36 protein-coding genes, 3 tRNA genes and 1 pseudogene are annotated in these 52,082 nt (G+C 60.1%); 24 read left to right on the top strand and 16 right to left on the bottom strand.

Going from position 1 to position 52,082, the window contains the following annotated elements; all coding sequences use genetic code 11:
• Positions 1–333: 333 nt before the first annotated feature.
• Positions 334–474, top strand: a pseudogene (locus tag M2103_RS12325) (IS3 family transposase); the annotation flags it as partial.
• Positions 475–582: 108 nt separating this feature from the next.
• Here M2103_RS12325 and M2103_RS12320 read toward each other — a convergent pair.
• Positions 583–659, bottom strand: a tRNA-Pro gene (locus M2103_RS12320).
• Between the two features lie 251 nt (positions 660–910).
• On the opposite strand from M2103_RS12320, the gene nusA reads away from it, so the two are divergent.
• The 11 genes from nusA to M2103_RS12265 all read left to right on the top strand — a co-directional run bounded on the left by nusA (position 911) and on the right by M2103_RS12265 (position 15,900).
• On the top strand, positions 911–2,134 hold the full coding sequence (gene nusA / locus M2103_RS12315) for a transcription termination factor NusA (protein WP_277510937.1): 1,224 nt from the start codon (positions 911–913) through the stop codon (positions 2,132–2,134).
• Between the two features lie 106 nt (positions 2,135–2,240).
• Complete coding sequence (gene infB / locus M2103_RS12310; RefSeq protein ID WP_277510934.1) at positions 2,241–4,808, top strand: translation initiation factor IF-2; 2,568 nt, start codon at positions 2,241–2,243, stop codon at positions 4,806–4,808.
• Between the two features lie 107 nt (positions 4,809–4,915).
• Positions 4,916–5,272: a 30S ribosome-binding factor RbfA gene (rbfA, locus tag M2103_RS12305; protein ID WP_277510932.1), complete on the top strand. Its 357-nt coding sequence runs from the start codon at positions 4,916–4,918 to the stop codon at positions 5,270–5,272.
• A gap of 73 nt (positions 5,273–5,345) precedes the next feature.
• On the top strand, positions 5,346–6,353 hold the full coding sequence (locus M2103_RS12300; protein WP_277510931.1) for a bifunctional oligoribonuclease/PAP phosphatase NrnA: 1,008 nt from the start codon (positions 5,346–5,348) through the stop codon (positions 6,351–6,353).
• A gap of 119 nt (positions 6,354–6,472) precedes the next feature.
• Positions 6,473–7,198 carry a tRNA pseudouridine(55) synthase TruB gene (truB, locus tag M2103_RS12295; protein ID WP_108825291.1) on the top strand — a complete coding sequence of 242 codons (726 nt, stop codon included), beginning with the start codon at positions 6,473–6,475 and terminating at the stop codon, positions 7,196–7,198.
• A gap of 483 nt (positions 7,199–7,681) precedes the next feature.
• Positions 7,682–9,619 (top strand): molecular chaperone DnaK, encoded by a 1,938-nt coding sequence (dnaK, locus tag M2103_RS12290; RefSeq protein WP_277510929.1) that lies wholly within the window; start codon positions 7,682–7,684, stop codon positions 9,617–9,619.
• Between the two features lie 129 nt (positions 9,620–9,748).
• Positions 9,749–10,273, top strand: a complete 525-nt coding sequence (locus M2103_RS12285; RefSeq protein WP_277510928.1) for a hypothetical protein — start codon at positions 9,749–9,751, stop codon at positions 10,271–10,273.
• A gap of 353 nt (positions 10,274–10,626) precedes the next feature.
• A complete protein-coding gene (locus M2103_RS12280) occupies positions 10,627–12,144 on the top strand; it encodes an RNA-binding domain-containing protein (RefSeq protein ID WP_277510926.1) in 1,518 nt (505 codons plus the stop codon).
• Between the two features lie 72 nt (positions 12,145–12,216).
• The gene (locus tag M2103_RS12275; protein WP_108825293.1) at positions 12,217–12,513 is read left to right on the top strand and encodes a co-chaperone GroES; all 297 of its coding nucleotides are present in this window, start codon (positions 12,217–12,219) and stop codon (positions 12,511–12,513) included.
• Positions 12,514–12,592: 79 nt separating this feature from the next.
• Positions 12,593–14,218 carry a chaperonin GroEL gene (gene groL / locus M2103_RS12270; RefSeq protein ID WP_277510925.1) on the top strand — a complete coding sequence of 542 codons (1,626 nt, stop codon included), beginning with the start codon at positions 12,593–12,595 and terminating at the stop codon, positions 14,216–14,218.
• A 167-nt stretch (positions 14,219–14,385) separates the two neighbouring features.
• Positions 14,386–15,900, top strand: coding sequence for a TonB family protein (locus M2103_RS12265; protein WP_277510924.1), 1,515 nt, complete (start codon positions 14,386–14,388; stop codon positions 15,898–15,900).
• 23 nt (positions 15,901–15,923) lie between these two features.
• Here M2103_RS12265 and M2103_RS12260 read toward each other — a convergent pair whose 3' ends face one another.
• The 3 genes from M2103_RS12260 to M2103_RS12250 form a co-directional block, all read right to left on the bottom strand.
• Positions 15,924–16,649, bottom strand: coding sequence for an SOS response-associated peptidase (locus M2103_RS12260; RefSeq protein ID WP_277510922.1), 726 nt, complete (start codon positions 16,647–16,649; stop codon positions 15,924–15,926).
• Positions 16,650–16,661: 12 nt separating this feature from the next.
• Complete coding sequence (locus M2103_RS12255; RefSeq protein WP_277510920.1) at positions 16,662–17,468, bottom strand: tRNA threonylcarbamoyladenosine dehydratase; 807 nt, start codon at positions 17,466–17,468, stop codon at positions 16,662–16,664.
• Positions 17,469–17,560: 92 nt separating this feature from the next.
• A complete protein-coding gene (locus M2103_RS12250; protein ID WP_277510919.1) occupies positions 17,561–17,938 on the bottom strand; it encodes a nucleotide pyrophosphohydrolase in 378 nt (125 codons plus the stop codon).
• Between the two features lie 329 nt (positions 17,939–18,267).
• On the opposite strand from M2103_RS12250, the gene M2103_RS12245 reads away from it, so the two are divergent.
• Complete coding sequence (locus M2103_RS12245; protein WP_277510918.1) at positions 18,268–18,660, top strand: Hsp20/alpha crystallin family protein; 393 nt, start codon at positions 18,268–18,270, stop codon at positions 18,658–18,660.
• A 110-nt stretch (positions 18,661–18,770) separates the two neighbouring features.
• Here M2103_RS12245 and M2103_RS12240 read toward each other — a convergent pair whose 3' ends face one another.
• Together M2103_RS12240 and M2103_RS12235 are read right to left on the bottom strand one after the other, a co-directional pair.
• A complete protein-coding gene (locus M2103_RS12240; protein WP_277510917.1) occupies positions 18,771–18,938 on the bottom strand; it encodes a hypothetical protein in 168 nt (55 codons plus the stop codon).
• A gap of 104 nt (positions 18,939–19,042) precedes the next feature.
• The gene (locus tag M2103_RS12235) at positions 19,043–19,465 is read right to left on the bottom strand and encodes a hypothetical protein (RefSeq protein WP_277510915.1); all 423 of its coding nucleotides are present in this window, start codon (positions 19,463–19,465) and stop codon (positions 19,043–19,045) included.
• Between the two features lie 12 nt (positions 19,466–19,477).
• On the opposite strand from M2103_RS12235, the gene M2103_RS12230 reads away from it, so the two are divergent.
• A complete protein-coding gene (locus tag M2103_RS12230) occupies positions 19,478–19,882 on the top strand; it encodes a hypothetical protein (RefSeq protein WP_277510913.1) in 405 nt (134 codons plus the stop codon).
• 108 nt (positions 19,883–19,990) lie between these two features.
• On the opposite strand, the gene M2103_RS12225 is transcribed toward M2103_RS12230, so the two are convergent.
• Positions 19,991–20,791: an MBL fold metallo-hydrolase gene (locus M2103_RS12225; RefSeq protein WP_277510910.1), complete on the bottom strand. Its 801-nt coding sequence runs from the start codon at positions 20,789–20,791 to the stop codon at positions 19,991–19,993.
• Positions 20,792–20,828: 37 nt separating this feature from the next.
• Positions 20,829–21,905, bottom strand: coding sequence for a lactonase family protein (locus M2103_RS12220; RefSeq protein ID WP_277510909.1), 1,077 nt, complete (start codon positions 21,903–21,905; stop codon positions 20,829–20,831).
• 196 nt (positions 21,906–22,101) lie between these two features.
• Here M2103_RS12220 and hflX point away from each other — a divergent pair, with 196 nt between their 5' ends.
• The 3 genes from hflX to M2103_RS12205 all read left to right on the top strand — a co-directional run bounded on the left by hflX (position 22,102) and on the right by M2103_RS12205 (position 24,000).
• Positions 22,102–23,421 (top strand): GTPase HflX, encoded by a 1,320-nt coding sequence (gene hflX / locus M2103_RS12215; RefSeq protein ID WP_277510908.1) that lies wholly within the window; start codon positions 22,102–22,104, stop codon positions 23,419–23,421.
• 28 nt (positions 23,422–23,449) lie between these two features.
• Positions 23,450–23,857, top strand: a complete 408-nt coding sequence (locus M2103_RS12210) for an ACT domain-containing protein (protein ID WP_277510907.1) — start codon at positions 23,450–23,452, stop codon at positions 23,855–23,857.
• 69 nt (positions 23,858–23,926) lie between these two features.
• Positions 23,927–24,000 (top strand) — tRNA-Gln (locus tag M2103_RS12205).
• 71 nt (positions 24,001–24,071) lie between these two features.
• Here the strand turns inward: M2103_RS12205 and M2103_RS12200 are convergent.
• A tRNA-Arg gene (locus M2103_RS12200) sits at positions 24,072–24,146 on the bottom strand.
• Between M2103_RS12200 and M2103_RS12195 the strand changes: the two genes are divergently transcribed.
• Positions 24,132–25,190 carry a type II CAAX endopeptidase family protein gene (locus tag M2103_RS12195; protein ID WP_277510906.1) on the top strand — a complete coding sequence of 353 codons (1,059 nt, stop codon included), beginning with the start codon at positions 24,132–24,134 and terminating at the stop codon, positions 25,188–25,190. The two genes, M2103_RS12200 and M2103_RS12195, sit on opposite strands and share 15 nt — an antisense overlap.
• 82 nt (positions 25,191–25,272) lie before the next feature.
• Here M2103_RS12195 and rseP read toward each other — a convergent pair whose 3' ends face one another.
• Positions 25,273–26,727 carry an RIP metalloprotease RseP gene (gene rseP, locus M2103_RS12190; RefSeq protein ID WP_277510904.1) on the bottom strand — a complete coding sequence of 485 codons (1,455 nt, stop codon included), beginning with the start codon at positions 26,725–26,727 and terminating at the stop codon, positions 25,273–25,275.
• A gap of 347 nt (positions 26,728–27,074) precedes the next feature.
• On the opposite strand from rseP, the gene M2103_RS12185 reads away from it, so the two are divergent.
• From M2103_RS12185 to M2103_RS12175, 3 genes are all read left to right on the top strand, one after another.
• Positions 27,075–30,287 carry a PQQ-binding-like beta-propeller repeat protein gene (locus tag M2103_RS12185; RefSeq protein ID WP_277510902.1) on the top strand — a complete coding sequence of 1,071 codons (3,213 nt, stop codon included), beginning with the start codon at positions 27,075–27,077 and terminating at the stop codon, positions 30,285–30,287.
• Between the two features lie 419 nt (positions 30,288–30,706).
• Complete coding sequence (locus tag M2103_RS12180; protein WP_277510900.1) at positions 30,707–32,044, top strand: hypothetical protein; 1,338 nt, start codon at positions 30,707–30,709, stop codon at positions 32,042–32,044.
• Positions 32,045–32,087: 43 nt separating this feature from the next.
• Positions 32,088–33,335 (top strand): hypothetical protein, encoded by a 1,248-nt coding sequence (locus tag M2103_RS12175; protein WP_277510897.1) that lies wholly within the window; start codon positions 32,088–32,090, stop codon positions 33,333–33,335.
• A 158-nt stretch (positions 33,336–33,493) separates the two neighbouring features.
• On the opposite strand, the gene M2103_RS12170 is transcribed toward M2103_RS12175, so the two are convergent.
• The 5 genes from M2103_RS12170 to uppS form a co-directional block, all read right to left on the bottom strand.
• Positions 33,494–34,063, bottom strand: coding sequence for a GNAT family N-acetyltransferase (locus M2103_RS12170; protein ID WP_277510894.1), 570 nt, complete (start codon positions 34,061–34,063; stop codon positions 33,494–33,496).
• Positions 34,064–34,190: 127 nt separating this feature from the next.
• Positions 34,191–35,414 (bottom strand): 1-deoxy-D-xylulose-5-phosphate reductoisomerase, encoded by a 1,224-nt coding sequence (dxr, locus tag M2103_RS12165; protein ID WP_277510891.1) that lies wholly within the window; start codon positions 35,412–35,414, stop codon positions 34,191–34,193.
• 64 nt (positions 35,415–35,478) lie between these two features.
• Positions 35,479–36,312, bottom strand: a complete 834-nt coding sequence (locus M2103_RS12160) for a CDP-archaeol synthase (protein ID WP_236918992.1) — start codon at positions 36,310–36,312, stop codon at positions 35,479–35,481.
• Positions 36,313–36,378: 66 nt separating this feature from the next.
• On the bottom strand, positions 36,379–36,744 hold the full coding sequence (locus M2103_RS12155) for a four helix bundle protein (RefSeq protein WP_108825307.1): 366 nt from the start codon (positions 36,742–36,744) through the stop codon (positions 36,379–36,381).
• A gap of 26 nt (positions 36,745–36,770) precedes the next feature.
• A complete protein-coding gene (uppS, locus tag M2103_RS12150; RefSeq protein WP_277510886.1) occupies positions 36,771–37,538 on the bottom strand; it encodes a polyprenyl diphosphate synthase in 768 nt (255 codons plus the stop codon).
• Between the two features lie 197 nt (positions 37,539–37,735).
• On the opposite strand from uppS, the gene M2103_RS12145 reads away from it, so the two are divergent.
• A complete protein-coding gene (locus tag M2103_RS12145; protein ID WP_277510885.1) occupies positions 37,736–38,284 on the top strand; it encodes an adenylyltransferase/cytidyltransferase family protein in 549 nt (182 codons plus the stop codon).
• Positions 38,285–38,342: 58 nt separating this feature from the next.
• Here the strand turns inward: M2103_RS12145 and M2103_RS12140 are convergent, their stop codons facing one another.
• Positions 38,343–38,882 carry a methylated-DNA--[protein]-cysteine S-methyltransferase gene (locus M2103_RS12140; RefSeq protein ID WP_277510884.1) on the bottom strand — a complete coding sequence of 180 codons (540 nt, stop codon included), beginning with the start codon at positions 38,880–38,882 and terminating at the stop codon, positions 38,343–38,345.
• A 163-nt stretch (positions 38,883–39,045) separates the two neighbouring features.
• Between M2103_RS12140 and M2103_RS12135 the strand changes: the two genes are divergently transcribed.
• The gene (locus M2103_RS12135; RefSeq protein WP_277510883.1) at positions 39,046–39,351 is read left to right on the top strand and encodes a hypothetical protein; all 306 of its coding nucleotides are present in this window, start codon (positions 39,046–39,048) and stop codon (positions 39,349–39,351) included.
• Positions 39,352–39,534: 183 nt separating this feature from the next.
• A partial coding sequence (locus M2103_RS12130) for an autotransporter-associated beta strand repeat-containing protein (RefSeq protein ID WP_277510882.1) occupies positions 39,535–52,082 on the top strand: 12,548 nt, incomplete at its 3' end.

Below are 52,082 nucleotides of genomic sequence, written 5' to 3'. Positions count from 1 at the left end.
ATCCGTCCCCTCAAATCCTGGCTGTATGATTTCATGCACCATCACTTCTCTTATTTTCACTCCATTTGCGACTAATTAATTAGGAATTGCTCTAGCAAGGAGTTAAGGCAGATCAACGCCATCACGGAGCGATGGAGCGCGCAACAACGCTGGACGCTGCTGCTGACGCGGTTATTGAGGCGTTTGCTGGGCGGTAAGTGGCTGCCGGGCCTGCCGCCGGACGCGCACTTGTTGCTCAGTGGGTAGCAAAACGCCTTCCGGTCACTCTCCGCGTCCCCAGCCAGAACCCGCGCACTCGCGGCTCTCCTTCTACTCGCCCATTTTCCTTTTTAGGTTTATCGCACTCGCTTCAAGAGCCGGGCGTAGGGCCGTGCGACGGTCTTTGAGTGGATTGAGGCGTTTTACAATCCCCGGCGCCTGCACTCCTCACTCGGATACCTTTCCCCGGTTGACTTCGAAAAACTTAACAACTGATCTCCCTTTCCCGTCTTCGCCACTGTCCGCAATTCGTGGGTAAGCCCAAGTAAACCAATCCACTCAACAAAAAGCCCTCTCCTTGCGGAGAGGGCTTTTCTGGTAAAATGGTCGGGCCGGAGAGATTCGAACTCTCGACCTCTTGCACCCCATGCAAGCGCGCTACCAGGCTACGCTACGGCCCGAAATTCAAGAGAACCCGCAGCAAGACTTGCACCGCGCAAACTTGCAAGCGGTTTTTTCTTAAAAATATCCGCCACGGTTATTCGCACCTTCATTGCCCCATTGCCACGCACTTTCCGCGCAGGGCTTGACAAGACTTTCGCGCAATAGTTAATTTCGCACGCATATATAAACGTTCACTTTGCGAAAACCAAAGGTGGGCCTCTTGGCCTGCTTTTTTTTTCCTCACACACCAACACCTTACAACATCACTATGAGCAACGAAATCCTCGCCGTCCTCGAATACATGGAAAAAGAAAAGGCCATTCCGCGCGCCGACATGATTGCCGCCATAGTGAACGCAATCAAAACCGCCGCCCTGAAAGGCGTCAACGCGGGCCAGGAACTCAAGATCGAAATCGATCCCAAATCCGGCAAGCTCAAGGCGTGGGCGCTGCTCAAGGTCGTTGATTCCGTAAGCAATCCGAAGACCGAGATTCACATCGAGAAAGCCCAGGCACTCCAATCCGGCGTGCAACTCGGCGATATTATCGAGCGCGAAGTCGACCCCGCCATGCTCGGACGCATCGCCGCGCAAACCGCGCGCCAGACCGTCATGCAAAAACTCCGCCAGTTTGAGAAGGATCGCATTTACGACGACTTCAAGGACATGGTCGGAAACATCGTCACCGGCACCGTTCGCCGCAGGGAGCGCGGGGACATCGTTGTCGATCTTGGCAAGGCCGAGGCGCTCCTCACCAGCAAGGAACAGGTTCCCGGCGAGGAATACCAGGCGGGCGACCGCGTGCGCTGCATCTTGCTCGAAATCGAATCCACGCCGCGCGGCCCCGAGATCATTCTCAGCCGCGCCAGCCAGAAATTTGTCCGCAGGCTCTTCGAGCTTGAGGTCACCGAAATCGCCGACGGCACCGTGAAAATCGAGTCCTTCGCGCGCGAGCCCGGCTACCGCACAAAAATCTCAGTCTCCACCAACGACCCGAAAGTCGATCCCGTCGGCGCGTGCGTCGGCGCCCGCGGCGCCCGCGTGAAGACCATCGTTCGCGAGCTCAACGGCGAGAAAATCGACATCATTCCTCACCACGACGATCCTCAACAATTCATCATCGAGGCCCTCAAACCCGCGGTTCCCCGAGACATGGTCTTCGACGAGAAAAACCACCGTGTCTCCCTTAAGGTTGACTCGGAAAACCTCGCCATCGCCATCGGCCGCAAGGGGCAGAACGCGCGCCTCACCTCGCGCCTTGTGGGCTGGAAACTCGACATCGAGGAATATAAGGCCGCCTCGTCCGACCCGCGCGAGGACGCCATCCAGTCGCTCATCAAGAGCCTCGGCCTTGACCGCGCGATCTCGGAGCGCCTCGTCAACATCGGCATGAACTCGCCCGCCGTCCTCGAGGACGTCGAGCTCGACGACCTCACCGAAGCCGGCTTCTCCGCCGACGAGGCCAACGGCATTCTCTCGAAGCTGCGGAAATAACCCCCCCCGCGCTTCCCGCTCACACCATCCATCGCACGGCGTCCCGCGCCACTCGCCACCCAACACTACACGATTAAGATTCACAGCGCAGCAAACACTTACCTGAATGAGTATCCGCATCCACGAACTCGCTAAAAAAATCGGCATGAACAACAAGGAATTGTTGGCCATGCTGAAAGAGCGCAAATTTGACGTTAAAAGCGTCTCCAGCACCATCGACAATATCAGCGCCGAGGCAATTGTGGAGGAGTTTGCGGAAAAGAACAAGGCGTCCGCGCCCGTCGAGCAACCACCGCCCCCCGCGCCGGAGCCGGAGGCCGCGCCCGCGCCCGTTCATATTCCCACGGTAAAATCCGCCGCCGATGTCGCGCGCGAAAAAGAGGAGGCGGCTCGTGCCAAAAAAGCCGCCGAGGATGCCGCCAGGGGCGTGGCGTCACCGAGTCCCGCCGTTCCCGTCGAAAAACCCGCGGCACCCTGCAAGGCCGCCCCGGCTGTTCCGCCGCCGCCGCCCGTCGTTTCCGCGCCGAAGCCGCCGCCCGCAATTCCCGCGCCCAAGCCGGCCGCTCCGCGTCCCTCGAGCATTCCTTCCGTCCGCTCCGCGCCCGCGGTTCCACCTTCGCCTCCTCAAACCCCCGGAGTGCGCCCCGCGCCCTCGACCGCGCAATCCGCTCCGCGTCCGACTCCGCCGCCGCCCTCGGCACCGGTTTCCCGTCCGGTTTCCGCGCCGCCGCCACCAGCTCCGCGTCCTGTTTCCGCGCCGCCCCCGCCGCCGATCGCAAGCGCGCCGAAGCCGCCGCCCGCAATTCCCGGCACCACGCCTCCAATTGCCCCGGCGCCCACAGCTCCCGCGCAGCCAACCGAAGCCGGTGACGGTGAGCTGAAAGTAATCAGCCTCAAGCCGCCCGTGATCGTGCGCGATTTTGCGCCCGCGCTCGGCCTCAAACCTTTCAAGCTCATCTCCGAGCTCATGGGCATGGGCGTGTTCGCCTCCATGAATCAGGCGATCGACGAGGGTGTTGCCATCAAGGTCGCCGAAAAACACGGCTACCTCCTCGAGGTCAAACACCGCGGCGACGCCGCCTCGCAGCAAGCCGCCAAGGCCGAGGAAAAAAAAGCCCGCGCCAAAAAAGCCGCCGCCGAGGACGACCCGAAAAACCTCGCCTCGCGCCCGCCCGTCGTCTGCATCCTCGGTCACGTTGACCACGGCAAGACCTCGTTGCTCGACAGCATTCGCAAGGCCCATGTCGCCTCTGGCGAAGCCGGCGGTATCACGCAGCACATCGGCGCCTACCAGATCGAATACAACGGCCGCAAAATCACCTTCCTCGACACGCCCGGCCACGCCGCGTTCAACAAGATGCGCGCGCGCGGAGCCGACGCCACCGACATCGCCATTCTCGTCATTGCCGCCGACGACGGCTTCAAGCCGCAAACCGAGGAGGCTCTCGCCCACGCGCAAAATGCCAAGGTGCCGATCATCGTTGCCGTCAACAAAATGGACGTCAAAGGCGCCAACCTCGACCAAGTCAAGGGCCAGATGCAGCAGCACGGCATCGCCCCGGAAGACTGGGGCGGCGAGACAATCACCGTTCCCGTTTCCGCAATCAAGGGCACCGGCATATCCGACCTCATGGAGATGATTCTCCTTCAGTCCGACGTCCTCGAACTCAAGGCCAACCCGAAGGCCGATCCCAGCGGCGTCATCATCGAATCCCAAATCGATGTCGGCCGCGGGCCGCTCGCCACCGTCATCGTGCAACGCGGCACGCTCAAGGTCGGCGACTCCATCGTGTGCGGCCAGCAATGGGCCAAAATCCGCGCCATGTATGACGACCGCGGCAACGCAATCAAGGAGGCGCCTCCCTCGACGCCCGCGCGCGTCATCGGCTGGTCCGGCGCGCCCGACAGCGGCGCCACATTCAAGGCAGTCAAGAACGCCCGCGAGGCCGAGCGCCTTGCCGAGGATGCGCAGCACGCCGCCAAGCTCGCGGCCACCTCCCAAGCCGCCGCGCCCAAGGAAACTTCCATCGACGCGCTCTTCGCCAACATCGCCGCCTCGCAACAAAAGACGCTCAAGATCATCATCAAGGCGGATGTTTACGGCTCCACCGAGGCGGTTCGCAGCGTTCTCGAAAACATCAAGTCCAGCAAAGTCGCGCTCGAAATCGTCTCGACCGACGTCGGCCTTATTTCCAAGAACGACGTGCTCATGGCCAGCACCGGCTCCGCCACGATCATCGGCTTCAACACCAAGCTCGAAAACGGCGTCACTCCGCTAGCCAAGCACCACAAGGTTCGCATCGAAACATTCGGCATCATCTACGAACTCGCAGACCGCGTGCGCGAAATGATGGCCGACCTCCTCGAACCCGATCTCAAGGAAGTCAAACTCGGCGCCGCCGAAGTGCGCGCTACCTTCCCGCTTGCGAAGGGCTTCGTCGCCGGCTGCCTTGTCACCGAGGGCAAGATCACCCGCAACGCGCAAGCCCGCCTCCGCCGCGGCAACAAAATCGCCCACGAGGGCAAAATCGAAATGCTCAAACGCTTCAAGGACGACGCCAACGAAGTGCGCGCCGGCCTCGAATGCGGCATCAAGCTCGGCGACTACAACGCCTACGAAATCGGCGACGTCATCGAGTGCTTCGAAATTCAAAAAGTCAGGGCGACGCTCTGAGAAAAAGACTGAAAGGCTGAAAAGCTGAAGGACTGAAAGAAAAACAGCCTTCAGCATCTGCCATTTCTTCAGCCTTTCAGCCCTTCAGTCCTTCAGCTTTTCCCGCCATGTCCAACCGAACACTCCGCGTCAACGAACTCATCCAGCGCGAACTCAGCGACATTCTTCGCAAGCGATATCAGAGCGAGGCGGTGACGATCACCATCAGCGCCGTTTCAACCGCGCCCGACTTGCGCGACTGCCGCGTGCACGTCTCCGTGGTGGGCGATCCCGATTTCGCCGGGCAAAAACTCCGCTGGCTGCGCAAAAAGGAAAAAGACCTTCGCCAGGAACTCGGCCGCCGCATCATCCTCAAATACATGCCCAAGTTCACCTTCGCGCTCGACACCTCCACCGCGCGCGGCAACCGCATCCTCGGCATTCTCGACGAGCTGGAGGAAAAGGCTGAAAAACCGAAAGACTGAAGAGCTGAAAAAGCAGCCTGCGGTCGTCGCCAAGTATTTTAGCCCTTCAGTCTTTCAGCCCTTTTCTTCCGCCATGTATTTCCCAAAGCTCTCTCCACTCTTCAAAACCCTCCTCGACTCCGTTGCCGGCCAGCCTGTGGCCGTGATCGGTCACGCCCGGCCCGACGGCGATTGCATTGGCTCCCAAATCGCGCTCGCCCGCGTTCTCCAATCACTCGGGATTAAAACAATCTGCGTCAACGGCGACCCTGTTCCCCGTCGCATTCAGTATCTCGTTGCCCCTGAAACTCCTTTTTTCCTTCCCGACGAAATGCCGTCCGGTTCGAACGCCGCAGGCTGGACCGCCATCTTCGTCGATTGCGCCGACCACGATCGCGGCGGCGCCAAGGTCCGAAACCGCTTCCCCTCGCCTGCGGGCTGCATCGACCATCACCTCTCCAACGCCGATTATGCCGCGCACAACATCGTTGATCCCGCCGCCGCCGCCACGTGCGAAATGCTCGCGGGCATGTTTCTCGACCTCGGCCTTCCCATCGACGAAATCACCGCCAGGGCGCTCTACGCCGGCATCAACACCGACACCGGCCAATTTCGTTTCGGCAGCACCACACCCCGCACCTTCAAGCTCGCCGCCGAGCTCGTCGCGCGCGGAGCCAGCCCCGCCGAGGCCGGTTACGAAATCTACGAGCGCGAAAGCTGGGGCAAACTCAAGCTCCTCGACGCCTTTCTCCGCTCGCTCACCCGCGAGTGCGACAAACGCGCCTGCATCGGCATTCTCCCCGACGGCATCTTCGACCTCACCGGCACCACGCCCGAGGACACCGAGGGGCTGGTCGATTACGCGCGCTGCATCGACGGCGTTGAAATCGGAGTGCTCATCGAGGAGCGCCCCGGCGCGATCAAGGCCAGCCTTCGCGCCAAAAATCCCGCCATGCGCGTTGACCGCATCGCCGCTATTTTCGGCGGGGGAGGGCACGCCTGCGCCGCCGGCCTCAACATGAAAAACGCCCCGTCGCTTGCCGAGTTTCGCGCCCAACTCGTCACCGCCATCGCCGCGCAGCTCGACGCGGTAAAAAATTAAGAACTAAGATTTTAAAAATTAAAAAAAACAAACCCTCAGGCATCGCACATGCACTCGAACTCGTTTCACACGCGGCGCGGCAGCATCCGCTTCTTAATTCTTAATTCTTAATTTTCATCATGTTGGTTCCACCCAAAGAACTCGAGGGCGTCCTCCTCATCGACAAACCCACCGACCACACATCGCACGACGTGATCGCGCGCCTTCGCGGCATCCTGAAAATGAAACGCATTGGCCACGCCGGCACGCTCGACCCGATGGCCACGGGCATTCTTATCGTGCTCGTTGGCAAGGCCACGCGCGCCTCGCAATACCTCATGAGCGTGGACAAGGAATACACTGGCACGATCTCCCTCGGCAAGGTCACCAACACGCAGGACGCCGAGGGTGAGATGCTTGAGACGCGTCCGGTGCCGCCCTTCACGCAGGAGCAAATCCTTGCCGCCATGAAAACCTTCATCGGCGACCAATACCAGACGCCGCCCATGTTTTCCGCCATCAAGATCGACGGCGTTCCGCTCTACAAAGCCGCGCGCAAAGGCGAGGAAATCGAGCGCGAGCCGCGCTTTATTCGCGTATCCAAATTTGAACTACATCGTTGGGAAACGCCCGAGATCGACTTCACTCTTCGTTGCAGCAAGGGCACGTATGTGCGCACCATCGCGCACGACCTCGGCCAGAAACTTGAATGCGGCGCGCACCTCTCGCGCCTCCGCCGCACAGGCACTGGCAAGTTCACCGATGCCCAATGCGTGACCTTGGAGCACCTGCAAAAACTCCCGCGTCCCGAAATCGAAAAACTCCTCATTCCCGTTCACGAAGCCGTCCCCAGCGTAGCATTGTGAGGGGCATAACATTGAATTGACCGGATCGCGTCGAGTGGCGCGGGCAGTCAGCGTGTGGGTTTCATCGAATGTTCGGTTTCCCTTGCCGCATTGTGGCAGGGCGTTCCGGGCAAAGCGACTGTTTGACTATCGTCTCGGTGAGTCTCGGCCATCCTCACTTCGAAAAAACTTCCCGGTTCTAGCTTTTGGGCGATGTGGAAACGTCGGTTATAACCAAATGGCGAAATGCCAAAGCCCAGAATTTCAATATCTGAAAATCCCGCAGTTTGGATTTTGCCTCGCCTGTGTCACTGCTTGGCGCGCGTCAAAATCAACTGCGTCAATTTTGTGTCAACCTGTCTCACTTTATTAACATTTTCGGTATTTATCTCCGCTAATTTTAGCCTCATTGTCCCATTTATAAATTTTCTACTCATTGATTTTCAGCGATTAAAGTAAATCGTTATTTTTGACGGCACGCGCATTGCTTAATGATTCCACATTATGAGCCGCATTTTAGGAATAGACCTTGGAACAACCAACTCCTGCATGTCCGTCATGGAAGGCGGAGAGCCCGTTGTCATCCCGAACGCCGAGGGCGCGCGCACCACGCCGTCCGTCGTCGCGTTCACCAAATCCGGCGAGCGTCTGGTCGGCCAAGCCGCCAAGCGCCAAGCCGTTACCAATCCGCATAACACCATTTTTTCAGCCAAACGCCTCATCGGGCGCAAATTCTCCGAGATTCAGCAAGAGGCTGCCAATTTTCCTTTCAAGGTAGTCGAGGGCAAAAACGGCGACGCCTACATCGAGGCCAGGGTCGGCGACAAAACCGAGACCTTCGCGCCGCAACAAATCTCCTCGTTCGTCCTCGCCAAGATGAAGGCCGACGCCGAGGCATACCTCGGTGACAAAATCACGCAAGCCGTCATCACCGTCCCCGCCTACTTCAACGACGCCCAGCGCCAGGCCACCAAGGACGCCGGCAAAATCGCCGGCCTCGAAGTCCTCCGCATCATCAACGAGCCCACCGCCGCCTCGCTCGCCTACGGCCTCGACAAAAAGAAGGACGAAAAAATCGCCGTCTTCGATCTCGGCGGCGGCACCTTCGACGTCTCCGTCCTCGAAATCGGCGACGGCGTTTTCGAAGTCAAGGCCACCAACGGCGACACACACCTCGGCGGCGACAACTGGGACGAAGCCCTCATCACCTGGCTCGTTGACGATTTCAAAAAGGACAACGGCATCGACCTCCGCAAGGACCCGATGGCACTCCAACGCCTCAAGGAAGAGGCCGAGAAAGCCAAGATCGCCCTCTCCTCCACGCAGTCCGTTGACATCAACCTGCCCTTCATCACCGCCGACGCCACGGGTCCGAAACACCTCAACGTCACGCTCACCCGCGCCAAGATGGAGCAAATCTGCGACACCCTCTTCCAGCGCTGCACGCCGCCCTTCCAAAACTGCATGAAGGATTCCGGCCTCGCCGCCAGCAACATCGACGAACTCGTGCTCGTCGGCGGCATGACCCGCATGCCCAAGGTCGTTGAAATCGCCAAGCAACTCGCCGGCAAACAACCGCACCAAGGCGTCAACCCCGACGAAGTCGTCGCCATCGGCGCCGCGATCCAGGGCGGCGTCCTCAAGGGCGACGTGAAGGATGTGCTCCTCCTCGACGTCACGCCGCTCACGCTCGGCATCGAAACCGCCGGCGGCGTCTCCACGCCCATGATCACGCGCAACACCACCATCCCGTCAAAGAAGACCCAAATCTTCTCGACCTACTCCGACAACCAGCCCGGAGTCGAAATCGTGGTCCTCCAGGGCGAGCGCCCGATGGCGCGCGACAACAAACAAATCGGCACCTTCAAGCTCGACGGCATCCCGCCCGCGCCCCGCGGCACGCCGCAAATCGAAGTCACCTTCGACATCGACGCCAACGGCATCCTCCACGTTTCCGCCAAGGATCTCGGCACCGGCAAGGAGCAAAAAATCACCATTCAAAACTCCTCCGGCCTCTCCAAGGAGGAAGTCGAAAAGATGACCAAGGAGGCCGAGCTCCACGCCGAGGAGGACAAAAAGCGCAAGGAAGCCGTCGAAACCAAGAACCAGCTCGACAGCACCATCTACCAACTCGAAAAAGCCATGAAGGACGCCGGCGACAAACTTCCCGCCGACGTGAAAGGCAAAGTCGAGCCCGCCCTCGCCGATGCGAAAAAAGCCTTGGAGAGCGACAACGCCGACCAAATGAAGTCCGCCTTGGAAAACCTTCAAAAGATCGGCGCCGAGTTTTACCAGCAAGCGCAAGCCGCGGGCGCAGCAGGCGCCGCCGACGCCGGCGCGCAACCGCCGCCCGCCGGTGAGCCGAAAAAAGACGAGCCCAAAAAAGCCGACGTAGTCGACGCCGACTTCGAAGTCGTCGATGACGACAAGAAGAAGGAATAAGAGGTAAAAAACAACGGATGTTATCCGACCCTTTTTAGGCTTTTCTAGAGTTTTAATACTTTCACCGTGAACATAAAAATATATATAGTCTGTATATTGGCTGTGCTCTCGATGTTGGTTAGTTCATGCATGATTCCGATTGGCACTTCAGCCGATGGCGAGGATGTCGTTTGGTCTGCGGGCGACACAAAAATTGAACGCCGAAAATTTACAAAAAATATAATAGCGCCCGTGGCACATAATGGCTTTTTTGTAAAAGACGACTACTATGCGCGCCCTGAATATTGGCTAATTGAAAATGGAAAGGCGTTATTACTATCGCATGTTACCGAAAGGGGACGTGATTACGACCCCAACCAGGCACCTCAAATTTTTGGCGATTTATCGCTTGGCCGATGGCTTCAGGTCGCAAGATACAACATAATATCAATGGAATATGCCGATGTTTCCTTGGTTTTATTTAATAGAAATATTGTGCTGAAAACAGTAAAGATTTCCAATTGCAAGAGAGAGCTGAGGAATATTCCTCGCGGGAATTGGCAGGGGTTTTCTATATGGTATGATATTGAACAAAAAGGGGTTACATTCCACAGCAAAGACTTTGACGGATTCCTTAGCTTGGAAACAGGAAAAATTACAAAAAAGGAAAAATGAAAATCTGAGCATGGAAAATAACAATGAAGGGAATGTCGAAAGGGTCGATCCGAGTATTGCAGCAAGGTTGATACTTTAATAATTATGAATTGAGACACAGAGGTCACAGAGCGCGCTCCAAGCAGCGCGGCACAGAGGTTAGGGAGGGTCGCAAGACATCGCACACTCACACGCAATCCAGCATCACTTTTATAAAAATTAAAAAATGAAGTCACGAACACACAGGAAACAACCGCACAGCCGGACGGCCCTCCCAATCTCTGTGCCGCGACGGCTTGGCGGCGCGCTCTGTGCCCTCTGTGTCTAAAAAATAAACCAAAAAAACTTTTTTGGTATTAGCGAAACGCATAAACATGAACACCGAATCCAACCGCGTTGAATTCAAACTCAAACTGACCGACAAGTTTGAGCGTTCTGTCGTTGCTTTTCTCAATTATCCGGGCGGTGGCGAGATTCTTCTCGGCATCAATGACGACGGCTCCACCGCCGGGCTCGTCGACGCCGACGGCGACCAGCTAAAGATCGTTGATCGTATCAAAAACAACATTCGCCCCGCCACGCTCGGCCTGTTCGATGTCATTCGCGAGCAACGCGACGGCAGGGACATCATACGCGTCGTGGTTTCCGGAGGACCACAGCGGCCCTACTATATTCGCGAAAAGGGAATGAGCGAAACAGGTTGCTTTATTCGCGCCGGCAACTCCGTCCAGCCGATGACGGAGCAAATGATAGAGGGGCTTTTGTCAAAACGGCACCCCGTCTCGCTTCAAACCACTCCCTCCCCCAGGCAAAATCTGACTTTCGAGCAACTGAAAATTTATTATCAGGAGCACGGCTATGAAATCACGTCGGAATTCATCGCCAACCTCGATTTGCTTCTGCCATCAGGGGAATACAATTACGCGGCCTATCTGCTGGCCGACAACAACGGCGTGTCCATGAAGGTCGCCAAATACGCCGGAACCGACAAATACGACCTGGTTGAAAATTACGAATACGGCAATTGCTGCCTGCTGACGGCGACAAACCGGATTTTGGAAAAGCTGCTGGTTGAAAACAAAACCTTCGCTAAAATCTCCTATCCGACCCGCCTTGAAAAAAACATGGTGAACAGGACGGCGCTGCGCGAGGCGGTCATCAACGCCATCGTGCACAACGATTACAGTTTGACCGTTCCACTCGTCGAAATCTACTCCGACCGCATGGTGGTGACCTCCGCCGGCGGCCTGGTCGAAGGACTCTCGCAAGACGATTTTTTCAATTGCCGCTCCATGCCGCGCAACCGGGTTTTGATGCGAGTGTTTCGTGACGCGGAGCTGGTTGAAAGCCTGGGCTCCGGCATGACACGCATACTCCGGGCTTATGACCGCTCGATTTTCAATTTCACGCCAAGTTTTCTGGAAATAACTTTCCAGTTCGACGAAGACTACAAAGTCGGCAACAGCGCCGACGGCTCCGACCAAGCCACCCCGCAAGATAAACCACTGGACGAAAGCTTATTGCAAGAGTTGGCCGCAGCTTTGACATTGCCCACCGCGCAAGTCACCGCGCAGGCTACCCCGCAAGTCACCCCGCAAGTCACCCCGCAAGTTACCCCGCAAGTCACCGTGCAAGTTAAAAAGATACTTCAAGCCGCTATTCATCCAATGAATCGCGAACTGTTGCAGCAGGCGTCCAATCTCAGTGACCGCGAGCATTTTCGCAAAGCTTACCTTGAACCGCTCATCTCCGCAGGCTGGCTCGAACGCACTATCCCCGACAAACCCACCAGCCGCCTTCAGCAATATCGCATCACCGAAAAAGGCCGCGCGTGGCTGCAAAAAGCAACCGGAACGGCCGCCGCTGAAAAAAGCGCTTCCCAACCGGCATGACTCTCGCGCACAATTTTCCCTTTTCCCTCATTTTTCCTCTAACCCACAACCACAACCAACAAAAAACACACTATGGCCAAAATCAAAATCAAGCCTGTCGGTGATCGCGTCCTCGTGAAGCACATCGAAGAAAAAGAACAAGTCCGCGGCGGCATCATCATTCCCGATTCCGCCAAGGAAAAACCGCAGGAGGCCGAAGTCATCGCGCTCGGCTCCGGCAAGAAAGACGACAGCGGCAAAGTCGTTCCCTTCGAAGTGAAGGTCGGCGACAAGGTCCTCATCAGCAAATACGGCGGAACCGAGGTCAAAATCGACGACGAGAAATACACCCTCGTCCGCGAAGACGACATCCTCGGCATCTTCGCCTAATCCGTCAAAAAACGCATCCAAAACACAAACGCGTTTTCTCAATCCAAAATCCAAAATCTAAAATCCAAAATCTACCAACATGGCAGCCAAACAACTCCTCTTCGACGAAGCCGCACGCCAGAAAATGCTCAAGGGCGTCGAGCTTCTCTCCAAAGCCGTCAAGGCCACGCTCGGTCCCAAGGGCCGCAACGTCGTCATCGACAAAAAATTCGGCTCTCCCACCGTCACCAAGGACGGCGTGAGCGTCGCCAAGGAAATCGAGCTCCCCGATCCCTATGAAAACATGGGCGCGCAAATGGTGAAGGAAGTCGCCTCCAAGACCTCCGACGCCGCGGGCGACGGCACCACCACCGCCACCGTCCTCGCCGAGGCCATCTACAAGGAAGGCCTCAAGCACGTCACCGCCGGCGCCAACCCGATCTTCCTCAAGCGCGGCATCGACAAGGCCGTCACCGCCGCCGTCGCCGAGCTCAAGAAACAATCCAAGAAAGTCAGCGACACCGAGGAAGTGCGCCAAGTCGCCACCGTCTCCGCCAACTGGGACACCGAGATCGGCCAGATCATCGCCGACGCCATGAACAAGGTCGGCAAGGACGGCACCATCACCGTCGAGGAAGCCAAGTCCATCGAAACCACCCTCGACGTCGTCGAAGGCATGCAGTTCGACAAAGGCTACATCTCGCCCTACTTCGCCACCAACAACGACACGCTCGAAGCCGTCCTCGAGGACGCCTACGTGCTCATCCACGAGAAGAAGATTTCCAACCTCCAGGAATTCCTTCCCCTCCTCCAGACCGTCGCCAAGACCGGCAAGCAATTCCTCATCATCGCCGAGGAAGTCGAAGGCGAAGCCCTCGCCGCGCTCGTCGTGAACAAAATCCGCGGCACCATCAACGTGTGCGCCGTCAAGGCCCCCGGCTTCGGCGACCGCCGCAAAGCCATGCTCGAGGACATCGCCATCCTCACCGGCGGCAAATGCATCACCGAGGACCTCGGCCTCAAGCTCGAGAACCTCACCATCGCCGACCTCGGCAAAGCCAAGCGCATCGTCGTTGACAAGGAAAACACCACCATCGTCCAGGGCGCCGGCAAGTCGTCCGACATCCAGGGCCGCGTGAAACAAATCCGCCGCCAGATCGACGAAACCACCAGCGACTACGACCGCGAGAAGCTCCAGGAACGCCTCGCCAAGCTCGCCGGCGGCGTCGCCGTCATCAATGTCGGCGCGGCCACCGAAGTCGAGATGAAGGAAAAGAAGGCCCGCGTCGAGGACGCCCTCCACGCCACGCGCGCCGCGGTTGAGGAAGGCATCGTCGCCGGCGGCGGTGTCGCCCTCCTTCGCACCGCCAAGGCAATCGACGCCCTCGAACTCGACGGCGACGAAAAGATCGGCTCGCAAATCGTGCGTCGCGCCATCGCGCACCCCCTCAAGCAACTCTGCGCCAACGCCGGCATCGACGGCGGCGTGGTTGTGAAGGAAGTGCTCGGCTCGAAAGGCGCGATCGGCTACAACGTGGCGACCGACAAGTTCGAGGACCTCGTGAAAGCCGGTGTTGTTGACCCGACAATGGTCACCCGCACCGCGCTGCAAAACGCGTCCTCGATCGCCGGCCTGCTCCTCACCACCGAGTGCATGATCACGGACATTCCTGAAAAGGAAAAAGCCGCTCCCGCCATGCCCCCCGGCGGCGGAATGGACTACTAATTGATTCCCGCAGGGGCGCCGCCTGGCGTGCGCCCTCGCGAAACAAAAACTCTCAAGGCGCGCCGCACTCCGGCGCGCTTTTTTTTACCCTTGGGCATACGCGTCCCGCCCCATTTTCCATTGCGCGCCGGTTTAATTCACACCATGAAAAGCGGAAAAACCTCCCCATGAAAATCCCCTCGCACAGCATCTTGCCGCTTTTGCTTGTCGCACTCCTAGCCCTTGGCGCATGCAAGGATTCCAAAACCTCCGCTCCCAAACAAACATCCGCCGCTTCTTCCGAGCCACGCCAAGCACAGTCTGCTACGACACCGCAAACCAGCGCGAATGACGCCGATTTCGCGGATATCCCTGCCGACCTCGCCGAGCGTTACAAGACCGCGCTTCAATCCAATAACGCCGCAGCCCTCCTCGAAATCGGCAAGGAAGCCCGGGACAAGGCCGCCGCCATCGAAAATTCTTCGCGCGCATCCACTGCGCTCGCCGTTTTTTCCGCGCGCGCAGTTGCTGCATCCGCGCGCCTCGGCAACACCGAGGCCATGTTGCTCGCCGCCCGCAATGCGCTGGATGGCTATGGCGTTCCGGTTGACCGCGCTGCCGCGCTCGAACTCTACACTGCCGCGGGCGACGCTGGCGAAGCCGCCGGCTACAACGCCGCCGCGCGCATGCTTGTCGAGGGCAAAGACGCGCCTCTCGATGTGTCCGGCGCTCTCGCCCTTATCGAAAAAGCCATCGCTCTCGGTAGCACCGAGGCGAAGTTTCTCAAGGGCTCGATCATCCTCGCCCAAGGCGGCGACTCCGTCCCCGAGGCCATGCGACTCCTCATGGAAGCCGCGCGCGCCGATAATGCCGAGGCGCAATACCTTCTCGCAAAACTTCACCGCGAGGGCAAATACGCGCCCCGCGACGAACAGGCCGCCGCTGAATGGACAAAATATGCCGCCGATCTCGGGCTTGCTTCCGCAAGCACCGATTACGCCCGCCTCACGCTTCGCGGAAAATCCGGCGCCGACGGGGATGTTCGCGCCGCCATCGATCGACTCATTTACGCTGCCGACCAAGGCAACTCCAATGCCGCCCTGCAACTCGCTTTCTTTTTTCAATCCGCCAAAAATCCCACACCCGAGGACTTTGCCGCCGCGCAGCGTTATGCCCAAATGGCTCATGACAATGGCGAATCCGACGCCGCCTTGGTGCTGGCCACTATCGCACTGCGGAACAAGGACTACACCGTCGCGCTCGAGTGGTTGGAAAAAGATGCCAACAATTTGAACTGGCGCACGAAATACGCCTACGAACTCGCCACCAAAAGCAGGCAACCTCTGGCAACCGCGATCCGCACCGCCACTTACGCCAAGCGCGAGGAGGCCATGAGGCATGCAACTGAAAAACCGGCCACGCCAGGCGGTGACAAACGCCCCGCTGTGATCAAGGCATTCGAGCCTCCAATCCCGCCATCCCTCACATCGCTCGACGCCCAAATCTCGGTTAACGTGCGGTTTATTGTGGATGAAAACGGCGTGCCCACGGACGTCAAATTACTCAACCCAAGCCCCTACGAGGAACTCAACCAATCCGTGCTCGACACCGTTGGCCAATGGCGTTTCTCACCCGGCGTTAAAAACGGAGTCCCCGTCAAAACGCGCATGCAATTGCCCCTGGTCGTCAATACCAAGCGCTGAACGCGCGCCGCGGCCTGCCTCCCTCAAAACAACATTCCCTGCCGCCCGTCGGGCTCGTCATCAGCCGCGGGCGGGGCGACGCACTCCGGGCCTGCGTTGCGCGTGTTGTTCACATGGCTTGAAACGCGCCTCGCGCGCATCAACGCATCCTCGAAAGGCAGCAACAATAGCGTGCTCATGCCGTCTCGCGCATCGCCGTCGAGCCACCTGGTTGCGTCTTCGGGCGGCACGATCATCGGCATGCGGTGATGGATCGGGCGCATCACGTTGTTTGGCTCGGTCGTGATGATTGCGCACGCCCCGTTCGCGTCGCGGTCGGGCAAGCGGTCCCAGATGCCCGCCAGAAAAAACGGCCGTTTATCCCTCAACTGAAAAAGCCACGGAAAACGCGCCCGCCCGGCCTTTTCCCATTCATAAAAACCACTCGCGGGAATCAGGCAACGGCGCGACATCAGCGCCTCGCGAAACCCCGCTTTCGAGAGCAGCGACTCCGCGCGCACATTCACAATCGGCGGCGCGCTCGTCCGCTGCACCCCGGCGCCATGCCATCGCAATCCCCAGTGCAGCGACACGCATTCGCGCTCGCGTTTCACGCGCCCCGGTTTTGCCCGGACCACTTTTATTTTCGACGACGGCGCGATGTTGTAGTTGTCGCCTGGATACGCGGTGTCGCCCTCCTCGTCGGGAATGCCCGCCGCCGCGAGAAGATCCCGCGCATCTTTCCCCAAAAGCATGTAACGGCAGCACATTGCGCCCTGAAGTTAGGCGCCTGAAGTTTCCCGTGGCAATTCCGCAATGAGCCTCACCGCTTCACCCGCCGCCGCGAGGCCGAACGCCCCTGTCACAAACACCGCCGTGCCAAAACCGCTCTCGCAATCGAGCTTCAGATTGCTCCCCGGTTCCTGCTCGGTCGAGCATGTGCCGTCCGCCCACGGATAAACCGGCTTCTCCGCCGAATACACGCAGCGCACGCCGTAGCGGTTTCCCTCGCCGCGCGCGAACCCGTGGTCACGGCGCAATTTTTTTCGCACCAGCCGCAACAAATCATCGCTGACGGATTCGCCGAGGTCGCCCGTGCGGATCGCGCTCGCGTCACGCTTGCCGCCCGCGCCGCCCACCGTCACGCAGGCGAGTCCGCGTTGCGCGCAACCCGCGATGAGCAGCGCCTTGTTTGTCACCGAGTCAATCGCGTCGATCACGCAATCAAAGCGTTTCGAAAGCATTCGCTCCGCTGTCGCCGAGGTAAAAAACTCCGGCAGTGTTTCGACGCGGATTTCCGGATTGATCAGCCGCATGCGCCGCGCAAGCACGTCGACCTTGGGCCGTCCGATCTCGCCCTCGATTGCGGGCAGCTGCCGGTTCACATTGGTCACGCACACATCGTCGAGATCGATGAGCGTGAGCGCGCCGACACCCGAGCGCGCCAGCCCCTCGACCGCCCACGAGCCCACGCCGCCCACGCCCACCACGCACGCATGCGCGTCGTGCAAACGGGCCAGCCCTTCGCGTCCGAATAATCGTCCCGCACCGCCGAAGCGGGCCTGATAGTTTTGGGAAAGTTTTGTCATTCTGTTTTTCGAGGTAGGGCGAAGCCTCCGGCTGAGCCGAAATCGTGTTTCACGCAACGGCTCACCGGGACGGTTCGCCCTACCATCGCATTTTATAATTCCGTGTATTTTTCCGAGCGCCCGCGCGCCTTCTCGACCGGATATTTTTTCCCGTTGGCCTCCATCTTTGATTCGATCGCCGACGCCACGTCGATGTCGGTCGCGTTTGCAAACTCAAGCGCGTAGATGATCACGTCGGCGAGCTCCTCCTCGATCTTTTTGCGCCGGGCCGGATCATTTTTTGCAATGTCGCGGGACGCGCCGGCCTCGGCCCAGAGAAAATGCTCCATCAATTCGCCCGCCTCCGCGGCGAGCGCCATGCTCAGGTTTTTGGGCGCGTGAAACTGCTCCCATTCGCGCTCGTGCACGAACGCGAGGATGCGCGCCTTAAGCTCGGCCACCGTTGTCCTATCATCATTCAGTGATTTCATAATCGGGTAAAATCTATGCGAAATATTCGCGGGACAAAATAAAAACTTGTCGGGAACCTGTGGACGAATATCCATGTCACTCGTCAAGTCCATCACATGAATCTGTCATCACAGCATTATCGCAGCCACGCCGGCGCTTCGTTTACGAAGGCCCGCGCGTGTGTTTTCTGCGTTCAATTGCGACAGATTTCCGTCATGTCCTGGACAAAGAAAACGAACGGCACGGGCAATACGGCATAAACATCCGTTTTTTCTTTCGGAACACGTTTTAGCCAATCAAGCCCGGCCTTCTCAAACCCGAGAGAGGAGTAACTGCACACATGCACACAATGATCCACACCGACACCACAACCGAAACCGACAGTAGCAACCGCATTGCCAAATCCGAGTTCCGCAATCCGCACTACGATTGTCAGCACGAAGGTGACTCCATGAAACTCATCGTCTACGTTCCCGGCGTCGACGCAACCGGGGTGGACATTACGATGCACGGCCCCGATCTCACGATCACGGCGCGCAAAAAACGATTTATCCGGCGAAACTGGAACGGCCTCCAGCTCGAGCGCGTGCAGCGCGACTACATGCTCCGCCTGCGCGTCGGTTACGGTTACGATCCGTCCACGATGACGGCGGACCTTCGCAACGGCATCCTCACGCTCAAGCTGCCCGTTCGCGCGGCGAGCGTCGCGCCGCCTGTTCCCGTGCTCGCCGGGGCCGCGTGATAAGCGCGACCAGCGGGAGCCGATTGCCTTTCGCAGCTCATCGGCAACGGTTCCCCTGTGTGAGCGCGCATTATCCAATGTCGTTTTACCCGGGGCAGGTGAATCGAACTTTATGAAAAAAGCGCGTGGCGAATTCGCCGCCACGCCGGGGTCTCCACGCCTTCGGGTAACTCGCTCATCGCGCCCAAAAACCAATTGCGGCCCGTCACACCATTGTTATCCGTTGGATTATAAAATTGGTTCTGGTTTATAATCACATCATTATTGAACGCGATCATGACAGATCCATGGTTTCGAACGCGAACCGCACAATACATTACTGTCTTGGTGCGATAATTATCCACATAAAGCCAACCAAAAAATATATACAAACATGAGCAAGCTACCTTCGAAACTCGGCAATACGCACGACTCCGCGGCATGGAAAAAAGTCAAACCGCTCAAGGATTATGACCTTACCAAGCATCTCGACACACTTGATGTGCTTTTGAAATTCGCCCACAAGAATCCAACCGCGGAGCAATGCGAAAACATCCAGATTGTCTGCGACAAAATTTGCACGGCGGCCACGTCTGCAAAGAAAAACAACAAGTCGAGCGAGAAGATCGTTGAATTTTGTGATCGTGTTTTCAAAATTGCCGTTGGCACGCACAAAATAGCAGGCGACATCGAAAACGAGTTGGCCTCGAATGCAAAAAAAGAGGATAAAAAAACCAAGTCCTCCGCCGGCGGAGATGCCGCAAAACTTCCGGTTAAAACGCATTTTGACTCGGTCTGCGCCGCGCTTGCGAAATGCTCGGCTCACAAAAACAAAGCCGTGACCGCATTTTGTGAAAAGGACGCCTTTGTCATCGGTGAGGGGAAAACCAAGGATGGGGAGCTGGTTGGTATTCAAGCGCAGGCCAAAAAGAACCTGAAGTCATATAAGGCATTCATGGCGGCGCTCGAAAAACTCAAGGGGAAAAAACTGCCCCGGACGGAAGCTCTCAAGGCAATCAAGAAAGTTCTCTACGACGGCTCCGCGTTTATTTATCCGATGGACGGCGGATTGCAGGCGCAAGTAGGCGAATGGAAGCATCGCGCCTTTGCATTGCACAAGGGCAATGCCGCCGAATTTCAAAAGAGCCTAGCTTTTCAAATCTATACCGCCGCGGCAATGACCATTCAGGCGGATGCTACGATCATTCAAAAATGCGAGGGTGCATTGGCCCGTGAGGATTGAGCGATCGTGAGGATCAAGGGCGTGGGGCAGGATTTCACGCCCTTGCTTTTCGCGTTTCCTGAAAACCACTCACCGCGGGCTTGTTCCGCCACCGCGTATTTCGTCCCCTCACGCAAACTCATAAAACATCGTGCTCTCGCCCGGGGGCACGATGGCAAACGGACACCGCAGTTTCGCGTCGATTCCGGCAAGCGCGCGCTGGATCGCCTCGGCGCTGTTGCATTCGCGGCTGAGGTGCGTGAGGTAAATTTGCCGCCACGCCGGGCTCTCCACGGATTCAAGCAGTTCGCGCACCGCGTGATTCGAGAGGTGCCCGTGGCGGCCGCTGATGCGCTGCTTGGTCGACCACGGGCGCCGCTTGTCCGCCTGCAACATTTCCGGGCAATGGTTCGCCTCGACCACCAGCACCTCGGCGTTGCGAATGCGCTCGTGGATGTGTCGCGGCGTGTGCCCCAGGTCGGTCAGCCACGCGACGCTGTGCGCGGCGCCGTTGTTCTCCGGCGCGGCATCGCCTTGATGCGTGAACAAAAAACCCACCGGTTCCTGCGCGTCGTGCGGCACGGAAAAACTTTCCACCTGCAGATCGAGGAAATCAAAGCGCGCGCCCGTCTCGAACAACTGCCACGCCGGGGTGTGCTTTAGTTTTGCCTGCACAACGCGCGCCGTCGCCCGGTTCGCGAACACTTTTATTTGCGCGTGTTTCGCCAGCCCGCAGATCGCCGACGCATGGTCGCCGTGCTCGTGCGTGATAAAAACCGCGTCGATGTTCGCAAGCGACTCGCCCACGCCCGCAAGCAGTTCGTTCGTGCGTCGCGCGGAAAATCCCGCGTCGATCAGCACGCGCGCGCGCGGAGTCTGGAGCAGCGCGCAATTGCCATCGCTGCCGCTCCCCAAAATACAAAAACGCATGCGCGGAACACTCATTTTTCGAGAAACACGGACGGGATCACTTCGCGAGCCAAAACACAACACACACGCACGCCGGCACGCCAAATCGTTTTGCGGGCTGCGCGAGTTTCCCCGTCGTCGCGTCGATGCGGAAACTTGCGACGTCATTCGCATCCTGGTTCGCGCAGAGCAGCCAGCCGCCGTCGGGGCTGATCGCAAAATGCCTCGGGTGCGCCAGGCCGCCCATGCGCTGCAAGAACGCCAGCCGCCCGCTCGCCGGATCGACGGCGAACGCCGCGATGCTCTCGTCGTTCGCGCGATTTGACGCATACAGGAATTTTCCCGAGCGATGCATCGCCACTTCCGCCGACCAGCGGCGTCCCGAAAAATCCGGGGGAACCGTCGGGGCGGTTTCGATTTCGCGCAACCCGCCCGACGCGGCATCGTAGGCGAAAACCGTCACCGTTGCGGCCAGCTCGTTGATCGCATACATGAACCGCGCGTCCGGGGAAAATGCCAGGTGCCGCACGCCGCAACCTTCCGCAAGCGCCGCGGCCACTTTGCTGTCGGCCAGTTTGCTTTCAGATGTGATGCGATATGAGAAAATTCTGTCCGCCGCCAGGTCCGCCGCAAATGCGAAGCATCCGTCAGGGGACACTTTGATGCAATGCGGATGAGGCGCTGATTGCTGCGGATGTTTTCCCGTCAGCGTGTGCTCGACACGCGACGCGCACTCGCCGAGCGAGCCGTCCGCGCGAATCGGAAACGATTGCAAATACCCGCCCGAATAATGCGCAGTGAGCACTGTGCGCCCGTCCGGTGTGACCGAGATGTAAGTGCCGTTTGTCGCACCATCGGCGACTTGGTTGATAAGCGTGAGCCCTCCCGATTTCGGATCAATCGCGTATGCCAGCACAACACCGCCCGTCTTGTCGTCGCCGCCCACCGCGTAAAGCACCGGCAGTGTCGGATGCGTTGCCAGAAAGGTCGGGTTCGCCACTTCCGCCGCCAGCGTCGGCTCGGATGTCGCGCCAACTTTTTCATCAAACCCCGCCGCGTAAATCCCCCTGCTCGGAGGTTTGCGTGTGTAAGTGCCAAAATAAACGAACTGCCCGGATGTCGCGAGAGAAGTCATGATGAAAAGAAAAGTTGAGAGAAATAAACGCATGCGAAGCCAAACCCTGTTCCAAGTCTATGGGAACGGATAAAAGGCGCGCCGCATCCGTTCGCAAGGGCGCAATTAAAAGAAAGATCGCCTCCTCTCTCCGTTCCGACGCTTTCGGCTTCCATTTTGCCCGATTCCCGCTTCCTCTACGCGCTTTCAAACACACATGGCAGATTTTCTCACAGCCACGCCATCGACCGATGATTCCAAGAAATGCGAGCGCGCCTTTCTCGTCGGCGTGCAAACCCCGGGCATGAAACCCGGCGAGGCCCGCGAGTTGCTCGATGAGCTTCGCGAACTTGTTGAAAACCTCGGCATCGGCGTCGTCTCCGAGGAGCTTGTCAATTTGCGCGCGCCCAATGCCGCCACGCTGCTCGGCTCGGGCAAGACGCACGCGGTCATCGCGTCGGCCCGTGCCGCGCACGCCGACTTGATCGTCATCGACGAGCCGCTCTCGCCCGCGCAACAGCGCAACTGGGAAAAGGAATCCGGCGTCGCGGTTATCGACCGCGAGGAGGTGATTCTCGATATTTTTGCCGAGCGCGCCAGCACGCGCGAAGCCGTCCTTCAAGTCGCGCTCGCCCGCATGGAATACTCGTTGCCGCGCCTCACTCGCGCGTGGACGCATCTTTCGCGCCAGCGCGGACGCGGAAAGCTCGGCGGCGAGGGCGAGACGCAGCTCGAGCAGGATCGCCGCATTGTGCGCGACCGCATCACGCACCTGCGCCTTGAGCTTTCCAAGGTCGTCAGCCAGCGCGACGTGCAGCGCCACCGCCGCATGCGCGTGCCGGTGCCGACCGCGTCGATTGTGGGCTACACCAACGCGGGCAAGTCCACGCTCATCAACAGGCTCACCGGCGCGCAGGTGCTCGCTGAAAACAAACTCTTCGCCACGCTCGACCCGACCACGCGCCAGCTCGTGTTGCCAAACAACCAGAAGCTCCTGGTCACGGACACGGTCGGCTTCATCCGGCGCCTGCCGCACCGCCTCGTCGAGGCGTTCAAGGCCACGCTTGAGGAGGTGATCGTATCCGATTTTCTGATACACGTTATCGACGTCTCGAACCCCGATTTTGAAAAGCACCACGCCACGACGCTCGCCGTGCTCGACGAGCTCGGCGCCGCGGACAAGACCATTGTCACCGTCTTTAACAAAACCGACCTCGCCGATGACACTGCGCGCGCGCATGCGCTGGCGCTTGCGCCCGACGCGTGTTTTGTGAGCGCGGCTACTGGTGAAAACGTGGACGTCCTGCTGGCCCGTTGCGCCGGGCTGATCGCAGACCAATACGCGTCCGCGCGGCTGTATATTCCCCACGCCCGTTACGACCTTGTCGCGAAACTGCACAAGCTCGGCCATGTGCAACACGAGGAGCAATTTGACACCGGCGTGTATGTCGAGGGCCGCATTCCGCCCGCGCTTGCCGCCGCATACGAATCGTTTGCCGTTGCGAAAAAGCCGGCGGGAAAGAGACGAAAACGCTAACCCTTGGTCCCGGCCCGATACCCCGACAATGCAGTTTCGATTCCAGTTGCTCCCGGGCGCTTACGTCGTCGCAAAACTTACCGGTTCCGTCCCTGCGTTTCCAATGGAGGCGAAACCCAGTGCGTTGTTTTCGCTCACACTCACCGGTGATGAAATCTCGCTTGTGTGCGAGGAAGGCGAGGTGCCTGCATCGGCAGTGTGCGCAAGCATCCAGCGCGACTGGCGCGTCTTGAAAATTGAAGGCATTCTGGACTTTTCGCTTGTGGGAATCCTCGCGCGGATCACGGGAGTGCTTTCGTCGAAGGGCATCAGCATTTTTGCGCTCTCGACCCACAATACGGATTACATCCTGGTGCAATCGAAGTCGCTTCCAGCCGCGATGAGCGCCCTGAAGGCGGATGGACATGCGATATTTGGGCAAAACTCGGATATGTGAAAAATCACGCCATGTGAAATCCCGCACTTGACGTGCAAGGGAATCGCGCCAACGTCATCCCTCCTAATTTGCCCGATGGTGTAATGGCAGCACAGGCGACTTTGACTCGCCTAGTCATGGTTCGAATCCATGTCGGGCAGCCAATGCCGAGGCGGGGTGTTTTTGGGGATTCCCCAAAAGCAAAGTTTCCCTCCGGCTTTCTCTGAAAAGAAAATGGTGCAAGCGCCGGGAGTCGAACCCGGATCAACGGCTTCGGAGACCGCTACACTATCCATTGTGCTACGCCTGCGCTGGTGGTTGCACGCGGGTAATTCACGGGGAATGTCGGGCGAGTTCAAGCATTCGTTTTTGTAAACGCCGGGAATGCTTGCCGAATGCGTTTGGAGGTTTTCGCGTGACTATAATGTGTGGGCTGCTAATTTTGGCGAACATGTTATCTTACTCCAAGGGCCGCGCTGTCATCGTGTTTCTCAAATGGATGCTGTGTTTTATCGCGCTGAACCAAGTGGTTGCCTTGATCTTTGCCGCGTTTGCGGCGGCGCGGCTTTTGTGCGCGGGCGAGGCGTTGACGCTGCAGGCCTTGATGGGCGCAATGACTTCGCCTTGGGTGGCCGCGGTTGGCAACACATCGGCCTGGCTTGTGTTCATGTTTTGGGAGATGAAGAGCGTGCGGGTGCCCTGGCGCGCGGCGCTTGTGTGGCGCGCCAAGCCGGTGTTGCTGTTCGTGCCGGTCCTGCTGATCGGGCTGGGGATGATAATCTTGATCAACGAGCTGGACGTGCGTTTTCAGGAATTGCTGCCCATGTCGGACTCGTTCAAGCGGTTGATGGGCGACATGGGCGATGTCTCAAAGTGGCCGGTTGGCTCGACGGTGACGCTGGTGATGGTGGCGCCTTTCACAGAGGAGTTTTTGTGCCGGGGGGTGTTTTTGCGCGGAATGCTTAACAGGTTGCGTCCGTGGACGGCGATTGTGCTGTCGGCGGTGTTTTTCGCGGTGATGCACTTGAATCCGTGGCAGGCGGTGTCGGCGTTTACGATCGGGCTGGTGCTGGGGTGGATTTACATGCGCACGCGCTCGGTGGCGCTTTGCGTTTTTGTGCACGCGCTCAACAATGCGGTTGCGCTCTACTTCATGAGCAAAATGAACACCGTGCCTGAGGCCGAATTATTTTGGGAAAACACTTGGTGGATGAATCTCGGCGGGGTGGCGTTGCTCGCGGCGGGTGTGGCATGGTTGTGTCTCGCCACGCGCAAAGGCGCGCCACCGGATGAATACGCGGCGTCCAAACCCCCGCCGCTGCCGCAGATGTCGACGGAGCCGGCGAGCAACTGAAGCCGGAAAACGGAATGATTCGAATCGTCCCTGTGTATTTGCGGACGGCTTGCCGTTAGGCGCCAGCGGCGGCGACGCGGTGTTATTTCGACGGTGCCTCGGTTGCCGGTTCAGCTGGCGCTTGTTGCTGCGCGGCGGGCGGGGACTTGGATTGCGGGAGATTGCGACGCACGTCGAAGAATGTCACATAAACCATCATCGAAAGCAGGAGCAGCATGAAAACGCTTTGCGTGGTCATGATGATGTTTGCGGGCAGTGGGCGTCCACGGATTTTTGCGATCATTGCAAACAGAATATGCCCTCCATCAAGCACGGGAATCGGAAGCAGGTTGAAAACAGCGAGTCCGATATTGATCAGTATCATCAATAGCACGACTGTGGTCATGCTTCTTTTGGCAGTGGCACTGAGCATCGTGACAATGCCGACGGGGCCGCTCATTTTGTCCAAGCCGATATCGGAACGCGGATCCACCAGCGTTTTGATGTTTTCCCACGTGTCGCCAAGCACGTTGGATACTTGTGTCCATGGAGCGATGTGTATCTTTGTCATCACATACCAAGGCGCGATGCCTATCCGGTATGCCGACTCTGAAGAGTTTGGGCTTTTTTCTTTCTTTGGCAAAATAACTGCTTCCGACTGCTTGTTGTCTCGAATGTATGAAATTGTAACAGGCTTTTCCTTAGTAATGGCTATATGTTCGCTAATGATGCCCGGGGCTAAAATGGGGTTGCCGTCAATATGAGTGACAATGTCTCCGACCCTTAGGCCCGCTGTTTCCGAGGGAGAACCGGTCATCACTTTCGCAATTTCGATTTGAGCGGCGAATGATATGCCGATTTCACGTATGCGTTCCCTCGTTATATAAACTGGAAACACATCCACATCACGCACGGTGTCGCCGCGTTTGATTGTCAGTGTGACCTTGGGCATGGATTTTTCATCGCGACCAGAACCGCGAATGATTCGTGCATTTATCTCATCAAAGGTAGAAACCTCCTTGCCATCGACGGCAAGGATGGTGTCCCCGGCTTTGATGCCCGCAAGGAGGGCGGGGCTTTGCACCACATTACCGTCGCTTGTCTCAATCGTGGTTTGAATGTTTCCAACCACCGGACCTTGGGCACCGGATGGTATTTTTTGTCCAATGGCGCATAGAATCGTGGCGAGGACAAATGCAAAGATACAATTGAACAACGGCCCCGCCGCGGAAACAATTACCTTGGTTGAAAAAGAAATGGGAGGCAGTTTTTCGGCATCAATTTTTGATTCTCCTTCGATGGCTTCCATCTCGGCGAGTTGTGGCAAGGCCACATATCCGCCAAGCAAAATCCACGACAATCTGTATTCGACGCCGTCCTTTCCCTTCCATGCCAGAATTTTGGGGCCAAATCCGATGGAAAATCGATCGATTTTCATACCTCGTTTTTTTGCGGCCAAAAAATGCCCCAACTCATGAATGAATATGGTAAACCCCAGCAGAAAGATAGCAAAGGCAAGTGACCAGACATTGGAAAAAATTGATTGAATGAGATTCATTGAAAAATTGAGGGACGAAAAAAGGGGGATGGGCCGTAATGACTGTGTGCGCTTTGGCTATGTGTGGTGAACACGACGGAACGCGGTGACTAGTGCGTGATTATCGACAGGGATCTTCAATGCGCTCAATGGTTTTTTTCATTGGCGGGGTTACAATTTTGTAAGGCAGCCGGGGAATCGGCTGCTTGGCGGGCGGCGGGCGGCAAAAATATTTTTTCGCTTTTCGGACTGTTGGGATTTCTTGGAAATTTACAGTTATTTTCCATTTTGCCCATAAAGCATTGTAAACATTTCACGTCCGGTTTCGCTGCATCCCACTTTTTTAAAAAAACGCATCCCTTGTCCACATGTCCCTTCGCGCTTTCACTTTTTCCGACGGAATCTCGAACAAATACTGGTATCTGCAGATCAGCGGGAGCAGCTTTTCGACGTTGACGGGGAAGATCGGCGGCGCGGCGGCGGGGAAACTTGAAACGAAAACTTTTCCCTCGTCCGAGGTTTGCGAAAAGGAGGCCACCGCGCTTGTCGCGCAGCGCGTGCGCAAGGGGTTTGAGGAAGTCACGGACGCCGGGGCGCTGGCCGCCGCCGCGAGCGCTTTTCAGTCGGTCGCGTCCGCGCCTCCCGCGCCGGCTGCCGCGCCGCAATCCGTTCTTTCGCGTCCTTCGCTTGGCATACAGGACCAGGATGTTCGCAAATTTCTGCGCCTTTGCGGCAAGGGCGACATTGAGGCCGTCCGCTGTTTTCTCAAGGAGGGTCTCGATCCCGACGCGGCGACCGAGTGGGGGCACGCTTACGACGAGGCCATCAAAAACGGGCACGAGGAAATCGTCCGGCTTTTCACTCCGCTGATAAAGACATTCGCGTTTCAAGGCTCCGGGCACATCGAAACCGCGGCGGGGCGGGGCGACGCCATGGTGCGCGTCATGCTTGATTCCGGCCACGATGTCGCGCGCGATCCGCACGTCATAAAAATACTGCCGCACGTCGGCGCCGAGCTTGCCGTGGAGATCATCGGGCGCGCCGGGCTCGACTTAAAATCCGCCGCGTGCGAACACCTGCTTTGCCGCGCGATTGTGGCGAAGAACCGTCCGTTTGCCGACTGGCTTCTTGGGCATGGCGCGCAGTGTTCGTCGATCGATCCGCAAAGCGGGCTTGGCGTGATGCATGCGGCGCTTGAGCATTACGGGCACGACTTGGATTTTGTCCGCCGTCTCGTCGGGGCGGGCGCCAAGGTCAGCGCGATCAGTCGCGGCCATCATGGCGGCGGTCTCACGGCGATTGAGCATGCCCGAGGAAAAATGAGCGCCGAGGTGGAGCATTTTGCCGCGGCGCACGATGACGGCGAAATTCCGTTGGAGGATCTTTTCCGCGCCGCGCGCCATGGCGGGACGCATTTGATCGAGCGTTATCTTTCCCGTCCGTTCAGCAAAATAAACGTGCGCGATTCGGCGGGGCGCACGCTTTTGCACCACGCCTGTTTTACGGAGCACGAGAGCGACGCGATCATCGTGGCGATGTTTCTCATCAAGCGCGGCATCGACGCCAACGCCCGCGATTCGCTCGGCCGCAACGCGCTGTTCTATTACAACTTCACCGGCTCCGGCACGCCCTCCGCGCTCGGCAAGCAGATAAACGCATTTCTGGGCGTGGACAATTTTCACAATGCCGTGCTGGCGGGCGTCAGCTCGATTATGTGGAGGGATTTGCGCGAGGCCGCCGGATACAAGGAGCCCGCCTCGCCCGGGGAGCGTTTCAAGCAATGGCTTTCCGGCGCGATCGGCGACCGCGACATGCTCACGCTCATTTTGAAAAAGGCCGGCGCCGATGTCGATTGCGCCGACAACGAGGGCATGACGCCGCTCCTGTTTCACGCGCGCCACGAGCCGCAAATCGACGGGCTGGACGCGCCGTGCGACGCGTCGCCGAACGCCACGGCGCGCGATCCGCACATGCGCCGCCATCACGCGCTTTGGTCGCTGCTTCGCGCCGGCGCGGATGTCACCCGCCGCTATCGCGACAACGGCGCGACGGCGCTGCATTGCGTGCAAAGCTCGGATATTTTTGAGAAGGAAAAACTGCACCGGCTTTTCCGCCGTCTGGGCGCCGATGTGGACGCCCGCGACGCGAACGGTCGCACGCCGCTGCACTACGCCGCGCTTTGCGCCAGCGAGGAACAGTTCATGGATCTTCACACCGAGGACGCCATCGAGGACCTCGTCATCCACGGCGGCGCGGACCCGAATATCGGCGACAATGACGGCAACACCCCGCTGCATCTGGCGCTGCGCAATCCGCGCGTCGGGCGTTATGCCTCCCGCGCGCTGCTCAAGCACGGCGCGAATCCTTTTGCGAAAAACAAAACCGGCCGGACGCCCGAGGACATCATGGTCGAGCTCGATGTCCGCAAGGGTTACGACGAGGCGATTCGCGAATACGTCGCCAAGTCCCGCGCGCCGGGCGATGTCGCGATTGCGTGGAGTCCGGTGCCTATTGCCGGCAAGCCGGACGCGCCCGCCTCGCAACTCACGCTCCGTGCCGCGCTCGCCCTCGGCAAATATGATATTGATTATATAACCGCGCTCGCGCCGGACCGCATCCTCGTTATCGGGCTGCACAACCAGGCGCATTGTATAAACAGCATCACGGGGGAAATCCTCTGGCGTCATGCCGGCGTGCACTATCCGGTGATGCACGGCGGCGCGCTTTATTGCGGACTCGACGACAAGCGTTTCGGCGCGCTTGATCCCGCCACCGGTGCGGAGCTTTGGAGTGTCGGCGTGGGCTCGGAAGTCCGGACGCCCGTTCAGATTCACGAGGACAGGCTCGCCATTTTTAGCGCGGGGCGGGCCGTCGTCGCCGTGGATATCGCGGCGCGCGCGCAGCACTGGAAACTCACCCAGGACGAGCGCGCGCCCGACCAGATTTTGCTCTGGAAAAACCAGGCGGTCTTTATCTCCCCGAAACTCGGCGAGGACATGCTTTGTTATGTGGACATTGCCAGCGGCGCAAAGACCGACGAGCAGTCCGTTAACATACACGATTCGCCCATGCTTCTGGTCGGCGACACCGCGTGGGCGCTTTTGCATCAAGAGCTTCACCGGCTGGACTTGGGCACGGGCAAATGCCTCCCCACGGGGCACGAATTTGAGGACGACTCGCGCTGGCGCGATTACAGCGTGCGCCGGGTCATGCACCGCGACGGGAAATTGTATATATTCACCTCCCTCCAGCCGCGCCAAAAGGACGCCGACGGCAATCGCGAAAAAAACACATACCGCCTCTGCGTCATCGACGGCAACAAGGCGCTGACGGTGACCGATTGCGAGTCCGATGGCGCGGTGACGATCGCGGGCGACAAATTTATTCACCTCTCCCATGCCGACAGAAGGCTGGGAGTTTATAATTTGAACACAAAGGCGTGGAACCACTGGCATTTTCCGTGGTTCACCGGCAGCGACGAGGTCGAGCGCCACATGCACATCTCCGACGGCTGCATATTCGTCAGCCAGAAAGGCGGCGACAAGCACGCCGAGCGCGACCTTCTCTATGTGATCGGCTGACGGGTAAAAATATTAAGGAACGCAAATAATACCGACATGAGAACGAAAAACGACCGCTCGCACATCCCCAACGGGGATGAATCCCTTAGCCCGGGGTTGGCGCGAGTTGCGAGCGCCTACCCCGGGGTTTATAAAAAAGAAAACACAACCCTGAAAGGGGTTGCGTCTTTCGAAAACGCGCCGGGCACACAGGCCGCAACCCCTTCGGGGTTGTTTATTATGTTCATTGTTCCCAGGGTGGCTCGCTACGCTCGCAACCCTGGGCTAGGGGACGGAAGCCCGTTGGGCTTCATTTAATATCTCCTCTGTTTAAAAATAATTAGAATTATCATTTTCCCATGAAACCAGAACTCGACACAGAATCCCGACTATTCAAAAAACCATTTCATGTTGTATTCCGGAATGCCGGAATCGAATTTTTGATTCCCAAAAATTACAACAGCAAGATACAGGACCTCAAGCAGCGCCGTTACAAGGAAATCGACGGTGAGCATTACCTCTTTTGCAAAAGCGGTGACGGCACCTTCGCCATCGATCCGCCGGCGGCGGCGCCCGGATACACCATTTCCATTTCGCACATGCCCGATTACACGGCGGAGTTTTATTATCAAAACTACAGCGGCATGTATGAGGACATCAGCGCGAGCCTGCCCGACGATTTGCAGATGCCCGTCAAGGCGCTCTCGGTCACGCCCGCGCCGATCGGCACCATAAGCTGCCAGCTTGTCCTCGACGCGCCCGCGGGCGGCGTGGTTCTCATGACGGGCAGCGGCATTCCGCGCGACGACCTCGATGAGTTCACGGCCCTTGCCGAATATATAAAACCGTATGAGGGCGAGATCCCCGACGAGTCGGACAAGGACGCATACAAGGCCAACACCTATCACCCCGAAATCAAGCCGGAGGGCGAGGAGGTCGACGAGGACGATGCCGAGGGCGTGTCGCGCAGCCTGTATCCCGAGCTCAACGTTTACGACGCCGAGGATCACAAAAAATGTTACAAGGGCGACGAGGACCAGATCACCGTCGATCTCAAGGACAAGGACCAGATGCGCCGCGTGCTCAACTTCCTCATCAAAAACTTTGACGACATGGCCGACTATGAATTCGGCGAGGAAAAGGACGGCGAGTTTAAGGAATATGATTTCAGGGCCGACGACATCGGCTACGACAGCGAAATCCCCTTTTACACGGCGGCGGCCGCCTTTCCCGAGCTTCACAAAAAAATACTCGCCTACATCGACCTCGCCATCGACTCCGACGGCGCCTGGCGCAACGACGAGGTGCCCAAGGGCATGAACGCCGCCTACGCCATGGCGATGCAGGACCAGAAATATATTCCGAAATATATACAACTCCTGCGCAGCATGGACATGGACCACGAGGTTTACCAAGGCGGCCAGATCGTTTCCATCGCCGCCAAGTGGAAGGACTACGACAACGTGCTCGCGCTTCTCGCCACCCGCGCGTGCACGGGCGCGGGCCAGCACGGGATCGAGACGCTCGGCTTCATCGTGGAGCATATTTTGCCCGAGTTGAAAAACGAGGGGCAGAAGCGGGACACGTTCATCGGCCACCTTTTTGTCGACGCCACCAGGCACCACGATCACACCCGCGGCCGCTACGACCAGTTGCTCAAATACTATATCGCCCCCGTGCTCGACATGCTCGAGGTCGATTACAACGAGCAAAAGGTTGAGATTGTGCTGCAAATAGCCGGAGCCGGAAGCATGCCCGGCGCCTCCGACCTAATATAATTTCCACCATCGGAAAAAACCACCCAACAAAAAACACAATACAATGATTACACGCACCTATTATAAAAACAAAAAGAAGAAGCAGGACTGGTTCATGCAGATCGACGGCACGACCATCGTCCACGGAGAGACGCCCGAGACGGCCGTGACGCTCACGCACCCCACCGCCGCGGCGATGGCAGTCACGATGAACGACCTCATCATGAAAAAGTGCAGCACCGGTTTTGAGTTCGACCGTGTCGAGCAAATCGAAACCGAGTCCGACAAAAAGGCTCGCACGGTTGGCGGCGTCGAGCTCGGCGCCAATCAGTTTGTCGTTGATTTTGGCGACGCGGCCTCGCTCGAAAAAGTGATCCGCCAGCACAACGACCAGTATCACCAATACACGGACGCGGTTCAAAACAAGGGCGTCGCCTACGGCGCGGTCAAGGGCGGCAAGTTCGTCCCGCACGAGGCCAAAAGCGGCGACAACGAGCTCGATTTCTACATGGCCGTCGCCTCGCACGCAAAACTCCGCCCGATCCTCGCCGAGTTCATCGGCAAGATATCCCTGGGCAATTATGAACAGGACCCGATGATGCGCGATGCCGAGGTGCCGCTCGGATCAAACGCCGTTTATGCGCTCGCGCTCGCGGACAAGAAATACCTCAAGGACCACACGGAGTTCTGCGACAGTATTCCCATCGGCTGTTACATCGCGCGCTTCAACGACGACACGCCCGACGGCGGCCGCCACGTTCCCGCGCTTCTCAACAAGTGGAAATACTCCGCCTCCGACGAGGACACGATGAACTTCCTCGTGGCGCAGCTCCTCCACGACGACAACGAATACGCAAAGGACGACATCGATTGCATCATGAAGGAGCACGGCTTGGAGGAGGCGCTGAAGGACAAGAAGTTCAAGGAGCTTCTCTACACGAAGTTCGCCTATCGCGCCGCCCACCTCGAAAGCCATCGCAATATAGAAGACCGCGCGCTCGGATTATACATATTCATTTCGCTGAACGCGCTTGGCATCACCTGCAGCAAGCAGGACGCGATGATCTTCGGCCACATGATTGACGACATCGGTTCCTATCCGAGCCTCGCCCAAATCACCAAGGGCGGCCTCGATCCCGAAGAAGACGACTATGTCCCATACGACGATATGGACGACGACGATGACGACGATGATGACGACGAGGACGAAGATGATGACGACGACGATGACGATGATGATGACGATGAGGACGAAGATGATGATGAGGACGAAGATGACGACGACGACGATGATGATGAAGATGATGACTAAGGCCTAGCACACCAAACCGGGGTTTGGGCTGGCGGGTGAGGATTCACTCATCCGCCGGCCCAAATCTTGTCATCGTCACGACTTCAAATCGGACCTCATAAAAACAGCGCGGGCGTTCAAACCCGCGCTGTTTCATTTTCAGTCTTAAAACTTTTTCGTCACACAGCGCCGAGCCGGTAGAGGACGTGTTCGCTCAACGGGTGATCGTGCGGGATCGAGGGATGCCGGAACGCGGGCGGGTTCCCCGGCGTCATCCCGAGGCGTTGCATCACCGATTGCGAACGGCGATTGCGGGTGGTGGTGATTGCCACGATTTCGGAAAGGCCGAGCCGGTTAAAACCAAAGTCGATGGAGGCGCGCGCGGCCTCGATTGCATAACCTTTGCCCCAGTGGTCGGGGAAAAGCCGCCAGCCGACCTCGACGCAAGGCATGAAGGGGAACGGGTGCCGCGGGATTTGCAGGCCGACGGAACCGATGAAAACGGGCGCGCTGTTTCCGGCAATTGTTTCGCGCAATTCGACGGCCCAGAAACCCCAGCCGTGCCCGGCAATGTGCGCGGCCCAGCGATCCATGATGACATCGCTCGCGGCGCGGTCATCGACGGGCATCAAAAACTCCATCACGCGCGGATTTCGGCAAAGCTCAAAAAACGGCTCGCGATCGGAATCGCGCCATTGGCGAAGGCGGAGGCGCGGCGTGGTGAGTTCGGTGATGGTGCTTGCGGGCATGGTTATTTTTTTGGAGTGCGGTGGCAGAGCGAAGCGGCGACACCGCTTTGAGTGGTTTGCGGATTTACTGTGAATGCGAAAGCGGCGTCGCCGGGCTTCGCCCTCTGCCGCCGCACTCCAAAGAGGCTTACAGGAATGTTTCCGCCACGCGGCGGGCCTCGGCGTCGAGGGCGAGGACGGTGTCGAGTGTGGCGGGGTCGCGCGCGGCCTCGGCGGCGAGGGCGGCGAGTGTTTTTTCAACGGTGCGCGGAATGCCGGGGAAGGGGAGTTTGTTTTCGAGAAAGGCGGCGACGGCGATTTCGTTTGCGGCGTTGTAGATCGCGGGGGCGGAGCCGCCGGTGCGCATGGTTTGCTTGGCGAGGGCGAGCATGGGGAAGCGCGTTTCGTCAACGGGGCGGAATTCGAGCGCGAGCAGGCGGTCGAGGTCGAGCGCGCTTTCGGTGCCGGCGGCGCTGCGCGCGGGGTGGAGCAGGGCGTGCTGGATGGGAAACGTCATCGAGGGCGGGCAGAGTTGCGCGAGCATGGCGCCGTCGGTGAACTCGACGAGCGCGTGCACGATGCTTTGCGGATGGAGCACCGCGGCGCATTGCTCCGGGCGCAGGCCGAAGAGGACTTGGGCCTCGATGAGCTCGAGCCCCTTGTTGGCGAGCGTGGCGCAATCGACGGTGATCTTCGGCCCCATCGCCCAATTCGGATGCCGGAGCGCGTCGGCGGGCGTGGCGGTCGCGAGGCGCTCGGCGGACCAGTCGCGAAACGCGCCGCCGCTCGCGGTGAGCGTGACGCGGCGCACGGCGGCGTCGGCGGGGCGTCCGGCGAGGCATTGGAAAACGGCGTTGTGCTCGCTGTCCACGGGGATGAGTTGCGCGTTGTGGTGGCGGGCCGCGTCCATCACGAACTTGCCGGCGAGCACGAGGATTTCCTTGCTCGCGAGCGCGAGTGTCTTGCCGGCCTCAATCGCGGCGAGCGCGGGATGGAGCCCCTGCGTGCCGACGACGGCGACGAGCACGGTGTCGGCCTCGGGAAGTTTCGCGAGCGAGAGCAGGCCCTCCACGCCGGGGGCGTGAAGGGTGATTTTGGATTTTGGATTTGGGATTTTGGATTGAAAGGCAGAGCGCGCTTTTTCGTCGAAGAGGGCGGCGTGGGGGACGCGGAATTTTTCCACGATGCCGGCGAGCTTTTCCCAATTCGAATGCGCGGCGACGGCGACGAGCTCAAGCTGGTCGGGATGCGCGGCGATGACGCGCAGCGTGTTTTCACCAATGGAGCCGGTCGCGCCGAGCAACGCCACGCGCCTGCGGCGCGTGGCTAATGAAGAATGAGGAATGGAGAATGAAGAATGGTCGGAGGACATTCGTTATGGAGAATTTTCAGGAGAGCGTATGCGTCATTACATTCTACATTATTCATTACACATTCTACATTAGGCGCAGCAGCCAGAAGGCCGCGGGCGCCGTGAGAATGAGGCTGTCGGTCATGTCGAACATGCCGCCGATGCCGGGGGCCAGTTTGCCGGAGTCCTTGATGTCGGCGCGGCGTTTGATGATGGATTCGACGAGGTCGCCGATCACGCCGAGCACGGCGAGCGGCAGGGCGACGAGCGCGGCGAAAAGCGGCGTGAAACCCGCGGGCAGCCAGCGCGCGAAGAGCCACGCAAAGAGCGCGCTGATGAGCGCCGAGGTGATGACGCCGCCGACCACGCCCTCCCATGTTTTTTTCGGGCTGATGACGGGTGTCATCTTATGCTTGCCGCAGGCCATGCCGGTGAGGAGCGCGCCGGTGTCGCAAAGTTTGGTGACGATCACGACCCACACAAAAAACAGCACGCCGGCCGAGGCGCTGGGCGCGGTGTATTGCCCGATGATGCGCACGAAATAACCGAGCATGAGCGGCACGTAAACGAGCGCGAAAATCGTCGAGGAAAGCGTTTCCGTGCGAGTGGCCGGATCGCGTTCGCCGAGTATGCGGATGGCGGTGCCGAGCACGCCGACGACAAGCAGGTCTGTCGCGGTGAAATTCCATTGGGGGAAATAATAGGGCACGATGATCATCAGCCCCGCGACGACCATGCTCATGATCTGAAACGGATGATGGCCGATGGCGCGCGTGAGTTTGTTGAACTCGTAAATGGAAACAACGGCCATGAGCGCGACCATCCAAACAGCGGCGTGCGCGCCGACAAAATAGAGCAATGAAATGATCGCCGCCCAAAGCGTGAGCGTGGAAAAAGTTCGTTTAAGAATGACGGGCATGGGAGGGAAAGAGTGAAGAGTGAAAAATGAAGGGTGAAAAAGGAACCGGGTGGAGGTGATTTGGGATTATTTAGGAAGGGAGGCGCGGCATTTTTTGATAATGGTGGTGAGGATGGCGATGAGCTGGTTTGCTTCGTCGGTGATATCGTGAAGGCGGTCGGATTGAAGAATGCCGGCCGCCTCCAGCAGGCGCAACCAATAGCGCGTTTCCCGAGCCTCCTTGCAGGCGATGGAGAGTTTGGCGATGTAGTCGGGTTTGCTCTGACTGCTTTGCGCTTCCTCCACGTTGGCGCCAACCGAGGTGCCGGAGCGGAAAAGCTGGCTGGAAAGCAAACGAGCTTCGTTAGTCGCGGCCCGGTCTGAAAGTGTGCGGCAAAGATTCACAATGCGCACCGCGAACAAAAAGGTGCGTTCACAAATGTCGTGCGGCATCCCGCCAGCTTCTTTTTTTTCACCCTTCATTTTTCACTCTTCTCTCTTCCGGCGACTTGCTCGCCGGTTTGTCCGAAGCGGCGTTCGCGCTTGGCGTATTCGGCGAGGCAGGCGAGGAGTTCGGCCTTGCCGAAGTCGGGCCAGAGCACGGGCGTGAAAATGAACTCGGCGTAGGCGCTTTGCATGAGGAGGAAATTGCTGACGCGCGTCTCGCCGGAGGTGCGGATGACGAGGTCGGGATCGGGGATGCCGGCGGTGTAGAGGTGGCGCGCGAAGGTGTCCCAGGAGACGTCGTCGGGATTTTCTTTTCCGGCGGCGACGGCCCTTGCGTAGGCTGCTGCTGCGTCGGCGATTTCGGTGCGCGAGCCGTAGTTGAGCGCGAGGATGAGCGCGCGATCCTTGTGGTGCGCGGTGGCCTTGATTGTGGCGGCGAGCTCCTTGCGCACGGAGGGCGGAAGCGCGTCGGTGCGGCCGATGGTGTGGAGCGAGATTTTGTTTTTCTGGAGGGTCTTGAGCTCCTGCTTGAGGAAATAATTGAGCAGGCGCATGAGGCCGCCGACCTCGTCCTGCGGGCGCTTCCAGTTTTCGACGGAAAAGGCGTAGAGCGTGAGGTATTTCACGCCGGCCTCGAACGCGGCGGTGAGCGTGGAGCGCACGGCCTTTGCGCCGCGACGGTGCCCCTCGAGTCGCGGAAGGCCGCGCTGTTTCGCCCAGCGACCGTTGCCGTCCATGATGATTGCGACGTGCGTTGGCAGCGTCGCGGGCGGCGTGGGTTGTTTGTTGGCGGGCGGCATTTTGGAAAACCGCGATTTAGGTGCGCGGCGCGGCGCGAGGCAAGAGTTTGTCTGAGTGTTTTCCCCAAATGAGAAACACGGGGCGCGGCGGATTGGAAATCCCGGGTTGATTTGCCCCCGCCTGTTGCCACAACATGCAATCGTCCGCCGCATCCGCCATTTTTACGTATCAAAAAATTGAATACAAATTGAACAGCATGAACAACGCATTTGAGCCCAAAATCCTCACGCCCGAACAAATTCGCGCCGAGCGCGACCGGTTGCACGCGGCGGGAAGGAAGCTCGTTTTCACCAACGGCTGTTTCGACATTCTTCACCGCGGCCACGTCACCTACATGAATTTTGCGCGAGCGCAGGGCGACGCGCTTTGCGTCGGGCTCAACAGCGACGCCTCCGTGCGCCGGGGCAAGGGGCCAGACCGCCCGATCAACTCGCAGGAGGATCGCGCCTATGTGCTCGGCTCGCTCCGCCCGGTTGATTACGTCGTGTTTTTCGACGAGGACGAACCGAGGGATCTCATTGCAAAAATCATCCCGCACGTGCTCGTGAAGGGGCGCGATTGGGCGCACTATGTGAGCGGTCGCGACATCGTCGAGGCCAACGGCGGCAAGGTCGTGCTCGCCGACATGGTCGCGGGGCGCTCAACCACGGGCACCATTGAGCGCGTGCTCGCCGTTTACGGCGGCAAGGAAAACATCGATGTGAAAAGCGCCGGCACCGCGGCGGGCAAAACGGGTTCGGCGTGACTTTTCACATGAGGGGACGTCACAAGCGGCGCCCCCGCGCGCGCATAAAATTTGCGGCTTAAAGGGCCGTGCCTTTTTTGGGCGTGAATAACGCGGTCATGTTCACGCCCTCGAGTTCGAGCAGCTTGATTTTTTTCCCAATGCCGCCGGCGTAACCGGTCAGGCTGCCATTTGCGCCGACGACCCGGTGGCAGGGGATGATGATGGAGATGGGGTTGCGCCCCACCGCCCCGCCGACGGCCTGGCTGGACATGTCCGGCTTGCCCATTCGTCGCGCCAGTTTTTTGGCGATGTCGCCGTAGGTGATGACTTGACCATACGGGATATCGCGGAGGATTTTCCACACCGCCTGGCGGAACTCACCGCCTTCGGGCGCCAGGGGCAGTTCGGCGATTTCCGGCTTTTTGCCTTTGAAGTAGCGGTCGAGCCATTTTCGAGCGGCCTTGAACACCGGCAGTCCTGGATTTTCGCTCATGTTTTGGCTCGCGGTGGAGGCGAAGTATTTTTGTCCGGCCATCCAGAGGCCGGTGATGTTTTTGCCGTCGCTCGCCAGCAGAAGCGGGCCGACGGGCGATTCGTAGCGGGTTGAGCTGGACATGATTTTTCTTTTTTAGGGTTGCTTACAAAGAGTTTCACAAGCTGACCGTCGCGTCGCCCCGGCGCGGCCGCCAGTTTTGACAGGATTTGCATGTGCGTGCGTGCATGATGGAGCTTTTTTTGTGAGTGTTATGGCAGCGTTCTTTTAGCAGTTTTTTCGAAATATGCCCGACATTTTCGGTCATGCGCGAGGTTTTGTCGCCATTCAAAGTGGTGTCGGCGAATTCAAGGAGACAGGGAAGGGAGCCGCGTGCGGCGAAGCAAGCCGCCGGACGCGACTAGAGCGAGCCTTGTTTAAAAGAGAAAGTGCTGGGCGCGAAACGTGTGCAACTCGTCCGGCAGCCTGCGATGTCAGCGGTTTTCAGGTTGAAGGCGAACGGGGGAATCGTGTTTCGGCTGTGACGCAATTCGGCATAATTAAAGTTGAGTGTATTGCAAAAAAGTGGCTATTATTTGTAATAATTTTATAAATACATGATATTTAGTTACATAACTTCTTCAACATTAAGGAGAAGTGTTGTTTTTGGTTCACGTTCAGAAGAATGATTAAAACTCAGCAATTACAGTCTTTTCGTTTGGTTCACCAGTTTGCGTTTTTTTTGGCGTTTGTAGCTGGCCTGTGTTCGGTTCCGCAACTTCTGCAGGCGCAATCCATGTGGCAGAAAACGGGCAACGGCACTTGGGCCGACGCGGCCAATTGGAGCAACGGCGTGCCGAACGCCGCAGGCGCGACCGCCATCATTAGCAATGACTTCTCGTCGGGCAATCACACCATCACCATTGCCAACCCCGGCGTCACCGTTGGCACGCTCAGCATCGAGGGCACTGATGCCGCGGGTTCCACGATAACGGTTCAGACCTCGACGCTTAGCTTTGCGGCGACGGGAGGCTTGAGCGCCATCCTCGGTTATCAAGGCAGCAATTACGTCACCATCAGCAGCGTGGTCAATCTGCTCAGCGACCTCTCCATTCAGGCGGGCACCGACCCGCTCTTGCCCACCTTTGCGAGCAAGCTGACGATTTCCGGGCGCATCGACGGCAACGGCCACGCCATCAACATCAACGCCGGCCACGCGCCCGCCACCACCACCATCAGCGGCGCGATCACCGGCGCCGGCACGCGGCTCATCAAGACCGGCGGCGGCGCGCTCGTGCTTTCGAACGCAAACAACACGTTTTCAGGCGGCTTGGATATTTCCGCCGGCACCGTGCGCACCACCATAGCCAACAATGTCGGCGCGGGCACGATTCTTGGCGGCGGGGTTGCCGCGTCCGGGGCAAATTATCTCGGCCTTGGCGACATCCGGATCGCCAACACCGGCGTCTCGCTCACGATCAACACCGCCGGGGATCGCGCCAATCAGCACGTCACCCTCGCGGGCGGCCTCATCACGCTCGACAAGGGCGGCAGCCTCATCATCACGGAAAACGACTATCGCAAGGCATTCCGGTTTGTTCTCAACTCCGGCACGATCAGCGGCGGCTCGGACGCGGGGGCTCGCGGCGTGCTGGCGCTCAACGGCGCCGACTTTGTTTACAACGCCGACGGTTCCGGCGGCAGCGCCTTCATTGACGCGCCGACGCTTGTTCTCAACACCGGGCAAAACACCACGGCCATGAGTGTGACGCTCAACGACACCGTGATGCAATCCGGCCTCGGGCTCGCGCGCAAAACCGGCACCAACGCCCTCACTTTTACCGCCGGCGACACCGGCACGTTTGTCGCGGACGAGTTTGTGATCGAGTCCGCCCGTGGCGTCATCGCGCTCAACCAGACCGCGTTCGACTTGGCAAACGGACTCACCTTCGCGGGCGCCAACGGCATCTTCACGAACCAACTGGCGACCGCGACCGGGGGGCAGGTTTCCCTCGGCCTTGCCGACCAGTTGGGCTCCTCCTCGCTGAACATCGGCGCGGGCGTCATCACCAATGTGCTGCTCAACGGCCACGACCAAAATTTTTCGAGCATCAACCTCGGCGATGCCGCGCGCCTCGGCCTTTGGTTCGACTCCGCCACGCCGTCCACGCTGGGCATAAACAGCCTCGTCTTCGCCGGAAGCGGCGGTGCCAATCCGTTTGCTGAAAATTTCCTCTCCGTCTACAACTGGACGGGCAATCCCGCCAGCCATCTGGGTGACGGCGCGGTCGCGTCGAGCGGGCACACGGTTGTCGCCGCCGGCGGCGTGGATTTGTCGAAAATCTGGTTTCGCGGTTACGCGCCCGGCGCGGTGGACTTGGGCGGCGGCGTGCTTGCGCCGGTGGATTTTCTCACCACCACGCTCACGGGCGGGGGCAACTGGTTTGATTTCGCCCGCTGGACCCTGGACATTCCTGACCGCGCGGGCACCACGGTCATCGCGCCCCAATTCGGCACCGAAGCCTCCGTCAATTTGCAGGGCCGGGCCGTCACCTTGGGGCACTTGGAGACCAGCCATCTGGGGAGCAGTCACAGTCGCACGCTGACGTTTACCTCGGGCACTGTTATTTTTGACAGCGGTCTCATGGTTGGCGGCACCAAAATGGCATCCACGATCAGCGGCACGGGCGGGGTGCGAATCGCAAGCGCGATTGTGTTGGAAAACGACCTCGTCGTCACCGCGACCGGCGTGGTTTACGCAAACGGCGATGTTTTATACGGGGCGGCTTTGGGGGGCGCGTTGTCCGGCACGGGTAACATCATCGCCGAGGGGCATTTGGTGCTGTATGGAGGCTCGGGTTACGCGCCCACTTACACGGGCACTATCCATGCCTACAAGAGAATGATGCTGGGCGCTTACAACCACACCACGACCGGTCAGTTGTTTTACTGGGGCGGCGCGCTTGTCATGCACGAGGGATCGAGCCTGGGTTTGGGTTACCATAACAATGTCGGACTGAACACCCGCCTCATCATCGACGGCGATTTTTCCATGACCGCCGTTTACCTGAATTATGACGGCGACGTGGAGCTGACCGCCGACCGCGTGATCAGCACCAGCGGGAACGGCCAAAGGCATACTTTTCCGGATGTTGGTTTCGGCCCGGACTTGAACCTGACCGGCGTCGGGGCGCTGACGTTGAACGCCGCAAACACACTGGTCATGAACAGCGGCTCCAACGTGTTTTCCGGCGGCTTTACCAAGTCCGGCGGGGGCACGGTGCGCGCGGATCTGCACAGCGATCTTGTCATGGGCGCCCTTGACGCGGGGCACAACTACTACGGCAGCGGCAGCGTCACGGTTGCCGCCGGCAATTTGTTCGTGGCCAACAATGGTTACGATTCCTACCTGCGCGGCCTCGTCACCACGACCGGCGGCAACCTGATGTTCATTGGCGACGGCTCCACCGTCGTCAGCGGCACCGTGCTCATGGGGAACGGACGCAGCTTCACCGGCACTGGCGGCGGTGCCATCGAGTTTACCGACACGTCGGTTTGGCAGGCAACGGGCGCGAGCGGCGCAAACCTGATTTTTGGCGGGGACCTGACTGTGAACACGGCGTTTGCCGGCACCGGCGCCACGCAGCTTTACGCGCGGCCCAATCCCGGCGCGGAAATCCACATCACCTCGACGATGAGCGGCGGCATCACGAATGTCGGCACATTTTACAAGCAAAGCGCGGGCGAGGCGTATCTCCACACCCCCGTGCACCTCGGCGCGCTCAACATCCAGGCGGGCAATCTCATCATCGGCGGGCACGATTATATGCTGCCGCGCACGGGCACCGTTGCGCCCAATCTCGCCATGAGCGGCGGCTTGCTCACGCTGGCGGGCGGCTCGGCGGGCTCGCCAAACGTGACCACGCTCAACAGCCTCACCCTCACCGGCAACGCCGGGCTTTTCCTCAACGAGCACGCGTCCCTGTTGTTCAAGGGCGGCCTCACCTGGTCGGGCACCGGCTTCCAGCTTTCACTCACCAACGACAGCGGCATTTGGTCGACGAGCGGCGCCCCGGGTGACTACGACACCTATGTTTATTTCACCGGCACCGCGGGATTTTCCGGGGCCAATGCCTGGCGGCTCGACCGGGTGAGCTTCACCGGCTACGAGACGGGCGCGGAATTGGTTCAGGTGAGCGGCAGCAACCTCTGGTTTCTCGCGCCCACCGGCGCCGCGCTCAACGAATGGGTGGGCGCGCGCGGCACCGGCATCGACACCGACCGGCTGTGGAGCTCCGCGGTCAACTGGGTCGGCGGCGTGCCGAACGCCGCGGGCCGCACCGCCGTGGTGCGCGACGCCGACGGCCTGCTCAATGGCAACCGCATCCTTGTTGACGGCGCGTTTACCGTGGGGCAACTGCTGCTGGAAAGCTCCGGCGGGCAGGTCTTCACCGTCGGCGGCGCCAACGGCGGCGTGCTTGTGTTCGACAACGGCGCCGACAACGCCGTCCTGACCAACTCCGGCAACCACGTCCTCACCCTTGACGCGGACATGCGCCTCGATGGCGGCCTCGATTTCCGGCACACCAGCCCGAACACGCTTTACTTCAACAGCCGCGTCTCCGGCAGCGGCGGCATCGTTTACAGCAGCAACACCCTGATGTTTGTCGGCACGACGGACGCCAGCGGCACGAGCGCCAGCGATTTCACGGGCGGCTTTCGCATTGTCGGCAGCACCGCCACCACCACTGGCGCGGCGGGCCTGCCGGTGGTGCGGATCGCCGCCGACGGCGCGCTGTTCGGCAGCGGCAGCCACAATGGCATCGACGCGGCGGGCAGCATCCAGTCGCTGACAATCGGCGACGGCACGCCCGGACGCTGGTATTACGTTGGGCTTGATACCGCGAATTCGGTGCGCGTGGTTGACGCCTCCCTGCGCATCGCGGGCAATTGGAATTTCGGCATCGGCAGCAACAACACCGGCGTGCTCACCTTCCGCAGCGCCGATCCCGGCTATGTGGAATCCGGCACATGGACGCTGCAGGGCAGCTACAACAGCGCCGTGTTGAACATCGAGCAGGATTTGCAGGGCCTCGGCGGACTGCGCATGAGCCTTTATGGCATGAGAGTGAATTTTTACGGCAACAACACGTTCGCCGGCGATGTTATCCTCGGTCACTATAATGGCATGAGCACCGGCGTCGGCTCCGACAGCGCGCTGGGGCAGGGGGTGGTTCGCATCGTGAGCGCGCACAATCTCGTCGCCTTGAACGGCGCCCGCATCATCAGCAATGAATTTGAATTCAACAACGCGGGGGCGAGCCAGTTTTCCGGCACCTTTACCCTAAACCACAGCGGCACCAGCACGTTCGCGCGGGATACCAATATGACAGGCTCCGGTATCGTAATCGTTTCCGCCGGGCACGTTTTCAGCGGAACGGGTGCTTTGACCATTGGCGGCGGTCATGTGGCCATGGCCCCCCATTGGCGGCTGGAGGGCGCGCACGAATACACTGGCAACACAAGAATCGACCGTCTCGCGACACTGGCCGTCGGCAATGCGCAATCCATCGGCAGCGGCACGCTGTTTTTAATGGCATCCAGCAACCCCGAATACACCACCACGCTGGCCTCGTGGGGCGGCCCCGTCACCCTGGCCAACACGGTGGTGTTTAGTCATTACAACATCGGGCTGAACGGCGCGGCGGGCGCGCTGACCCTGTCGCAGACCAGCGCCCTGCCGGTTACATTGGTCAACAACACAAACTTCACGGTTACCGGCAGCGTTGTGTTCGGGGAAAACCTCCGGCTCACCGGCGCCTACGGCATCAACAAAACCGGCGCGGGCGTGTTGACTCTCAACAATAACAACAACGATTACACCGGCGACACCACCATCACGAACGGCACGCTGCGAGTGAACGCCGGCGGCGACATCGCGCTCGGCGGCGCCACGGCGGCGGGCGAGCACTACCTGGGCATGGGCCATGTGAAATTCGCCAGCGGCAACGTCGCGCGCATGCTCGAACTGGTTGTCGGCGGCACGGCGGTGGATATTTACGGCAACCTCGCCCTCAACGGGAACAGCGCCGCATACACCGCGAGCATCAACATCACCGACATCGCCGGCGCGATCAGCGGCGCGAGCATCGGGACCAACCTCGTCGTTGACACCGACTCCACCGTCAGCGGCAACGCCCACGGCTACCTGCGCACCGCCGGCGATGTCATCAAGACCGGCACGGCCACGCTGCACTGGACCGGCGGCAATATCGTCACGCCCAACTTCGTTTTGCGGGAGGGCGCGCTCGACCTTGGCAACGTGAACAGCACGCGCACGGGCCTGGGCAGCTTCACGCTCGGCGGCGCCGCGCTCAACGTCAGCGGCAGCCAGACCTTCGCGGGCACGCTCTTCAATCTCGCCGGTTCCGGCACCATCAACATGAACGGCGCGTCCGGTTCCTCGCTGCTCACCTTTGCGGACTTGGGCTCATGGGACGGCACGCTCGACATCATCAACTGGAACGGCGACAGCACCTACGGCGGGGGCCTCACCCAAGTGCGCTTCGCCAACGACGTGCTCACCGCCTTCGACCACGCGAAACTCGCCACGATCAGTTTTTACAGCAGCGGAGTCATCACCTACGCGCCCGGTGCCAAGGTTCTCAAAAACACCCAGCTCTATTACGAACTCATCCCGACCGGCGTGAGCGCCATTTGGAACGGCAACGCCTCCCTCAACAACTGGAGCAGTGTCGGCAACTGGGAAACAAATGTGGCGCCCAACGGCCCCGGCTCGGTGGCGGTTTTTTCGACCACGCTGCAACTCAACGGCACCCCGGTGAACATCGACGTCGCAAACCTCACCCTCGGCGGCCTCACGTTCATGAACAACACCGGCGAAAACTATTCGCTCGGAGGGCTGGCGTTCACTTTCGAGCAAATGGACCCCGATGAGGTCGCAAACCTGACGCTGCAAAACAACAACTCCGTCACCATCGCCAACGCCGGCGTTGCCCTGCTCAACCGTCTCGTCGTGAGCACGGTCGGCACAGGCACGCTCACAATCAGCGCGCCCGTCATCGGCGCGCAAGGCATGATCAAAAGCGGCGCGGGCGAGCTGGTTTTGGCCGGTAACACCAACGACTTTTCGGGCGGCGTCACCCTGCTCGACGGCACGCTGACCGCGGCCGCCAGCTCGCTCGTGTCCTCCGGCACGCTCACATTCAGCCCGTTGGGCACCGGCACGCTCACCGTGGCCGGCACACTCGCCCCGACGCTCGCCTTCGCGCTCAACGGCGCGCAGACAATCGACAACGCCATCGACCTCGCCACGCAGCTCGACGGCACCGACGCGGTGGACGTCACGCTCAAACTTGCCGCCGCCGCCGGAAACAAAACGACGCTGACCAGCGGCATCACGCAGAGCGGCTCCGGCGCGGGCTCCCTTGAAAAAACCGGCGCGGGCGAGCTCGTCCTCGCCGCCGCCAGCGCGCACACCGGCACGACCACCGTGAGCGCGGGCACGCTCTCATTCACCGCCGCCAACGCCATCGCCAGCGGCACGGCGGTCGTCGTCAACGCGGCTCTCTTCACCGGCGACATCGAGCAGACGCTCGTCAATCTCTCCGGCACCGGTCACATCATCGCGGGCGCCGACGGCAACAACCTCACCGGCCACGTCATCGCGCTCAACACCGAGTCCACGACCTACTCCGGCAGCATCACCGGCGACGGCGCGCTCACGAAGACCGGCACCGGCGCGCTCACGCTCTCGGGCACAAACACGCACACGGGCATGACCACCGTCAACGGCGGCGCGCTCGCCATCACCGGCTGGACCGGCAGCGCCTCGGCCATCCACATCGGCAACACCGCCGGCACGAGCGGCACGGTCAACGTCAGCGGATATTTCGGAAGCGTCGGCAACCTGTATGCCGGCAACTCCGGCACCGGCTTCATGACGATCACCGACAGCGGCACCGTTCAAAACGCCCACGGTTACATCGGCAACAACGCATCCCGCCTCGGTGTCGTGACGGTGACCGACTCCGGCGTTTGGCAAAACACCGGCAACCTGTATGTCGGCAACTCGGGCACCGGTTTCCTGAGCATTGAAGGCAACGGCACTGTTCAAAACACCACCGCCTACATTGGCTACAACACCTCCAGCTCCGGCAGCGTGACGGTGACCGGCTCCGGCTTTTGGCTCAATACCGCCAACCTGCATGTCGGCAATTCCGGCAAAGGTTTCCTGACCATTGAGGGCAGCGGCTCCGTGCAAAGCTCCGAGGCCAATATCGGCACCAGCGCCAACAGCACCGGCAGCGTGACGGTGACAGGCTCCGGCTTGTGGGATAATACGAGTGGTCTCGGACGCATGCATGTTTACAGGGGCAGCCTGACCATTTCGGAGAAAGGCGCCGTTAAAGCCGACACCATTCACATCGGCCCCAGCTCCGGCGGCCAGGGCAGCGTGACTGTCAGCGGTTCCGGCTCCTTGGTCGCCCGCTTCATTAGCCTGGCCTACACAAGTAACGGCAAAGGTTACCTGACCATTACGGACAACGGCTTCGTGTCGGGTGAGGCTTACATCAGCGATGCCACTGGCGGCTATGGCAGCGTGCTGATCGAAAAGTCCGGTCATTGGCAAACAAACCAGACGTATTACACCGGCAGATCCGGCACCGGGATTTTGACCATAACCGACAGCGGCTCCCTGACGGCGACCAGCGCCTTCACTGCCGGAAATAACAGCAACAGCCTCGGCGAAGTGACCGTCGGAGGCGCCGGTTTGTTAAGGGCCACCGGCGCCCTTACCCTTGGCAACTCCGGACGGGGAATCCTGACAATCGAGGACAACGCCACCGTCAATACGGGCTGGGTTAAGCTTGCCGAGTATAACGCCGCCTCCGGCGTCCTCAATCTCAACGGCGGCCTGTTGCGAACCGGGACGCTGATCAAGGGCAGCGGCACCGGCACGGTCTATTTTAACAGCGGCACGTTGCAGGCGACCAAGGGCGGCGCGTCGTTTATCTCCGGCTTCTCGGGAGCCAAGGGAAGCCTCGTCATTCAATCCGGCGGGGCGTTCATTGACAGCAAGGCGTTCAACATCGGTGTGGCCGGAAACAGCGGCTTCAGCGGCGTCGGCGCCCTGCACAAACTCGGCACCGGCACGCTGACCCTCGCCGGCACGGGCGCTTACACCGGCGGCACGGAAGTCGAGGCCGGCTCGCTCGTCCTCGCCACGTCATCCGCAACCACCAGCTCCCGGACGATCGGCACCGGCACGCTGACCGTCCGCTCCGGCGCGGCGGCGTATGTCGCGCCGCCCTCCGCGGTGCCAAACTACACCTTCGACAACGACCTCGCCGGCGCCGGCCTGCTCGACGTGAACCTGTATGCGGCGACCAACACGCTTACGCTCACCGGCGACACCGGCGGCTTCACCGGCACGGCCAATTTCCGCAAGGCCACATACACCCTTTCCGGCGGCGCCTTCAACGCCGCGACACTCGTCAGCTCCACCAATAGCACGATCATCGCCGGCACCGGCAGCAACCACACAGGCAACTTTGTCTTCAACGGCGGCAACGTGAACTTCGACCTCTCCGGCACCGGCAGCCGCGCCGCCGGATGGATCGACACCGGCACACTGCAACTAAATTCAGGCAACGTGCGCGTGGACCTCGCCCAAGTGACCGGCAGTTCCGCGTTCCCGCTCCTGCAACAGGACGAGGGCGCCGTGCGGCAACTCGTCAACGCGCAATCCCTCACCGGCTCCGTGTCGAACCTCAAGCTGAACGGCGGCGCGATTTCGCTCAGCTCGGTGATCTCCTCGATCCGCCAAAGCTCCGCCATCGCCGGCAACAACGGCGACGTCGCCACAGGCTACTACGCCGTCGCCATGACCTCGACCGGCGCCGCCGGCACCGGCACTGGCCTGTATCTCGGCAGCGTCCTCACGCGTCTCGACCTGCGCTCCGGCTACACCACGATTTTGGACGGCGACACGGACGGCGTCGCGGGCGGCGACGAGTTCCACGCGCAAATAACCGGCGCGGGCAACCTCGGGATTCAGGCCACCGGCACAATCACACTCAACGCCGCCAACACCCACACCGGCACGACCACGGTTTTCGACGGCGCGCTTCGCCTCGGCATCGACGGCGCGCTCGGCAAAACCTCGCGCCTCGACATCCATTCCGGCGCGATCGCCGACATCAACGGCCGCGCACAGACAATCGGCGCCTTCAGTGGCTCCGCCGGCTCGACGCTGCTCGTGAACGGCGGCACCGTCACCGGCAGCAACGCCTCCGTCTGGACAATCGACGGGCTGGTTGACGCCACCGCCGCCGAATCGGTGATCCAGGCCGCCGGCGCCGGCATGACCGCAAACATAAACTCCGGCACGCTCCTGCTCGCAAACAGCTCCACGCTCACCCTCGGCGCCGGCGCGCTCACCATCGGCTCCGGCAACACCGGCTCCGCCGTCCTCGACATCAAGGACAGCCTCGCGCGCAACCAGCACGCCACCATCGGCGGCCCCGGCGGCAACGGCCGCGTGATGGTAAGCGGCACCGGCCTCTGGCTCAACACCGGCAACCTCGCCCTCGGCTCCGCAGGCGCCGGCGCGCTGGCCATCGGCGACTCCGGCTCGGTCGCCGTCGGCGGCATCTATTCGCAAGGCGCCAACTCCACCCTCGCGCTCGACGCCTCCGCGCGCGGCCTCAACGAAGCCTTCATCATCGCTGGAAGCGCGACAGTCGGCGGCACGATCAGCGTGGACGGGTTTGGCGCGGACTCGGTTTTTTCGACGGCCGGCGCGGTGCTCGCCAGCGACCAGCAGGTTTTGATCAAGACGACCGGCACGATCAGCGGCACATTTGCCAGCGCCACGCTCGACGGTTTCGACGCCGCCGACCTGCCCGATTACCTTTACGGCGGCATCTACAAAACCGCCGACGCGAAACAATATCTCGCCGGCGTGAACCTCTCCTGGCTCGGCGGCGAGACCGACGGCCATGGCAACTTCACCGTGGCGAGCGGCACGAGCTTCGACATGAACATTTCCCTCGCCGACCAAAATAACAGCCCCTACGCCAGCGGTTGGGACGGACGCTCGCTGACCGTCACAGCCAGCAACAGCGGCACCCTCGTCCTCAGCGCGAGCAACAGCTTCACCGGTGACATTTTCATTCGCAACGGCGCGCTCGTCGCCGCCACCGGCACGAACGCCGGCTGGGCGCTCGGTTCCGGCGCGAACACCGTTTATTACGACGGCGCCGCCGGTTCCGCCGCGCGACTCGTCTTCGCAACCGGCGGCACCATGACGCAGCGCCAAATCATTTCGGCCGGTGCCAACGCCACGCTCGAGGCTGCGTCCGGCGCGGATCTCACTGTGACAACCGCCCCCCTCGGCTCCGGCGGTGGCGCGGTTTATGTCAACGCCGGCGGCACCTTCGGCATCACCGGCGGCGTCACCTTCACGGGCAATCGCGGATCGAGTGTCAGCGCCAACGGCGCCGCCATCTACAACGCCGGCGAGCTCAGCGCCACCGGAGCGATTTTCGCCAGCAACACCACAGCCGGTTATGCGGGGGCGATCTACAACACCGGCACCATGTCACTCGCATCGGGCACCCTCGCGGGCAATCATTCCGCGATGCACGGCGGGGCCGTTTACAGCACCGGCACGATCAGCGGCTCCGGTCTTTTGTTCGCAAGCAACACCTCCGGCTCCAACGGCGGCGCCGTTTCCCAAGAGGGCGCCACGGCCGCGCTCAACCTGCAATCAAGCGTGTTCGACGGCAATTACGCCTCCTCCGGCGGCGCGATATGGAACGGTTCCCTCGCGCGCGTTGAAATCGCGAACTCGTCAACATTCTCCAACAACCGCGCCGCCCTTAACGGCGGGGCCGTTTACACCACGGGCGCCTTCACCGGCGCGGACCTCACCTTCGACGGCAATGTGTCCGGCTCCCACGGCGGCGCGATCCACAACAGCGGCGTCATCTCCGGCACCAACCTCGTCTTCACCAGCAACACCGCGCGCGCCGGTTCCGGCGGCGCCATTCACAACGTGTCATCAATGACCGTCGACATCACCACGGGAAGTTTTGCGAGCAACCGCGCGGGTGGTGGCGGCGGCGCGATTTACACGGCGGGCACGGTCGAGCTGAACGGCATTGTCACGTTCGCGGACAACCGCGCCGTCGCCGGTGGCGCCGTTGCCGTCGACGCCGGCGGGTATTTCACGAACACCGGCATGGTCAGGTTTCTCGACAACCGCTCGACCTCGACCGGCGGCGCGATCAGCGTCGGCGGCACCGTCAATATCGACGGCGCGCTCTTCGCGCGCAATTATGCGGCGGCAGCCGGCGGCGCGATTGCCGCGACCGGCGGCGGGGCGATCCTTGTCAGCAACGCGCTCTTTGTTTCCAATTCGAGCAACGGCACCAACGGCGGCGCGATTACCCTGTCCAACAACAGCCGCGCAATCGTGATCAGCTCCACCTTCACCAACAATCGCGCCACAAAAAGCAGCGGCGCCATCGCCGCGTTTAGCGGGGGACGCGTTTCGATTGACGGCTCCCGTTTTGAGTCCAACTACGCGGGCACCTTTGGCGGCGTTTCCGAGAATTACCTGGGCACGCTCACGATCAACAACTCCGTGTTTGTCTCCAACAGCGCCGCCAGCAACGGCGGAGTCATCGCCAACTGCGGCACCATGGGCATCGTCGGCAGCGTCTTCACCGGCAACTACTCGGGCGGCGGCGGCGGCGCGCTCTCCAACTACGGCGCCGCCTACGTCAACACGCTCACCGATGTCATCTTCACTGGCAACACCGCCGCGGGCGTGGGCGGGGCGATTTACAACCAGGGATTAGCCAACACCATCATCGCCGTCAGCTCCGGCTCGACTCTCGCCTACACCGGCAACACCGCGCGCGGCAACACCGCCGCGGCAACTGACAGCGCGGGCGGTTTCCTCTACGCCCATTCCGGCAGCGTCATCTTCGACATCGCCGGAGCCCTCGCCATCGGCGACGAAAACTCCATCGCCATCCGCGCCGACGGCATCGCGTCGGCGAGCGGCACGATCGCGTTCACCAAAACCGGCGACGGCGCGCTCACGTTTTGGGCATACAACACCTACACGGGGACGACCTTCGTGAACGCCGGCCTGCTCAGCCTGCGCGGTTACCTGGCGAGCGCGCACACAATCGTCGCAGCCAACTCCACCTTAGGCGGCACCGGCACGGCGGCGGGCAACGTGACGATCCTCTCCCATGGCCATCTCTCGCCCGGCGCGAGCCCGGGCCTGCTCACAATCCTGGGCAA

The sequence above is a fragment of the Ereboglobus sp. PH5-5 genome (assembly GCF_029504805.1).
In the GTDB taxonomy this organism is placed as follows: Bacteria; Verrucomicrobiota; Verrucomicrobiia; order Opitutales; family Opitutaceae; genus Ereboglobus.
The sequence above is the reverse complement of the archived record's forward strand: the minus strand, read 5'-3'. Positions and strand labels throughout refer to the sequence as shown.

What these genes read in the sequence shown, in the direction of transcription:
- rbfA (WP_277510932.1), top strand. Translation starts at nt 4,916, where the DNA reads ATGTCCAACCGAACACTCCGCGTCAACGAACTCATCCAGCGCGAACTC.
- M2103_RS12145 (WP_277510885.1), top strand. Translation starts at nt 37,736, where the DNA reads ATGAACAACGCATTTGAGCCCAAAATCCTCACGCCCGAACAAATTCGC.
- M2103_RS12250 (WP_277510919.1), bottom strand. Translation starts at nt 17,938, where the DNA reads ATGAAATCACTGAATGATGATAGGACAACGGTGGCCGAGCTTAAGGCG.
- M2103_RS12220 (WP_277510909.1), bottom strand. Translation starts at nt 21,905, where the DNA reads ATGACTTCTCTCGCGACATCCGGGCAGTTCGTTTATTTTGGCACTTAC.
- M2103_RS12160 (WP_236918992.1), bottom strand. Translation starts at nt 36,312, where the DNA reads ATGCCCGTCATTCTTAAACGAACTTTTTCCACGCTCACGCTTTGGGCG.
- M2103_RS12245 (WP_277510918.1), top strand. Translation starts at nt 18,268, where the DNA reads ATGATCCACACCGACACCACAACCGAAACCGACAGTAGCAACCGCATT.
- M2103_RS12240 (WP_277510917.1), bottom strand. Translation starts at nt 18,938, where the DNA reads ATGATCGCGTTCAATAATGATGTGATTATAAACCAGAACCAATTTTAT.
- M2103_RS12275 (WP_108825293.1), top strand. Translation starts at nt 12,217, where the DNA reads ATGGCCAAAATCAAAATCAAGCCTGTCGGTGATCGCGTCCTCGTGAAG.
- M2103_RS12135 (WP_277510883.1), top strand. Translation starts at nt 39,046, where the DNA reads ATGCCCGACATTTTCGGTCATGCGCGAGGTTTTGTCGCCATTCAAAGT.
- uppS (WP_277510886.1), bottom strand. Translation starts at nt 37,538, where the DNA reads ATGCCGCCCGCCAACAAACAACCCACGCCGCCCGCGACGCTGCCAACG.
- dnaK (WP_277510929.1), top strand. Translation starts at nt 7,682, where the DNA reads ATGAGCCGCATTTTAGGAATAGACCTTGGAACAACCAACTCCTGCATG.
- M2103_RS12280 (WP_277510926.1), top strand. Translation starts at nt 10,627, where the DNA reads ATGAACACCGAATCCAACCGCGTTGAATTCAAACTCAAACTGACCGAC.
- M2103_RS12175 (WP_277510897.1), top strand. Translation starts at nt 32,088, where the DNA reads ATGATTACACGCACCTATTATAAAAACAAAAAGAAGAAGCAGGACTGG.
- nusA (WP_277510937.1), top strand. Translation starts at nt 911, where the DNA reads ATGAGCAACGAAATCCTCGCCGTCCTCGAATACATGGAAAAAGAAAAG.
- dxr (WP_277510891.1), bottom strand. Translation starts at nt 35,414, where the DNA reads ATGTCCTCCGACCATTCTTCATTCTCCATTCCTCATTCTTCATTAGCC.
- infB (WP_277510934.1), top strand. Translation starts at nt 2,241, where the DNA reads ATGAGTATCCGCATCCACGAACTCGCTAAAAAAATCGGCATGAACAAC.
- M2103_RS12155 (WP_108825307.1), bottom strand. Translation starts at nt 36,744, where the DNA reads ATGCCGCACGACATTTGTGAACGCACCTTTTTGTTCGCGGTGCGCATT.
- groL (WP_277510925.1), top strand. Translation starts at nt 12,593, where the DNA reads ATGGCAGCCAAACAACTCCTCTTCGACGAAGCCGCACGCCAGAAAATG.
- M2103_RS12285 (WP_277510928.1), top strand. Translation starts at nt 9,749, where the DNA reads ATGATTCCGATTGGCACTTCAGCCGATGGCGAGGATGTCGTTTGGTCT.
- truB (WP_108825291.1), top strand. Translation starts at nt 6,473, where the DNA reads ATGTTGGTTCCACCCAAAGAACTCGAGGGCGTCCTCCTCATCGACAAA.
- hflX (WP_277510908.1), top strand. Translation starts at nt 22,102, where the DNA reads ATGGCAGATTTTCTCACAGCCACGCCATCGACCGATGATTCCAAGAAA.
- M2103_RS12170 (WP_277510894.1), bottom strand. Translation starts at nt 34,063, where the DNA reads ATGCCCGCAAGCACCATCACCGAACTCACCACGCCGCGCCTCCGCCTT.
- M2103_RS12255 (WP_277510920.1), bottom strand. Translation starts at nt 17,468, where the DNA reads ATGACAAAACTTTCCCAAAACTATCAGGCCCGCTTCGGCGGTGCGGGA.
- M2103_RS12140 (WP_277510884.1), bottom strand. Translation starts at nt 38,882, where the DNA reads ATGTCCAGCTCAACCCGCTACGAATCGCCCGTCGGCCCGCTTCTGCTG.
- M2103_RS12185 (WP_277510902.1), top strand. Translation starts at nt 27,075, where the DNA reads ATGTCCCTTCGCGCTTTCACTTTTTCCGACGGAATCTCGAACAAATAC.
- M2103_RS12300 (WP_277510931.1), top strand. Translation starts at nt 5,346, where the DNA reads ATGTATTTCCCAAAGCTCTCTCCACTCTTCAAAACCCTCCTCGACTCC.
- M2103_RS12265 (WP_277510924.1), top strand. Translation starts at nt 14,386, where the DNA reads ATGAAAATCCCCTCGCACAGCATCTTGCCGCTTTTGCTTGTCGCACTC.
- rseP (WP_277510904.1), bottom strand. Translation starts at nt 26,727, where the DNA reads ATGAATCTCATTCAATCAATTTTTTCCAATGTCTGGTCACTTGCCTTT.
- M2103_RS12225 (WP_277510910.1), bottom strand. Translation starts at nt 20,791, where the DNA reads ATGCGTTTTTGTATTTTGGGGAGCGGCAGCGATGGCAATTGCGCGCTG.
- M2103_RS12260 (WP_277510922.1), bottom strand. Translation starts at nt 16,649, where the DNA reads ATGTGCTGCCGTTACATGCTTTTGGGGAAAGATGCGCGGGATCTTCTC.
- M2103_RS12210 (WP_277510907.1), top strand. Translation starts at nt 23,450, where the DNA reads ATGCAGTTTCGATTCCAGTTGCTCCCGGGCGCTTACGTCGTCGCAAAA.